The organism is Streptomyces sp. NPDC047000 (genome assembly GCF_040644295.1).
Classification (GTDB): domain Bacteria; phylum Actinomycetota; class Actinomycetes; order Streptomycetales; family Streptomycetaceae; genus Streptomyces.
The window spans coordinates 1-57,671 of the sequence record NZ_JBEYWE010000025.1 but is presented as its reverse complement, the minus strand read 5'-3'; the positions used below and the strand labels follow the sequence as shown (position 1 = coordinate 57,671).

44 protein-coding genes and 1 pseudogene (1 of these 45 running past the window's edge) are annotated in these 57,671 nt (G+C 73.3%); 25 read left to right on the top strand and 20 right to left on the bottom strand.

Annotation, left to right across the window (positions count from 1 at the left end):
- A protein-coding gene (locus tag ABZ862_RS30035) for a hemolysin family protein (RefSeq protein WP_360964737.1) crosses the window boundary here: on the top strand, nucleotides 1-864 show its 3' portion. Its footprint begins 240 nt before the window's first position; 864 of the gene's 1,104 nt are visible here — the last part of the coding sequence; its start codon lies beyond the left edge, outside the window; its stop codon occupies nucleotides 862-864.
- Between the two features lie 110 nt (nucleotides 865-974).
- Here the strand turns inward: ABZ862_RS30035 and ABZ862_RS30030 are convergent, their stop codons facing one another.
- Together ABZ862_RS30030 and ABZ862_RS30025 are read right to left on the bottom strand one after the other, a co-directional pair.
- Complete coding sequence (locus ABZ862_RS30030) at nucleotides 975-2,855, bottom strand: AAA family ATPase (RefSeq protein ID WP_360964876.1); 1,881 nt, start codon at nucleotides 2,853-2,855, stop codon at nucleotides 975-977.
- 459 nt (nucleotides 2,856-3,314) lie between these two features.
- Complete coding sequence (locus tag ABZ862_RS30025; RefSeq protein WP_360964734.1) at nucleotides 3,315-3,989, bottom strand: hypothetical protein; 675 nt, start codon at nucleotides 3,987-3,989, stop codon at nucleotides 3,315-3,317.
- A 290-nt stretch (nucleotides 3,990-4,279) separates the two neighbouring features.
- On the opposite strand from ABZ862_RS30025, the gene ABZ862_RS30020 reads away from it, so the two are divergent.
- The gene (locus ABZ862_RS30020; RefSeq protein WP_360964731.1) at nucleotides 4,280-5,674 is read left to right on the top strand and encodes a peptidase C39 family protein; all 1,395 of its coding nucleotides are present in this window, start codon (nucleotides 4,280-4,282) and stop codon (nucleotides 5,672-5,674) included.
- A 233-nt stretch (nucleotides 5,675-5,907) separates the two neighbouring features.
- The gene (locus ABZ862_RS30015) at nucleotides 5,908-6,570 is read left to right on the top strand and encodes a TetR/AcrR family transcriptional regulator (RefSeq protein WP_360964728.1); all 663 of its coding nucleotides are present in this window, start codon (nucleotides 5,908-5,910) and stop codon (nucleotides 6,568-6,570) included.
- A gap of 147 nt (nucleotides 6,571-6,717) precedes the next feature.
- Here ABZ862_RS30015 and ABZ862_RS30010 read toward each other — a convergent pair whose 3' ends face one another.
- Nucleotides 6,718-7,155 carry a hypothetical protein gene (locus tag ABZ862_RS30010; RefSeq protein ID WP_360964725.1) on the bottom strand — a complete coding sequence of 146 codons (438 nt, stop codon included), beginning with the start codon at nucleotides 7,153-7,155 and terminating at the stop codon, nucleotides 6,718-6,720.
- A 231-nt stretch (nucleotides 7,156-7,386) separates the two neighbouring features.
- Here ABZ862_RS30010 and ABZ862_RS30005 point away from each other — a divergent pair, with 231 nt between their 5' ends.
- From ABZ862_RS30005 to fxsA, 4 genes are all read left to right on the top strand, one after another.
- Entirely contained in the window at nucleotides 7,387-7,827 is a 441-nt protein-coding gene (locus tag ABZ862_RS30005; RefSeq protein WP_360964722.1) for an Lrp/AsnC family transcriptional regulator, read from the top strand.
- Between the two features lie 179 nt (nucleotides 7,828-8,006).
- Nucleotides 8,007-9,647, top strand: a complete 1,641-nt coding sequence (locus ABZ862_RS30000) for an amidohydrolase (protein ID WP_360964719.1) — start codon at nucleotides 8,007-8,009, stop codon at nucleotides 9,645-9,647.
- A gap of 363 nt (nucleotides 9,648-10,010) precedes the next feature.
- Nucleotides 10,011-10,805, top strand: a complete 795-nt coding sequence (locus tag ABZ862_RS29995) for a polyprenol monophosphomannose synthase (RefSeq protein WP_360964716.1) — start codon at nucleotides 10,011-10,013, stop codon at nucleotides 10,803-10,805.
- 114 nt (nucleotides 10,806-10,919) lie between these two features.
- A complete protein-coding gene (gene fxsA / locus ABZ862_RS29990; protein ID WP_360964713.1) occupies nucleotides 10,920-11,501 on the top strand; it encodes an FxsA family membrane protein in 582 nt (193 codons plus the stop codon).
- A 147-nt stretch (nucleotides 11,502-11,648) separates the two neighbouring features.
- Here the strand turns inward: fxsA and ABZ862_RS29985 are convergent, their stop codons facing one another.
- From ABZ862_RS29985 to ABZ862_RS29970, 4 genes are all read right to left on the bottom strand, one after another.
- On the bottom strand, nucleotides 11,649-12,023 hold the full coding sequence (locus tag ABZ862_RS29985) for an RNA polymerase-binding protein RbpA (protein WP_360964710.1): 375 nt from the start codon (nucleotides 12,021-12,023) through the stop codon (nucleotides 11,649-11,651).
- A gap of 255 nt (nucleotides 12,024-12,278) precedes the next feature.
- Nucleotides 12,279-13,655, bottom strand: coding sequence for an MFS transporter (locus ABZ862_RS29980; protein ID WP_360964707.1), 1,377 nt, complete (start codon nucleotides 13,653-13,655; stop codon nucleotides 12,279-12,281).
- A 64-nt stretch (nucleotides 13,656-13,719) separates the two neighbouring features.
- Nucleotides 13,720-14,496: a glycerophosphodiester phosphodiesterase gene (locus tag ABZ862_RS29975; RefSeq protein WP_360964704.1), complete on the bottom strand. Its 777-nt coding sequence runs from the start codon at nucleotides 14,494-14,496 to the stop codon at nucleotides 13,720-13,722.
- Nucleotides 14,493-15,125 carry a hypothetical protein gene (locus ABZ862_RS29970; protein ID WP_360964873.1) on the bottom strand — a complete coding sequence of 211 codons (633 nt, stop codon included), beginning with the start codon at nucleotides 15,123-15,125 and terminating at the stop codon, nucleotides 14,493-14,495. The genes ABZ862_RS29975 and ABZ862_RS29970 overlap by 4 nt, the downstream gene beginning before the upstream one ends.
- A 210-nt stretch (nucleotides 15,126-15,335) precedes the next feature.
- Here ABZ862_RS29970 and ABZ862_RS29965 point away from each other — a divergent pair, with 210 nt between their 5' ends.
- Nucleotides 15,336-16,835 (top strand): PLP-dependent aminotransferase family protein, encoded by a 1,500-nt coding sequence (locus ABZ862_RS29965; RefSeq protein ID WP_360964701.1) that lies wholly within the window; start codon nucleotides 15,336-15,338, stop codon nucleotides 16,833-16,835.
- A 271-nt stretch (nucleotides 16,836-17,106) separates the two neighbouring features.
- Here the strand turns inward: ABZ862_RS29965 and ABZ862_RS29960 are convergent, their stop codons facing one another.
- Nucleotides 17,107-18,759, bottom strand: a complete 1,653-nt coding sequence (locus tag ABZ862_RS29960; RefSeq protein WP_360964698.1) for a hypothetical protein — start codon at nucleotides 18,757-18,759, stop codon at nucleotides 17,107-17,109.
- A 45-nt stretch (nucleotides 18,760-18,804) separates the two neighbouring features.
- On the bottom strand, nucleotides 18,805-18,999 hold the full coding sequence (locus tag ABZ862_RS29955) for a hypothetical protein (RefSeq protein ID WP_360964870.1): 195 nt from the start codon (nucleotides 18,997-18,999) through the stop codon (nucleotides 18,805-18,807).
- Nucleotides 19,000-19,197: 198 nt separating this feature from the next.
- Between ABZ862_RS29955 and ABZ862_RS29950 the strand changes: the two genes are divergently transcribed.
- The 5 genes and pseudogenes from ABZ862_RS29950 to ABZ862_RS29930 form a co-directional block, all read left to right on the top strand.
- Nucleotides 19,198-19,590, top strand: coding sequence for an ankyrin repeat domain-containing protein (locus ABZ862_RS29950; protein ID WP_360964695.1), 393 nt, complete (start codon nucleotides 19,198-19,200; stop codon nucleotides 19,588-19,590).
- Between the two features lie 301 nt (nucleotides 19,591-19,891).
- The gene (locus ABZ862_RS29945) at nucleotides 19,892-21,313 is read left to right on the top strand and encodes a HEAT repeat domain-containing protein (protein ID WP_360964692.1); all 1,422 of its coding nucleotides are present in this window, start codon (nucleotides 19,892-19,894) and stop codon (nucleotides 21,311-21,313) included.
- A 219-nt stretch (nucleotides 21,314-21,532) separates the two neighbouring features.
- A complete protein-coding gene (locus ABZ862_RS29940; protein ID WP_360964689.1) occupies nucleotides 21,533-22,696 on the top strand; it encodes a glycosyltransferase family 1 protein in 1,164 nt (387 codons plus the stop codon).
- Nucleotides 22,693-23,946, top strand: coding sequence for a glycosyltransferase (locus tag ABZ862_RS29935; RefSeq protein ID WP_360964686.1), 1,254 nt, complete (start codon nucleotides 22,693-22,695; stop codon nucleotides 23,944-23,946). The genes ABZ862_RS29940 and ABZ862_RS29935 overlap by 4 nt, the downstream gene beginning before the upstream one ends.
- A pseudogene (locus tag ABZ862_RS29930) lies at nucleotides 23,943-24,782 on the top strand (SGNH/GDSL hydrolase family protein); the annotation flags it as partial. The gene ABZ862_RS29935 and the pseudogene ABZ862_RS29930, both read left to right, overlap by 4 nt.
- A gap of 339 nt (nucleotides 24,783-25,121) precedes the next feature.
- Here ABZ862_RS29930 and ABZ862_RS29925 read toward each other — a convergent pair.
- From ABZ862_RS29925 to ABZ862_RS29905, 5 genes are all read right to left on the bottom strand, one after another.
- Nucleotides 25,122-26,003 carry a biotin-dependent carboxyltransferase family protein gene (locus ABZ862_RS29925; RefSeq protein ID WP_360964683.1) on the bottom strand — a complete coding sequence of 294 codons (882 nt, stop codon included), beginning with the start codon at nucleotides 26,001-26,003 and terminating at the stop codon, nucleotides 25,122-25,124.
- Nucleotides 26,000-26,617, bottom strand: coding sequence for an allophanate hydrolase subunit 1 (locus ABZ862_RS29920; protein ID WP_360964680.1), 618 nt, complete (start codon nucleotides 26,615-26,617; stop codon nucleotides 26,000-26,002). Before ABZ862_RS29920 ends, ABZ862_RS29925 begins: the two co-directional genes overlap by 4 nt.
- The gene (locus ABZ862_RS29915) at nucleotides 26,614-27,372 is read right to left on the bottom strand and encodes a 5-oxoprolinase subunit PxpA (protein ID WP_360964677.1); all 759 of its coding nucleotides are present in this window, start codon (nucleotides 27,370-27,372) and stop codon (nucleotides 26,614-26,616) included. The genes ABZ862_RS29920 and ABZ862_RS29915 overlap by 4 nt, the downstream gene beginning before the upstream one ends.
- A gap of 88 nt (nucleotides 27,373-27,460) precedes the next feature.
- The gene (locus tag ABZ862_RS29910; RefSeq protein WP_360964867.1) at nucleotides 27,461-28,276 is read right to left on the bottom strand and encodes a putative hydro-lyase; all 816 of its coding nucleotides are present in this window, start codon (nucleotides 28,274-28,276) and stop codon (nucleotides 27,461-27,463) included.
- A gap of 26 nt (nucleotides 28,277-28,302) precedes the next feature.
- On the bottom strand, nucleotides 28,303-29,622 hold the full coding sequence (locus ABZ862_RS29905; protein ID WP_360964675.1) for an MFS transporter: 1,320 nt from the start codon (nucleotides 29,620-29,622) through the stop codon (nucleotides 28,303-28,305).
- 285 nt (nucleotides 29,623-29,907) lie between these two features.
- Between ABZ862_RS29905 and ABZ862_RS29900 the strand changes: the two genes are divergently transcribed.
- The 4 genes from ABZ862_RS29900 (at nucleotide 29,908) to ABZ862_RS29885 (ending at nucleotide 37,853) form a co-directional block, all read left to right on the top strand.
- Entirely contained in the window at nucleotides 29,908-30,603 is a 696-nt protein-coding gene (locus ABZ862_RS29900) for a GntR family transcriptional regulator (RefSeq protein ID WP_360964672.1), read from the top strand.
- 89 nt (nucleotides 30,604-30,692) lie between these two features.
- Complete coding sequence (locus ABZ862_RS29895) at nucleotides 30,693-32,219, top strand: hypothetical protein (RefSeq protein ID WP_360964669.1); 1,527 nt, start codon at nucleotides 30,693-30,695, stop codon at nucleotides 32,217-32,219.
- A 38-nt stretch (nucleotides 32,220-32,257) separates the two neighbouring features.
- Nucleotides 32,258-33,136, top strand: coding sequence for a hypothetical protein (locus ABZ862_RS29890; protein WP_360964864.1), 879 nt, complete (start codon nucleotides 32,258-32,260; stop codon nucleotides 33,134-33,136).
- 85 nt (nucleotides 33,137-33,221) lie between these two features.
- A complete protein-coding gene (locus ABZ862_RS29885) occupies nucleotides 33,222-37,853 on the top strand; it encodes a hypothetical protein (RefSeq protein WP_360964666.1) in 4,632 nt (1,543 codons plus the stop codon).
- A gap of 183 nt (nucleotides 37,854-38,036) precedes the next feature.
- Here the strand turns inward: ABZ862_RS29885 and ABZ862_RS29880 are convergent, their stop codons facing one another.
- Nucleotides 38,037-38,588, bottom strand: a complete 552-nt coding sequence (locus tag ABZ862_RS29880) for a hypothetical protein (protein WP_360964663.1) — start codon at nucleotides 38,586-38,588, stop codon at nucleotides 38,037-38,039.
- Between the two features lie 403 nt (nucleotides 38,589-38,991).
- Between ABZ862_RS29880 and ABZ862_RS29875 the strand changes: the two genes are divergently transcribed.
- From ABZ862_RS29875 to ABZ862_RS29855, 5 genes are read left to right on the top strand one after another with little or no spacing between them, the layout of a single operon-like run.
- On the top strand, nucleotides 38,992-41,796 hold the full coding sequence (locus tag ABZ862_RS29875; RefSeq protein WP_360964660.1) for a nitrate- and nitrite sensing domain-containing protein: 2,805 nt from the start codon (nucleotides 38,992-38,994) through the stop codon (nucleotides 41,794-41,796).
- Nucleotides 41,793-42,224 (top strand): roadblock/LC7 domain-containing protein, encoded by a 432-nt coding sequence (locus ABZ862_RS29870; protein WP_360964657.1) that lies wholly within the window; start codon nucleotides 41,793-41,795, stop codon nucleotides 42,222-42,224. The genes ABZ862_RS29875 and ABZ862_RS29870 overlap by 4 nt, the downstream gene beginning before the upstream one ends.
- A 9-nt stretch (nucleotides 42,225-42,233) precedes the next feature.
- Nucleotides 42,234-42,629, top strand: a complete 396-nt coding sequence (locus tag ABZ862_RS29865; RefSeq protein ID WP_360964654.1) for a DUF742 domain-containing protein — start codon at nucleotides 42,234-42,236, stop codon at nucleotides 42,627-42,629.
- 24 nt (nucleotides 42,630-42,653) lie between these two features.
- Nucleotides 42,654-46,271 (top strand): hydantoinase B/oxoprolinase family protein, encoded by a 3,618-nt coding sequence (locus tag ABZ862_RS29860; protein ID WP_360964651.1) that lies wholly within the window; start codon nucleotides 42,654-42,656, stop codon nucleotides 46,269-46,271.
- Nucleotides 46,252-46,857, top strand: a complete 606-nt coding sequence (locus ABZ862_RS29855; RefSeq protein ID WP_360964648.1) for an ATP/GTP-binding protein — start codon at nucleotides 46,252-46,254, stop codon at nucleotides 46,855-46,857. Before ABZ862_RS29860 ends, ABZ862_RS29855 begins: the two co-directional genes overlap by 20 nt.
- Before the next feature lie 21 nt (nucleotides 46,858-46,878).
- Here the strand turns inward: ABZ862_RS29855 and ABZ862_RS29850 are convergent, their stop codons facing one another.
- Nucleotides 46,879-48,069 (bottom strand): lipid-transfer protein, encoded by a 1,191-nt coding sequence (locus ABZ862_RS29850; RefSeq protein WP_360964644.1) that lies wholly within the window; start codon nucleotides 48,067-48,069, stop codon nucleotides 46,879-46,881.
- Nucleotides 48,066-48,512 carry a zinc ribbon domain-containing protein gene (locus ABZ862_RS29845; RefSeq protein WP_360964641.1) on the bottom strand — a complete coding sequence of 149 codons (447 nt, stop codon included), beginning with the start codon at nucleotides 48,510-48,512 and terminating at the stop codon, nucleotides 48,066-48,068. Before ABZ862_RS29845 ends, ABZ862_RS29850 begins: the two co-directional genes overlap by 4 nt.
- A 302-nt stretch (nucleotides 48,513-48,814) precedes the next feature.
- Here ABZ862_RS29845 and ABZ862_RS29840 point away from each other — a divergent pair, with 302 nt between their 5' ends.
- Entirely contained in the window at nucleotides 48,815-49,351 is a 537-nt protein-coding gene (locus tag ABZ862_RS29840) for an NUDIX domain-containing protein (RefSeq protein WP_360964638.1), read from the top strand.
- Here ABZ862_RS29840 and ABZ862_RS29835 read toward each other — a convergent pair.
- A complete protein-coding gene (locus tag ABZ862_RS29835) occupies nucleotides 49,342-51,720 on the bottom strand; it encodes a TIM-barrel domain-containing protein (protein WP_360964634.1) in 2,379 nt (792 codons plus the stop codon). The genes ABZ862_RS29840 and ABZ862_RS29835 overlap by 10 nt on opposite strands.
- Before the next feature lie 179 nt (nucleotides 51,721-51,899).
- Between ABZ862_RS29835 and ABZ862_RS29830 the strand changes: the two genes are divergently transcribed.
- Together ABZ862_RS29830 and ABZ862_RS29825 are read left to right on the top strand one after the other, a co-directional pair.
- Nucleotides 51,900-53,867: an acetoacetate--CoA ligase gene (locus ABZ862_RS29830; protein WP_360964631.1), complete on the top strand. Its 1,968-nt coding sequence runs from the start codon at nucleotides 51,900-51,902 to the stop codon at nucleotides 53,865-53,867.
- A 120-nt stretch (nucleotides 53,868-53,987) separates the two neighbouring features.
- Nucleotides 53,988-54,881: a hypothetical protein gene (locus tag ABZ862_RS29825; RefSeq protein WP_360964628.1), complete on the top strand. Its 894-nt coding sequence runs from the start codon at nucleotides 53,988-53,990 to the stop codon at nucleotides 54,879-54,881.
- Nucleotides 54,882-54,971: 90 nt separating this feature from the next.
- On the opposite strand, the gene ptsP is transcribed toward ABZ862_RS29825, so the two are convergent.
- Together ptsP and ABZ862_RS29815 are read right to left on the bottom strand one after the other, a co-directional pair.
- Nucleotides 54,972-56,642 (bottom strand): phosphoenolpyruvate--protein phosphotransferase, encoded by a 1,671-nt coding sequence (gene ptsP / locus ABZ862_RS29820; RefSeq protein ID WP_360964625.1) that lies wholly within the window; start codon nucleotides 56,640-56,642, stop codon nucleotides 54,972-54,974.
- A gap of 120 nt (nucleotides 56,643-56,762) precedes the next feature.
- The gene (locus tag ABZ862_RS29815; protein ID WP_360964622.1) at nucleotides 56,763-57,212 is read right to left on the bottom strand and encodes a PTS glucose transporter subunit IIA; all 450 of its coding nucleotides are present in this window, start codon (nucleotides 57,210-57,212) and stop codon (nucleotides 56,763-56,765) included.
- Between the last annotated feature and the right edge of the window lie 459 nt (nucleotides 57,213-57,671).

Below are 57,671 nucleotides of genomic sequence, written 5' to 3'. Positions count from 1 at the left end.
CTGCTGGAACCGGTGTTCGAGTGGATCCACCTGCCGCACGGCGTGATCCACCCGCTGGGCTACGTCATCGCGCTCGCCGGAGTGGTGTTCTTCCACCTCGTCATCGGCGAGATGGTCCCGAAGAACCTCGCCATGGCCGCCCCGGAGAAGGCCGCGCTCTGGCTCGGCCCCGGCCTGGTCGCCTTCGCCCGGGTGTGCCGGCCCATCACCGTCGCGCTCGGCGCCTGCGCCCGGGGCATCCTGCGGCTGTTCCGGGTCGAGCCCAGGGACGAGGTCGAGGCCGTCGTCACCAGCGAGCAGCTCAACCGGCTGCTGGAGGACTCCGGCCAGGCCGGCCTCCTCGACCCGGAGGAGCAGGAGCGCCTGGAGGACGCCCTCGAACTGGGCTCCCGCCCCGTCACCGACGTCCTGCTGCGCCGGGAGTCCCTGGTGACGGTGCCGCCGTCGGCCACGCCGGGGCAGGTCGTCGCGCTCACCGCCCGCACCGGGTACTCCCGCTTCCCGGTCGCCGCGGAGAACGGCGCCTTCATGGGCTACCTGCACGTCAAGGACGTCCTCGACCTGGAGGACTCCGAGCGCGCGGTGCCGCAGCAGATCTGGCGCCCCATGACGACACTCAGGCCCGAACTCCCCCTGGACGACGCACTGACGGTGATGCGCCGGGCGGCCACCCATCTGGCCCAGGTCGCGGACGCGTCCGGCAGGGTGCTGGGCCTGGTCGCCCTGGAGGACGTCCTCGAACTCCTGGTCGGCGAGGTCAAGGACCCCGCACACCGCGACACCCCGCCGACACCCCCGCCCCCGAAACTCGCCGAACCCCGCACCTCCGGCGACCCGGAGGAGGCACAGGCCCTGGCGAGCTGACCGGCCCCTGCCGGGCCGCCCCGCACGGCGGCCCGGCCCGGTCACGGCCGGGCGGGGCGGGCCGTCCCGCACCCCGTGTCACTCTCCGGCGAGCGGTGCTCCCGCCGTGGTCACGGGGCCGACGGGTCCTGGGGAGCGCGGCCCGAGAGGACCTCGCCGTAGGCCTGCATCAGGTCCGGGAGGCGCAGCGTGGCCAGGTCGTCGCGGGAGAGGGTACCCGGGTAGACGGACAGCCGCAGGTCGCGGTAGGCGCAGCTCTTCTCGTACAGGGTGCGCAGGAACCGGCCGTTGCCCAGTTCGTCGATCCAGCCCTGCTCCACCACGTGCCCGGCGATGGAGCGCAGCTCCTCGAGCGCCTCCTCGTCCCACACGTCCCCGTTCTCGGCGGCCAGCACCTCACCGATCGAGGTGAGTTCGAGGGGACGGTACGACGGGAAGTCCACGCGGGTGGTGAACCGGGAGGACAGACCGGGGTTGGCGGCCAGCAGCCGGTCCATGCCCTCCGGGTACCCGGCCAGGATCACCACCAGGTGGTCGCGGTTGTCCTCGGCCCGCTTCAGCAGCACCTGCAGCGCCTCGTCACCGTAGGCGTCGCCCTTGCCGTAGCCGGAGTTGGACAGCGCGTACGCCTCGTCGACGAACAGGACACCGCCGATCGCCGAGTCGATCAGCTCGTTGGCCTTCACGGCGGTCTGCCCGAGGTACTCGCCCACCAGATCGGCGCGCTGGGCCTCCACGAGGTGGTCGCCGCCGAGCAGCCCGAGGGCGTAGAAGACGCGGCCCAGGATGCGGGCGACCGTGGTCTTGCCCGTGCCGGAGGGGCCCGAGAAGACGAAATGCCGTTTGGGCGGCTGTACCGGCAGCCCCTGACCGGCGCGCAGCCGCGCCATGTTCAGCTGCGCCGACAGCGCCTTCACCTGGCGCTTGACGGGTTCGAGGCCGACCATCCGCTCCAGCTCGGCGAGCGCCTCCTCGAGTAACGCCGGATCGGTGGGCCCGGTGGGCAGAGCGGAGGCGGAGGCGGCGCCGGACGCCTTCTCCCGGACGGTGGGGTCCACGACGGACGGCAGGGGTCCCGCCGGCGCCAGATCCGTGTCCGTGAAGCGCAGATCGCGGCCCTCGGTGCCGAACAGCGGATCGAAGCCGTCGGGACCGTCGACGCTGTCCTGCCCGGCCCCGGTGAGGGTGATCGCCGCGAGGTCGCCCACCTCGTCGTACCCGTCGTACCCGTCGGAGTCGGTTATCGCCGCGAGCCGGGCCGAGGTGTCCATGAAGGCCGGGTCGGCGCGGTGCACCGCTCGGTACAGAGGGAGCGCGGCAGCCGACCGGCCGGTGCCCTCGTGGGCTCTGGCGAGCCAGTACCGCAGCTCCTTGCGCTGCGGCTGTTCGCTGCGGCAGCGCATCAGGGCCGCCGCGAGCAGCGGTTCGGCCTGCCCGTACATCTCGAGCCGCACCCGGGCCATGCCGCCGAACAGGCCCGCCTCGATGTTGAGGAGGGTGTCGTCGTGGAGCGGGTCGGTGTGCCGGATCAGCTGTTCCCAGTCCTTGACCAGATAGGCGCGGCACGCGTGCAGAAAGCGCACCTGGTGGTCGGTGTCCACCGGCGGCAGCCCGGCCAGCGCCCGGTCCAGCTCGGGCACGTGCCGGCCGTCCAGCCAGTGGGAGGCGTGGGCGAGCAGCAGATCGCGCGGGCTCTCCAGCACCGGCTGCACCCACCACCCGAGCCAGTACCAGGAGTTGAGCGTACGGCGGTGCCGTGCGCGCTGCTCCCCGAAACGCTCCCGGTGCCGGTGCATCCGCAGCAGCGCGGTCGTCGTCTCCACGCGCAGCGCGTGCAGCCCGAGCCACCCGTCCGCCATCCCGGGGTCCATCCGCACCGCGGCCCGGAACTCCTCCTCCGCCTGCGGGTAGGCGCCCATCGTGTAGGCGTCGACCCCCCGCAGCCAGGCGAGGTCGGCAGGGGCCTCGGAGCCCGTCGTGCCGAAGTCCATCACGTCCCCCACCCAGAAAACCGTGCCCCCGCTGGCCAGGGGGGTGTCCCCTCGCCACCGGACGGACGCCCGACGGCCGACTCGGCCGAACCGCTGTGCCGCGGACCGGAGTTGCCAGGTGCGCGCAGCAGCCCGAAGGTCGCACCGAGGGCATCGTACCCGTGGCCGGGCGGGTCATCGAAGGGTGCCGTACAGCACGTTCGACGAGGACAGGCCGCGGAAGGGGGCGGAGGCGCCACGGAAGAACGGTCACCCAGGGTGAGCGGAGCGCAGCGCACGGCGCACGCGTGACCGCCCGCGGACAGAACGAAGCCCCCGATCACGGGGGAACAACCGGGGGCTTCGCGACTGAGGACGACCGCATCGGGTCGCTCCTTGAGAACGTAAGACCTGTACGGCCCCCCGGTCAAGCGGAGTTGGAGCACTCGGTCGAGTTCCCCCGGGTGTCGCCGTACGCCTTCAGTGCCCCGTCGAGGGCCCGTCACAGCGGGTCACCGTACGGTCCGGTCCCGTGGTCCCACGCGGCCCGCCAAGCACCTCGTACCCCTGGTGTGACTCCCGTACCAGCGCGTCGGCGAACGGCCGCGATGGATCCTCGGCGAAATGCCGCCGCTCCGCCTCGACCCACCCGTCCCAGAACTCCCGCTGTCCGGCCCCGTCCCGCCGCCGCCCGCGCGCCCAGGACGGCCCGGGCGGCAGGTCCATCCACAGCAGCATCGCCAGATACGGCCGCAGGGCCCGGCGGCCGGCGCCGACCCCCTCGACGAGGACCACCGGCGCGGCCGGCAGCGCGCGCGGCGGACCGAAGCGCCGCACCCGCCAGTCGTAGGGCGCGTACGCGGCCGGCTCCCCGCGGCTCAGCGGCAGGATCACCTGCGTCAGCAGCCGGTCCGCCCAGGCGAACAGCTCGTCATGGCTGGCGAGGTCGTCGAGGTGCAGCACCGGCACCCCGCCGAGCGCGGCGGCCAGTCGGGCGGCGAACGTCGACTTGCCGGATCCGGCGTGTCCGTCGACACCGACGAGGCGGACCGGACCGCAGGACGGGGGGAGGGCGCGCAGCCGCCTGGCGAGGTCGTGAATGGTGCATCCCGGGGGGCGGGGCGGGGCACCGGCGGCGGGCGCCGGCACGGTCATCGCCAGCAGTTTAGCGGGGGTGGCGGGCCGGAGGCGCGGGTCGGCGGTGCGGTCGGTCGCCCCGGAGGCTCACGCCAGTGGTCGAGACCGATGACGGTGGGCGCGGCGCGGCCCGTGGTGCTGGCCCGACCGGCCCGCCTGCGGCCATAGTTGGCCGGACAACCGCGCAACGGACCTGCCCGGCCCGGACCACCGCCCGTACCACCTTCGGACCACACCTTCGGACCACACCTTCGGACCACCACCTCCGGACCACACACCTTCGGACCACCACCTGGGGGCCTCCACCCATGAGCAGAGCCGAACAGCCGTCCCGCAGAACTGTTCTGACCGCCGCCGTCGTCGCCGCGGTGACCGGCGGGGCGGGTCAGGCGTCCGCCGCGACCGGCCCCGGGGCCGCGGAGCTCTCCGGCGGCACCCCGGCCCGCCCGGCACCGGCGGCCACTCCGGGCCGCCCGATCGACTACCGGGCCTGGACCACGTACGCCGACTGGCACTCCGGCACGGCGGCGGGGGTACGCGTGCAGGCCGGCGCCCGCCCCGGCGTCACGATCGCGGCCCCGGCCGGTACCACCGACTACACCGACCCGCACACCGGCACCACCGCGAGCTGGGAGTACGCCACCTGGACCTCGCCCCTCCACCGGCTCACCGTCCCCGCCACCGAGGCGGTCGCCTCCTGGAACGCCGACACCCCGCCCGGCACCTGGATCCAGGCCGAACTGAGCGGCGGCTACTCGGACGGCACACAGACCCCCTGGTACGTCATGGGCCGCTGGGCGGCGGGCGACCAGGACATCAGGCGGACCTCGGTCGACGGCCAGACCGACGGCAGGAGCAGCGTCTGGACGGACACGTTCGCCGTCGACGACCCGAGCACCGGGCTGCGCCTCGTGTCGTACCGGCTGCGCCTGACCCTCTACCGCCGGCCCGGCACACGCCTCACCCCCGTGGTGCGGCGGCTCGGCGCGATGGCCTCCGACATCCCCGACCGCTTCACGGTCCCCGCCACCACGCCCGGCGGCCCCGCCCGCGAACTGGACGTGCCGCGCTACTCGCAGGAGATCCACAAGGGCCAGTACCCCGAGTACGACAACGGCGGCGAGGCCTGGTGCAGCCCCACCTCGTCACAGATGATCATCGAGTACTGGGGCGGCCGTCTCACCCCTGAGCAGCTGTCCTGGGTCGACCCGTCCTACGCCGACCCGCAGGTCGACCACGCGGCCCGGTACACCTACGACCACCAGTACAAGGGCTGCGGCAACTGGCCGTTCAACGCGGCCTACGCGGCGACCTTCCCCGGTCTGCAGGGCGTGGTCACCCGGCTCGCCTCGCTCACCGACCTGGAGACCCTGATCGCGGCCGGCATCCCGGCGATCACCTCCCAGTCCTTCCTCAAGGACGAGCTGACCGGCGCCGGTTACGGCACCTCCGGCCATCTGATGACGGTGATCGGCTTCACCGCGGACGGCGACATCGTCGCCAACGACCCGGCCTCGCCGGACGACGAGGCGGTACGGCGCGTCTACGCCCGGCGTGAATTCGAGAACATCTGGCTCAGGACCAAGCGGTACAACGCCTCCGGCAAGGTCGTCTCCGGCACCGGCGGCGTCTGCTACCTCTACTTCCCCGCGTGCCCGACACCCCGTCAGCGGCGGGCGCTCGCGGCGGTCGGCGTCCGCTGAACCGCTCCGCCGAGGGCTCCCGCGACGCGCCGGGGCCCTCGGCGTGCGGCCGACGCGCCCTGCCGTCCGCGACCTGCCGTCCCTGACCTGCCACGCGTGACTCGTCGGCCGCGGCCCGGCGTCCGGCCCGGCGTCCGGAGGTCTGTCCGCGGGGGCATCTCGGGGGCATTCCAGCCATGGGATGACCTGACATACTGCGGAAGTCCTGCCGCCCGTTGAGACCAGGGTGCGAATTGAACACGAGTGAACAGTCCGGCACCGCGACCCGGCCCGGTGCCCGCGGCACCGAGCGCTCGGCGGCGCGCCGCGCCGAACTCATCGCCATCGGCCGGAAGCTGTTCGCCGACCGGCCCTACGACGCCCTCTCGATGGACGACATAGCCCGGCACGCCCGGGTCGCCAAGGGCCTCATCTACTACTACTTCCATTCCAAGCGCGGCTACTACCTCGCGATCGTCCACGACTCCGTCGCCACGCTGGTCTCGTTCGCCGCGAGCGGTCACGAACTCCCGCCCGTGGAAAGGCTCCAGCGCACCATCGACGGCTACCTGCGGTACGCCGAGCACAATCAGGCCGCCTTCCGGGCCATCGTCAGCGGCGGCGTCGGCTTCGACGCGGAGGTGCAGGCCATCCGCGACAGCGTGCGCGAGGTGATCGTCCAGACCCTCGCCGAGGGCTCCTACGGCCGCGCCGGCATTCCGCCGCTGGCCCGCATGGGCCTGCTCGCCTGGGTGTGCAGCGTCGAGGGCGCCACCCTCGACTGGATCTCCCACCCGGAGCTGCCCCGCGAGAGCATGTGCGCCCTGCTGGTCAGGACCCTGGGCGGCACCCTGCGCGCCATCGAGGAACTGGACCCGTCCTGCCGGGCCCCGGGACCCGCCCGCCGCGCCGTCTGACCCGTCAGCGGGACGCCGGTTGCCCGGTGGGCCCGCCGGGGCCGAGGCATGGCCGGGGAGACCTGCCGGACCGGCGCGCGGCGCACCGTGGCACGGCGAACCGCGCGCCGAAGCGCGGGAAGAACGGGGGATGCCGAGCGGAACCGCTCAGGCGGCCTGGCGGTGCATCGCCGGTACGCGCATCGGGCGTGACCCCGGGCCTCCGACGTGCGAGAAGGGCTGCATACGCCAGTCGAGACCCTGAGGGAGCGTCAGCACGACGGCCGTGCGCTGCTCCTGGGGCTCGAAGGACTCGTCCGTGGAACGGGCCTCGGAGGCCGCGCGGCCGGTGCCGGCGCAGACCGTCAGGCCGAACGGGTTCCAGGGTGAGGCGCACAGCGCGTGCTCGGGCAGGGACTCCTCGCCCGTCAGCAGCGCGATGGACTGCGCGCAGTCCGGGCAGATCACCCGGTAGGTGTCGAACGTGTCGTAGTCGTCGGCCTCTTCACCGTCGAGGACGTGGAGTTCGACGCCCTCCGGCTCGGGCTCGACGACCGGCTGCTGCCGCTTGGACGTGGTACGACCAGGGCGCTTGAGACTTTGCATGGGATTCTCCCCCTCGGGCTGGGCCGGGGCGGCGTTGCGGCCCCGACCACAGCAAGCATTTCCCTGTCGATCTCCGCGGTAATCGTGTGACGGTGACGCAGAGCGCCCACGTGCTGTGGTCTTGGTCACACGTGGTTCCGGGCCGTGCCGCCCTCGCCACATCACGAACCGGGCATGACCCGGGCCGCCCAGGTGTCCGAGGAGGTCAGCCGCACTGTAGGTTCTTGCGCCATGGAGGAGCTGGACCGTCAGATCGTGCAGCTGCTCGTCAAGGACGGGCGGATGAGCTACACCGACCTCGGCAGGGCCACGGGTCTGTCGACGTCGGCCGTGCACCAGCGGGTGCGCCGGCTGGAGCAGCGCGGTGTCATCCGCGGGTACGCCGCTGTGGTCGACCCGGAGGCCGTGGGGCTGCCCATGACCGCCTTCATCTCGGTGAAACCGTTCGACCCCAGCGCCCCCGACGACATCGCGGACCGGCTGGCCGGTGTGCCCGAGATCGAGGCCTGCCACAGTGTCGCCGGCGACGAGAACTACATCCTCAAGGTGCGTGTGGCCACCCCGCACGAGCTGGAGGAACTGCTGGCCCGGGTGCGTAGCCTGGCGGGCGTCTCGACCCGGACCACCGTCGTCCTCTCGACCCCCTACGAGGCCCGGCCGCCGCGCATCTGAGCCCGCGGGCCCCCGACCCCGCGGGTGCCCCGCGCCCGCGGCCGCACGGCCGTTGCCCCGGCGAGAACGGATCCGGGCCCTGGACAGCGGTCAGGCCCGGTGCGGTACGCGTGGGCCGCGCGGGCGTACGGGGGCACCCGTGTGCGGGCCGCCGGGGGAGAGGCGCGAGACTGTCCCGCATGAGCGAGCGCACCCCCGGACCCACCGGACCCTCCGGGCCTCCCGAGCCGACCACCGTCCTCCTCCGCCGCGGCGAGGTCCACAGCCCCGCCGACCCCTTCGCCACCGCGATGGTCGTGGAACGCGGCCAGGTCGCCTGGGTCGGCTCGGAGGGCGCAGCCGACGCGTTCGCCGACGCCGCCGACGAGGTGATCGACCTCGACGGCGCGCTCGTCACCCCGGCGTTCACCGACGCCCATGTCCACACCACCGCCACCGGCCTCGCCCTCACCGGCCTGGATCTCTCCGACGCGCCCTCGCTGGAGTCGGCCCTGTCCCGGGTCCGGGACTTCGCCGCCGCCCGCCCCGGCGACCGGGTCCTGCTCGGCCACGGCTGGGACGCCGCCCGCTGGCCCGGTGGACGCCCGCCGACCCGCGCCGAGCTCGACGAGGCGACCGGCGGACGCCCGCTGTACCTGTCCCGCATCGACGTCCACTCGGCGGTCGTGACGACGGCTCTCCTCGACCTCTGTCCCGGCCTCGACGCGTCCGGCGACGCCCCCCTCACCAAGGACGCCCACCACGCCGTACGGGTGGCGGCGCTCGCGGCCGTGACGCCCGCCCAGCGCACCGAGGCCCAGCGCGCGGCCCTGGCCCGGGCCGCCTCCCTCGGTATCGGCTCCCTGCACGAGTGCGGCGGCCCGCAGATCTCCTCCGAGGAGGACTTCACCGGCCTGCTGCGGCTCGCCGCCGGGGAACCCGGCCCGCGGGTCGTCGGCTACTGGGCCGAACAGGGCGACGACGGCGTGACACGCGCCCGCGACCTCGGCGCCGCGGGCGCCGCCGGTGACCTCTTCGCCGACGGCGCCCTGGGCTCCCACACCGCGTGCCTGCACCGGCCCTACACCGACGCCGGCCACACCGGCACCGCCTACCTCGACGCCGCCGACGTCGCCGCGCATGTCGTCGCCTGCACCGAGGCCGGACTCCAGGCGGGCTTCCACGCCATCGGCGACGCCGCCGTCGGCGCCGTCGTCGAGGGGGTGCGGGCCGCCGCCGAGAAGACCGGCCTCGACCGGGTCCGCGCCGCCCGCCACCGCGTCGAGCACGCCGAGATGCTCACGCCCGCGACCGTCGCCGCCTTCGCCGAACTGGGCCTCACCGCCTCCGTGCAGCCCGCCTTCGACGCGCTGTGGGGCGGCGAGGACGGTATGTACGCCCGGCGCCTCGGTGCGGGACGGGCCCGCACGCTCAACCCCTTCGCGGCCCTGCTGCGCGCGGGTGTCCCGCTGGCCTTCGGCTCCGACAGCCCCGTCACGCCGTTCGACCCCTGGGGAACGGTCCGCGCCGCCGCCTTCCACCGCACCCCGGAGCACCGGATCTCGGTGCGCGCCGCGTTCACCGCGCACACCCGCGGCGGCTGGCGGGCGGTCGGCCGGGACGACGCGGGCGCCCTGGTGCCGGGGGCACCGGCCGACTACGCCGTGTGGCGCACCGGCGACCTCGTCGTCCAGGCCCCCGACGACCGGGTCGCCCGCTGGTCCACCGACCCCCGCTCCGGCACCCCCGGCCTGCCCGACCTGACCCCCGGCCATGACCTGCCGGTCTGTCTGCGCACGGTGGTCGGCGGCCGGACCGTCTTCGTACGGCCGGGCGAGTGATCTCCCGGCCGGGCGAGGCTTCGCCGGCCGTCCGTGGCCCCGACGCGCGACCTGCGCGTCCTCCCCGCCGACCTGGCCCTTCCCGGCGACGCCCCGGGCGGGGCGGCTGTTGACAGCCGACGGCGGAGGGCCGGCAGGTTCGGCCGGGTCCACCACCGGACGCGTGACCGGACGGGGCCCGGACGCTCAGTCGCCTGTGCGGTTGCCGGTCACGCGTACATAGGACAAACGCCCCAGGGTCACCCGGATACGTCTTCTTACCCCCTTCTTGTGGAATCGACACCACCGTACGAACGTCCTGCCCTGTCCGCGCAGGCCGTGGCCACTATGGTGGTCCCCTGTGTACGACATGAAGGGGCAGCAGTGAACGACGGCGACGGGACTCACGGGGCACCGGCCCAGGCGAGGCGGTTCGGCCCGCTCGGCACGGCTTTGGTGATCATCCCCACCTACAACGAGGCGGAGAACATCAAGGCCATCGTCGGCCGGGTGCGGAAGTCCGTCCCCGAGGCGCACGTCCTCGTGGCCGACGACAACAGCCCCGACGGCACCGGCAAGCTCGCCGACGAGCTGGCCGCCCAGGACGACCACGTCCAGGTCCTGCACCGCAAGGGCAAGGAAGGCCTCGGCGCCGCCTACCTCGCGGGCTTCCGCTGGGGCCTGGAGCACGGCTACGGCGTGCTCGTCGAGATGGACGCCGACGGTTCCCACCAGCCCGAGGAACTGCCCCGCCTGCTGACCGCGCTCAAGAGCGCCGACCTCGTCCTCGGCTCCCGCTGGGTGACGGGCGGCCGGGTGGTCAACTGGCCCAAGTCCCGCGAGTTCATCTCCCGCGGCGGCAGCCTCTACTCCCGCCTCGCCCTCGATCTGCCGCTGCGCGACATCACCGGCGGCTACCGCGCCTTCCGCCGCGAGACCCTCGAGGGCCTCGGCCTCGACGAGGTCGCCTCGCAGGGCTACTGCTTCCAGGTCGACCTGGCGCGCCGCGCCGTCAAGGCCGGCTACCACGTCGTCGAGGTGCCCATCACCTTCGTCGAGCGCGAGTTCGGCGACTCCAAGATGAGCCGCGACATCCTCGTCGAGGCGCTGTGGCGGGTGACGACCTGGGGCGTGGGGGAGCGCGTCGGCAAGATCACCGGGCGCGGCAAGCAGGCGTAGGACCGTGGCGCCCCGGCGGCCCGCGCCGCCGGACGCCGCCCGCGCCGGAGGGCCTTCGCTCACGGCGGATCCCCTTTTATCCCGTGCTGAGCCCGGCCCGGGCACACTGGAAGCATGACGACTGGCGCTCCGACCTTTTCCGCCCCCGCCCGGTCCCGGCGCTCCCGGCCGCGCAGATTCCTGCCGCTGGCCGTCGCGGCGTGGCTGGTGCTGGAGATCTGGCTGCTGACCGTGGTGGCCGGGGCCACCAGCGGCCTGGTGGTCTTCCTGCTGCTGCTCGCCGGGATCGTCGCGGGTTCGGCGGTCGTCAAGCACGCGGGCCGTCGGGCCTTCCGGAACCTCAACGAGGCCCTTCAGAGCGGCGGCTCCCCGTCGCGGGGCGGCGGCAACGGGCTGATGATGCTCGGCGGGCTGCTGCTGATCCTGCCCGGCCTGATATCGGACGCCCTCGGCCTGCTCCTGCTGGTCCCGCCGGTCCAGAAGGCGCTGGGGCGTCGGACGGAACGCGCTCTCGACCGCAGGCTGCGTGCCGCCGCCCCGGGCAGCCTGGGCGACGCCTTCCAGCAGGCCCGTGTGCACCGCCCGGACGGAAAGGTCGTCCAGGGCGAGGTCGTACGGGACGACGGCCCGGACGGCCCCGGTGGGGGAGAGCCGGGCGGCGACCCCTGGGAGCAGCGCCCGCCGCTGACCCGCTGAGCGGCCCTGCGCGTTCGGGGTCCGCGCGGCACGGTGGGCGCGGCACGGTGGGAACGACAGAACCGCGGGCGCCGTACGTGGAGAAGATCTCACGTACGGCGCCCGCGGTTGTTCGCGTGTGCTGTCAAACGGCTCGGCCCGCAGGGACTATGCGGACTTGCGGCTGTCCCGGGGATGAACCGCGATGTTCATCGCGCCGGAGCGGAGAACGGCAAGACGCTCCTCGAGGACCTCTTCGAGTTCCTCGCGGGTGCGCCGCTCCATCAGCATGTCCCAGTGCGTACGCGCGGGCTTGGCCTTCTTCTCCTCCGGGCCGTCGCCATCAACGAGAAGTGCCTGGGCCCCGCAGACCTTGCACTCCCACTCCGGCGGGATCTCCGCCTCGATCGAGAAGGGCATCTCGAAGCGGTGCCCCTTCTCACATGCGTACTCCACGGCCTGGCGCGGAGCCAGGTCGATGCCGCGGTCGGTCTCGTAGCTGGTCACCACGAGGCGCGTGCCGCGAAGAGCTCGCTCACTCATGAATCGTGCCTCCCGGGCTTGTCGCCCACAGGACAGGTGTCGCTGTCGTCGTCATCCGGTCAACGTCCGGTCGGCGGTAAAGATTCCCGTTCCGGGTGATGCGTCGCCGTCGTAGCCGCCCCTTGTTGTACCCACCGGCGCCCGGTTTGTCACATCTGCCAGCAGATGTCACCCAGCGTTTCGGCACCTTTGACGCGCAGTAACGGTACGCCTGGCAGGCCAAACGCGTACACTACCGCCCTTTCCCGTCCAGCGCTAAATAATCTTCGGAACGGGATTTCCGGCGTCCGCGATCGCCCGCCGCACCGGGACCCGCGCCAGCAGCACGAATCCGATGACGAAGAACACCACGAGCGAGACGATCGCCGAACGGTAGCTCCCGGTCAGCTGGTAGGTGATCCCGAACAGCAGCGGACCGAGCCAGCTCATACCCCGGTCGCTCATCTCGTACGCGGAGAAGTACTCGGCCTCCTTGCCCGGCGGGACGAGATGGGAGAACAGGGACCGCGACAGCGCCTGGCTGCCGCCGAGCACGAGACCGATGCCGGCGGCCAGCGCGAAGAAGTACACCGGGGCCCGGGCCGGGAGGAAGTACCCGGCGGCCAGCGTGAGGGTCCACGCGATCAGTGAACCGAGAACCGTGCGCTTCGCCCCGTGGACCCGGGCGAGCCGTCCCATGCCGAGTGCGCCCGCCACCGCCAGCACCTGCACCATCAGCACGGCGACGATCAGCGTCGACTGGCCGAGCCCCAGCTCCTCGGAGCCGTACACCGACGCCTGCGAGATCACCGTCTGGATGCCGTCGTTGTAGATCAGGTAGGCCAGCAGGAAGGCCAGGGTGAGCGGCTTGCCGCGCATGTCGCGCACCGTCGCGGCGAGCTGCCGCCAGCCGTGCCCCGCGGATGCCGGCGGCGGTGCCGATGCCGGCGCCGCCGGTGACGGTGCCGTACGGCGGTCCCGCAGCCGCTTCAGCGGGACGAGCGTGAAGGCGCCCCACCACAGACCCGCCGAGGCCAGACAGATCCGTACGGCCGCCGACTCCGACAGGCCGAAGGAACCGTGCGCGGAGAACAGCACCAGGTTCACGACCAGCATCAGCGAACCTGCCGCGTAGCCGAAGGCCCAGCCGCGTGAGGACACCGTGTCGCGTTCCTCGGGCGGGGCGATCTGCGGGAGGAAGGAGTTGTAGAGGACCATCGACACGGCCACGGACGCGTTCGCCACGATCAGCAGCAGCCCGCCGAGGAGATAGCGGTCCCCGTCCAGGAAGAACAGCCCCGTCGTCGCGGACGCGCCGGTGTAGGCGGACGCTGCGAGCAGCGGCTTCCTGCGGCCCGTCCGGTCGGCCGCGGCACCCGCCGCCGGCATCACCAGGATCGCCACGACCACGGACGCGGACACGCAGTAGGCGAAGAACGATCCGGCCCGCAGCGGCACGCCCAGCGGATGCACGAATCCGTCCGCGTCCGCGGCGTGCCGGGCGACCGACGTCAGATAGGGACCCAGGAACACGGTGAGCACGCTCGTCGAATAGACGGAGCAGGCCCAGTCGTAGAAATACCAGCCGTGCTGTTCGCGCCGCCGCCCGGCGGCCTCGCCGGCCGCCTCCACCCGCACGGTGCCGATGCTCACCCGTGCCCTCGCTTCCCCGCCGAAGGTGCTGTACGAAGGCGCCGGGTCCGGCCGGCGCCGGGGCTCAGGCCCAGACGCCCCGGTCGGTCATGACCTCGCGCAACGTGTCGATGTGATCGGTCATGATGCCATCCACGCCCAGGTCCAGCAGCCGGTGCATCCGATCGGGTTCATTGACCGTCCATACGTGCACCTGCAGCCCGCGCGCGTGTGCGGTGCGCACGAAAGCGCGGTCGACGACCGGGATGCCCGACTGCGACTCGGGCACCTGCGCGGCCACCGCGGACCGGCGCACCGCGACCGGCAGACCCCAGGACCTGAGCCGCAGGTTCAGCACCCCGCGCGTACCGTACGACGTCGCCAGGCGCGGCCCCGCCAGCCGCTGCGCACGCACCACCCGCGCCTCCGAGAACGAGCCCACGCACACCCGGTCCCAGGCACCGGCCCGTTCCAGCAGCTCCAGCAGCGGCCGCAGCGCCGGCTCCGCCTTGACGTCGACGTTCCAGCGCACCTCGGGGAACAGCTCCAGCAGCTCGTCGAAGAGCGGCACCGGCTCGCTCCCCGCCACCCGCGCCTGCCGTACGGCCTGCCACGGCAGATCGGCGATCCGGCCCGCGCCGTCGGTCACCCGGTCCAGGGTCGCGTCGTGGAAGGCGACCAGGCGGCCGTCCGCCGTGGCGTGGACGTCGGTCTCGATGTACCGGTAGCCCGTGTCGACCGCGCGGCGGAACTGCGCCACGGTGTTCTCCAGACCGTCGGCGGCCCCGCCGCGGTGGGCGAAGGGGATGGGCCCCGGATGATCGAGGTACGGATGGCGGGGGAGGCCGGTGCGCGAGGTCACCGGGGCAGTATGGCCCCCGCCGGTGACCCGGTGGCAACGACCGTACTGCCGTCCGATGCCGTCGGGACGTCGAACCTCCGCAGGAACAGCTGGGCGAGCGGGCCGATCGACACCGCGTAGAGCAGGGTGCCGATGCCGAGGGTGCCGCCCAGGGCGAAGCCGGTGAGCACGACCGCCACTTCGACCACCGTGCGCATCAGACGGACCGAGCGGCCCGTGCGCCGGTGCAGACCGGTCATCAGGCCGTCGCGCGGGCCGGGACCGAACCGGGCGGAGATGTACAGGCCGGTCGCCACCCCGTTGAGCACGATCCCCGCGAGCAGCAGCGCGATCCGCCCGCCGAGCGCCCCCACCTCCGGCACCAGGGACAGGGTGCCGTCCAGGGCCAGGCCGACCACGAAGACATTGGACACCGTGCCGAGGCCCGGCCGCTGACGCAGGGGTATCCACAGCAGCAGCACCGCCGCACCCACCACGATCGACACCGTGCCGATCGTCAGACCGGTCAGCGCCGCCAGACCCTGGTGCAGGACGTTCCAGGGCTCCAGGCCCAGCCGCGCCTCGACGAGCAGCGCGGAACTGGCGCCGTAGAGCGCGAGACCGGCGTACAGCCGGCCCAGCCGACGCATCAGGCGGCGCGGGGCGGCGGACCCGCTTCGGACGGGCACCCTGAGCCGGGACGGCGGGCGGAGCGGGAACGGCCGGCGGAGCCGGAACGGCGGGCGGTGATGGGCCGGCAAGGGGTACCCCCGGTGGTGGATGTGGACCGACCCGTGACACTCTGTGGCCATGGAGTGAATGCCATCCATGGCCAATCCGGGGAAGGTGGACTGATCTGCATGGCGCAGTGGACCTCGGCGGTGGGGGCCGCGCAGCTCGCGCGGCTGCTCATGTCCCAGCAGGACCGTCCGGCCGGCTCCGGCAGCCGCCGCCCTCCCGCCTACCGCGCCCTCGCCGACGGCGTCCGGCTGCTGGTCCTGGAAGGCCGCGTGCCGGTGGCCGCCCGGCTGCCCGCCGAGCGTGAACTGGCCACCGCCCTGACCGTCAGCCGTACGACCGTCGCCGCCGCCTACGAGGTGCTGCGCGCCGACGGTTTCCTGGAGTCGCGGCGCGGCGCGGGCAGCTGGACGGCTGTCCCGGCGGGGAACCCGATCCCCGCGCGCGGCCTCGAACCGCTGCCTCCCGAGGCGCTCGGCTCGATGATCGACCTCGGCAGTGCGGCGCTCCCGGCGCCCGAGCCCTGGCTCACCCGCGCCGTCCAGGGGGCCCTGGAGGAGCTGCCTCCCTACGCGCACACCCACGGCGACTACCCGGCCGGCCTCCCGGCGCTGCGTTCCATGCTCGCCGAGCGCTACACCGCGCGCGGGATACCGACGATGCCCGAACAGATCATGGTGACGACCGGTGCGATGGGCGCCATGGACGCCATCTGTCATCTCTTCGGCGGACGCGGCGAACGCATCGCCGTCGAGTCGCCCTCCTACGCCAACATCCTCCAGCTGATGCGGGAGGCGGGCGCGCGTCTGGTGCCGGTCGCGATGGCCGACGGCCTCACCGGCTGGGACGTGGACCGCTGGCGGCAGGTGCTGCGCGACGCCGCGCCCCGTATCGCCTACGTCGTCGCCGACTTCCACAACCCCACCGGTGCCCTCGCCGACGACGACCAGCGGCGCCGGCTGGTGGACGCCGCCCGCTCCGCGGGCACCGTGCTCGTCGCCGACGAGACGATGACCGAGCTGTGGCTGGACGAGGGCGTCGAGATGCCGCGCCCGGTGTGCGGCTTCGACCCGGCCGGGTCCACCGTGATCACCGTGGGGTCGGCGAGCAAGGCGTTCTGGGCGGGCATGCGCATCGGCTGGGTGCGTGCCGCGCCCGACGTGATCCGCAGCCTGGTCGCCGCGCGCGCGTACGCCGACCTCGGGACGCCGGTGCTGGAGCAGCTGGCCGTGAACTGGCTGTTCACCACCGGCGGGTGGGAGAAGGCCGTCGACCTGCGGCGCGAGGAGGCGCGCGGCAACCGCGACGCGCTGGTCACGGCGGTCCGGCGCGAGCTGCCCGCCTGGGAGTTCGAGGTGCCCTCGGGCGGCCTCGTCCTCTGGGCCCGGGCGGGCGGTCTCTCCGGCTCCCGGATCGCCGAGGCGGGGGAGCGGCTCGGGGTGCGGGTCCCGTCCGGACCCCGGTTCGGCGTCGACGGTGCGTTCGAGGGCTACGTACGGCTGCCGTTCACCGTCGCGGGAGCGGTGGCCGACGAGGCGGCGGCCCGCCTGGCCGCGGCCACCCGCCTGGTCGCGGCAGGCACCGGCGCGGCCACGGAGACACCCCGCACCTTCGCGGCATGACACCAGGCAACCCGCCGACCGGGGGCCTGAGGCTGTAGGTCTGTGGGCGGGGGTCTGGGGGCGGCAGCCCCCAGGGACGGGAACGGGAAGGGGCGGCGGGGGCGAAAACCCTCCCGGCCCCCGCCCGGCCCGTGCGTCACCCACCCTGGCAGCCCGCCACCCGCCCTGACCGCCCGCGATCCATCGGCCGGCCCGCCACCGCGGCGTGACGGCTGCCACCGCGGCATGACGGTCGTCACCGCGGCACCCGCCCCCGTGGCGTGACGGCCGCCTAGGGCCCCTCGGCCGCCATGGCCTCCACCGCCCCGACCGGCTCGGCGCGCAACGTCTTCTCGGGCCCGCGCCCTTCTCCCGGCTCCTTCTCCGGCTCCGCCCGGGGGGTGTCCGGTTTGCGGAGGTCCGGTCTGGTGTCCGCCGGTGTCGAGCGGGGCGGCAGCAGGGACAGCACCGCCTCACGCCCGGCGGCGTCGGCCGAGTCGTCGTACGGGTCCGGGGTCGCCGGTACCTGGAGGCGCAGGACGGGACCGCTCCCCAGCCGCGCGTAGCCGCGCCCCGGTGGCACATGGGCGGGCGGAGTCGTGTGCGGGGGAGCTCCGAGCACGGCCTCCAGCTGCGCGCCCGTCGCGGGGCCGAGCACGACACGCGCGCGGGTGTGCTGCCGTACGGCGTCGCTCAGCGTGTCCGCGCTGTCGAACTGCTCGGCCACCACCACCGTCACATTGGCCGCCCGCCCGTGTCTCAGGGGGACCTGGAGGAGGGCCTGGGGATCCTTGTGGTCGTCGGCGGCGGCGAGATGCGTGAAGAGGCTCGGCCGGTCCACGACGACCCACAGGGGCCGCTTCGTGTCGTCCGGCGGCGGGTCGCCCGCCTGCCTCGCCCGGTTGGCGGCGATCAGCCGGCGCTCCGTCTCGGTGGCCGCCCACTCCAGCCCGGTGAGCACCCCGGCGAGCCCGCTCTCCACCGCGAGGACGCCGTCCCGGCCGGTCAGACAGGCGTACTCGCCGGTGCCGCCGCCCTCGGCGATCAGCACGTCACCGTGCCGCAGCGCCTGCAGGACCACGGACCGCAGCAGCGTCGAGGTGCCGCTGCCCGGCTGGCCCACGACCAGCAGATGCGGCTCGGTGGAGCGGACGCCGGTGCGCCAGACGACCGGCGGCACATCGCGCTGCTCCGTCGCGTGGGTGAGGGGGAGCGTGCGCTGTACCCGGGACGGGTCGGTGAGGCCCAGGACCGTCTCGCCGGGCGCGGTGACGAAGGGCTGGGCGGTGATGTCGGTGGGAAGGGGGGCGAGGACGGCGACCGTGAGCTGGTTGGCCTCCTCGTCCCAGTCGAACCGGTACTCGCGCTCACGGCCCGCCTTCGCCGTGAGCAGATGCTCGACACGGACCCGTGCGTCGGGCTCCCCGTCCGGGAAGTAGGCCGGGTAGCGGATCACGAGGTGGGACACCCGGCCCCCGGTGTCGAACTCGTAGACGGGAAACGCGTTCCCCCACTCCCCGCCGTGCGCGTACAGCGGCGCCGGGTCATCGGCCGTGGAGAAGGAGGGGACCAGGGCCTCGTACAGCGAGCGGAGCCGTTCTGCCCGCGAGGCGTCGGCGCCGTCGGCCGCCGGGGTGCGGTCGCGTCCCAGCCATGCGGCCGCCGCCATCAGGGCGATGGCGGCGAGCGGCGGCCCGTACGGCACCAGGGCCACGGCCAGGACCAGCGAGGCGATCAGGAACAGCAGCGGCCCGCGCCTGTCCTTCGGGGTCGCCGCCCACCTGCGCCGCCCGGCCGAGGCCAGCCGGCGCAGACCACGTGTGAGGGTGATCAGCGGGTGGAGGACGTCGGTGGCACTGTCGGCCGCCGTCCGGGCCAGCTGCCGGCCGCGGGCGAACTGCGCGCCGCCGGTGCTCAGGATGCGGGGTAGTGGGCGCCGGGCCACTGCTGTCTCCTGGAGAGGTGGTAGGGACGGACGGGACGGGCGGTGTCAGAACCTGATGCCGCCGAGCAGGCTCGCCAGGCTCTCGCCGCCTGCCTTGATGCTGGGGGCGATGGCGGTGCTCGAGAGGTAGAAGCCGAACAGGGCCGACGTCACGGCGTGCGAGCCCTTGAGCCCGTCCTTGCGGAAGAAGAGGAAGACGACGACGCCGAACAGGATGACGCCTGAGATGGAGAGGATCATGGGGTTTCTCCTGGTGTCGAAGGGGACAGTCACCATGAGTACTTCCAGGATCACAGGATGTATCCATACGATAAAAGGTGCAAATGGAGGAATCGGGTCGGATTTCCCTCGTTCGGCGGAGCCCTGAGCGGCCGCTCTTCCCGGTGGCGCGACCCAGTACGCTGGCGATTCACGCGAAGTGGAGAGGCGGTCCCGTCGATGAGTGAAGGTCCCGGCCCCGAGGTCGTCGAGCTCGCGACCAAGATCTTCGGTCTGGCGCGGCAGGGGCGCACCGAGACACTCGTGGCGTACGTCGACGCGGGCGTACCGGCCGACCTCACCAACGACCGCGGCGACACGCTCGTGATGCTCGCCGCCTATCACGGCCACGCCGGCACGGTGCGTGCGCTGCTCGCCCGCGGCGCGGCACCGGACCGCATCAACGACCGGGGCCAGACCCCGCTCGCCGGGGCCGCCTTCAAGGACGAGCGGGAAGTGATCGAGGCGCTTCTGGAAAGCGGTGCCGATCCGGCCGCGGGCACCCCCTCGGCGGTCGACACCGCCCGGATGTTCGCCCGGACGGAACTTCTGGAATTGTTCGGTACACGCTGATCCCACCGTTCTGACCAGCGAGAACGCAAAAAACGGGGGAGGCGGTAAAGGGCCGCCGGAAATACGGTCGCGGCGGGAGAAACCCGCGAGTCATCATGACGTCGTGATTCACGGACGCGATGGCTGGGCAGGTGTTGCCGCACCACGCGGACCGTGATGCGGCCCGCATGGGCCACCGACGAGAGGCAGAGGAAGATGGTCTACAGCAAGCAAGAGACGGCGGGCGCCCCGACGTGTTGTCACGCGGCCAGGTAGTGCGTGGTCCCCGGTTGCGTCGACGCTTGATGTGAGGCTGTTTCCCATGTTCGATCCGGTCATAGCGCCCAGCGGCACGCTGCTCGGCCTGCTCCAGCGGGGCCGCGGCGACGGCACGCTGCACGCGCTCACCGCCCCGCGCGCGGAAGCGCTCGCGGCGCTGAACCACTGTGTGCTGAGCGATCCCCGTCACGACTGGCAGGTGGAGAACCGCTCGCTCTACTACGCCCGCCTCTACCTGGACCTGGGCGGCGGCCTCGACGCCGTCGAGGCCCACCTCTTCGACACCGAGGACGTGCTCGACACCGACGAGTCACGCACCGGCCTCGCCCTCGCCGTCCTCGGGCACCTGGCCTCGTACGGCAGGCGTGACGCGCTCGACCTGCTGCGCAGGTACGCCGCCACCGGCTCCAACTGGGCCTGGGCCCTGGACGAGCTCGCCCTCAGGGACGACGACGCCGGCCTGCGCGCCCTCGCCGCGCCCGTGCTGGCCCGCTTCCCGGCCGGCGCCGAGGGCGACGCCGAGCTGGCCGCCGTCGTCCGGGACGCCTTCGAGCCACGGCCCTGGCGGCTGTGGGCCGAGGACCCCCGCGAACCGATCGCCGCGCGGGTGCGTGCCGCACACGAGACCGGCTGCTTCGACCGCTGGCAGCGCCAGCTGCGACCCTCCGGCCCCCGGCCCGGATGGAGCGTGGCAGCCGTCCTCGAATGGGCCCAGCAGGGCGTCGAACGCGGCGCCGCGCTGCACGTCCCGGCCGCCCGCTGTCTCACCGCCGTGGCGGCCCCCGAGGACCGGCCCGAGATCCTGCGGGCCGCCCGGCACGGCAGCGAGGGCGCCCGCTGCACCGCGCTGCGCTATCTCGCCGACGCCGGCGACCCGGCCGCCCTGGAACTGGTCGAGGCCGCGGTGGCCGACGGCACGTCACCCGTGGTGGAGGCCGCCCTCGACGCGTTCGAACGCATGCGCGCCCTCGCCGCCGTCGACCGCGCCCGCGGCTGGGCCCGGCGGCCCGACGCACTCGGCGCCGCCGCCGGACGTGTGCTCGCCTGCCACGGCTCGGCCCAGGACAGCGACCTCGTCCTCGCGGCCCTGCGCGAGGCCGTACGGGGCGAGGGCCCCGACGCGCCGACCCTGTGGACCCTCGTCGACGGCGCGGGACGGCTCGGCATCGTCTGCGCCGCACCCGTCCTGCGCCATGTCTACCGCGAGACCGCCTCGTCCCGTCTGCGGGGCCGCGCCGCCCGCGCGCTGGCGGCCACCGACCCCTCCTTCGCCACCGGCTTCGCCGTCGAATGCCTGTGGGACTGCGAGGAGACCACCCGCGAACTCGCCGCCCGGCACGCCGAGACCGGCGACGCACGCGTCGTCGAACGACTGCGCCGCCTCGCCGCCGACCCGGCGGAGGAGGACGAGGTCCAGACCGCCGTACGCAGCCGCATCGGACCGCCGGACACGCCGGTGGGATGAGGGCGCGCGCCGGCGGCCACGGGCGCCGCACGAGGGGGGCACCCGTGAGGAGGACGTGCGGCATTCCGCCCGAAACGTGAACGAGGGGTGACCCGGGGCACAGGCGGGCGTGGACACCGGCTGACCTGCTCGGGTGCGCAGGCCAACGCTCATGGGACGTTCCTCGTACGGAAAGATCCACGTTGACGCGGCCACGTCCGGCACGGCGACAACACCGGTATGCGTGTCGTCATCGTGACCGAATCCTTTCCCCCCGACGTGAACGGCGTGGCCCACTGCGCGCTCCAGACCGCCCGACACCTCGTCGATCGCGGTCACGCCCCGCTCGTCGTCGCCCCGGCCGCCTCCGCCCGGCCCGGCGCCGTGCCGGAGCAGGGCGGCCCCCACCGCTCCGGGCCCGACGCCTCGGCGCCGTGCCCCGTGGTCCGTGTCCCCTCCCTCCCGCTCCCCGGTTACCCCCAGGTCCGCGTCGCCCTCCCCAGCCGGCGTGTCGCCGCGGCGCTCACCGAGCACCGCGCCGACCTCGTCCACCTGGCCAGCCCCTTCGTCCTCGGTGTCCGCGGCATGGCCAAGGCCACCCGGCTCGGCATCCCCGCCGTCGCCGTCTACCAGACCGACCTCGCCGGATACGCCCGCACCTACATGGGCGCCGGTGAGGCCGCCGCCTGGCGGCGCATCCGCTCCGTGCACGCCGCCGCCGACCGCACCCTCGCCCCGTCCACCGCGGCCCTCGGCGACCTGGAGGCCCACGGCGTCCCCCGGGTCGCCCTGTGGCCGCGCGGCGTGGACACCGTGCGGTTCCGCCCCGACAAGCGGGACGACGCGCTGCGCCGCGAACTCGCCCCGAACGGCGAACTCGTCGTCGGCTACGTCGGCCGGCTCGCCCCCGAGAAGCAGGTCGAACTGCTGGCGGGGGTCTGCGGCCTCGACGGCGTACGGGTCGTGGTGGTCGGCGACGGCCCCAGCCAGGCGCATCTCACCGAGGCCCTGCCCGGCGCGGTCTTCCTCGGCCGCCGCACCGGCGAGGAACTCGGCCGGATCTTCGCCTCCCTCGACGTCTTCGTGCACACCGGCCCCTTCGAGACCTTCTGCCAGACCGTGCAGGAGGCCATGGCCAGCGGCGTGCCCGTCGTCGCCCCGGCCGCGGGCGGCCCCCTCGACCTCGTCGACCACGGGCGCACCGGATTCCTCGTCCCGCCGCGCGACGCGGCCGCCGTACGGGACGCCGTGCGGGCCCTGGCCGCCGACCCCGCCCTGCGGCACTCCTTCGGCGCCGCCGCGCGCACCACCGTCGAGGGCCGCACCTGGGCGGCCGTCGGCGACCAGCTCATCGCGCACTACGAGGACGTCCTCAGCGCCCGCAGGACGGTGGTGGCGGCATGACCGGCACCGGAACCGAAGGGCTGCGCATCGTCCGGCTCGCCAACTTCGTCGCCCCCTCCTCCGGCGGACTGCGCACCGCGCTGCGCGAACTGGGCAAGGGCTTCCGGGCGGCGGGCCACAGACCCGTGCTCGTCGTGCCCGGCGAGCACCGCACCGACCAGGAGACCGAACAGGGCCGGGTGATCACCCTCCCCGGCCCGCTGCTGCCCGGTACCGGCGGCTACCGGGTCCTCACCGACAAACGGCGTGTCGCCGCCCTGCTGGAGGAACTCGCCCCGGACCGTCTGGAGGTCTCCGACCGCACCACGCTGCGCTGGACCGGCCGCTGGGCCCGGCGCGCCCGGGTCCCCGCGGTCATGGTGTCCCACGAGAGTGCCGACGGTGTCCTGCGCACCTGGGGCCTGTCCGAGAACCTGTCCCGGCGCACCGCGGACGCCCTCAACACCCGGACGGCCCACACGTACGCGCGGGTCGTGTGCACCACCGAGTTCGCCGCCCGGGAGTTCGTGCGCATCGGCGCCCGCAACGTCGTCCGCGCCCCGCTCGGCGTCGACCTCGTCCAGCGCCACCCGGCGCTGCGCGACACCGGGCTCCGCGCCCGGTACGCGGGGGAGGACGAGGTCCTGCTGGTGATGTGCTCGCGGCTGTCGGTGGAGAAACGGCCCGGCACCGCCCTCGAAGCCCTGGAGGCGCTGCGGCGCCGCGGGCGGCGGGCGGTGCTCGTGATCGCGGGCGACGGTCCGCTCCGGGCCCGGCTGGAGCAGCGGGCGCGGGAGCGCGGGCTGCCGGTGACCTTCCTCGGGCATGTCGCCGACCGGGGGCTGCTCGGCGCGCTCCAGGCGTCCGCCGACGTGTGCCTGGCACCGGGGCCCGCCGAGACGTTCGGACTGGCCGCCCTGGAGGCCATGGCGTGCGGCACGCCGGTGGTGGCCAGCGCGTCGTCCGCCCTGTCGGAGGTCATCGGCGCGGCGGGCGCCACGGCCGCCGACCACGGAGCCGCGTTCGCCGATGCCGTCGAAGGGCTCCTGGAGCGTGCCGGACACGAGCGGCGCGAGGCGGCACGCGCGCGGGCGGAGTGCTTCGGGTGGGACACGGCCGTGGACGCCTTCCTGGCGGCGCACGACGCGGCGGTGCCGGTGCGGGGGACCCGGACGCCGGCCGCGGCTCCGGAGCCTGCCCCGGGCCCGGGTGCCACGTCGTCCGCCGGATCCGTGCCGTCCGTGCCGTCCGTGCCGGAGGGAACGGCATGAGACCACTCCGCTTCGTGGCCCTCGGTGACTCCCTGACCGAGGGCATGGGCGATCCGGTCGGCGGCGGGTGGCGCGGCTGGGCCGCACTGCTCGCCCACGGGCTCTCCGAGGTGCCCGTGGCGTTCACCAACCTCGCGGTCAGCGGCGCCCAGACCCGCGACGTGCTCGAACGGCAGACCCCGGCCGCGCTGGAGATCCGGCCCGATCTGGTGTCCGTGGTGATCGGCGTCAACGACACGCTGCGCCGTACCTTCGACATCCACGCCGTGGCGGCACGTCTCGACGAGGTGTGCGCGGCGTTCACCGCCCGTGGCGCCGTCCTGCTCACCGCCTGTCTGCCCGACCCCGGCACGATGCTCGGGCTGCCCGGCGTGCTCGCCCGCCCGCTCGCGCGACGGCAGCGGGCCGTCAACACGGTGGTGCACGCGCTCTCCGAGCGCTACGGCGCCGTCCATCTGCACGCCGACGGGGACGACTGGACCCGAGACCGCGCGATGTGGAGCGCTGACCGGCTGCACCCCAGCGAGCGCGGACACCGGCAGTTCGCCGTCCGGTTCCACGTACTGCTCGCCGAGACCGGGCTCGCCACCGGTCCCGCACCCTCGCCGGAGCCGGAGTTCCCCGCGCCCACCAGGTCGGCGAGTCTGCGGTGGCTGGCCACCGCGGGCACGGCCTGGGTGGCCCGGCGCTGCACCGACCTGCTTCCACAGCTCCTCAGGCTCGCCGCGGACGAGATGCGCCACCGGGCCAGGGGCACCGGTGCCCGGCTCGATCTCGGCGCGTCACACGCGGTGGCCGCGGCCCTGGCGGCGCTGCCCGTCCGGCACCGCCCGGACACCCGGGGTCCCGGCACGGCGCACGCGCCGGCCCCGCCGCACCGGACGGCGGCGCTGCCCGCTCCGGCCACGGCAGCCGCCCCCGGCAGGGCCGACGAGCCCGCGACCGCCGACGGGTCCGCGACCGTCGGTGGCTCTGCGACCGTCGGTGGCTCTGCGACAGTCGGCGTGTGCGCGACCGTCGGCGGGCCGAAAGCGCTGCACGAGTCCGAAGCGCCGGGCGGGCCGGACACGGCCGACGGAGCCGGGACACGCTACGAGCCGCGGACGACGTACGGGCCGGACCCGGTCCACGCCTCGGAGGCGGCGTAGGCACCCGGCGACCGCGTCGGCGCCCGGTCAGCGGCGGCCCCGGCCGCGGCCCGCGGCCACGAAACGGACCGGGGTACCCGGTGCCGCCTGGGCGGCCGCCGGGAGGTCGGCGCCGCGCACGACGGCGATCACCGGGTAGCCCCCGGTGGTCGGATGGTCGGCCAGGAAGACCACCGGGCGGCCGTCGGGCGGCACCTGGACCGCCCCCACGACCATTCCCTCGCTGGGCAGCTCACCGGTCACCGCCCGTTCCAGGACCGGGCCCTCGGTACGCAGACCGATGCGGTTGCTCGCGGCCGACACGCGGAAGGCGCGCGAGGTGAGGGCCCGTACGGCGGCCGGTGCGAACCAGTCGTCGCGCGGCCCCGGCGTGACCCCGAGCACCAGTTCGGCGGGCGGTCCGGGCTGCGGGGCGACGTCCACGCGCGCGTGGGGGCCTGCCGGACGCCCCAGGGGGAGCACCGCGCCGTCCGTGAGCGGTGCCGGGCCGAGACCCGACAGCAGATCCGTGGAGCGGCTGCCGAGCACCGGTTCGACGGCCACACCGCCCGACACGGCGACGTAGCTCCGCACCCCGCGCACCGCGGCCCCCACCTCGAGCACCGCCCCGGCCGGGACGAGGACCGGTGCTCCCCACGCCACCGGGCGGCCGTCCACCGCGACCGGGCACGGCGCTCCCGCGACCGCCGCCACGACGGCCGAACGCGGCCGTACGGCACAGCCGTCGAGCGTCGTCTCCAGGACGGCCGCCTCCGGCCGGTTGCCGACCAGCCGGTTGACGAGGGCCGCGGCGGGCGCGTCGAGCGCGCCGGACAGCGGCACGCCCAGATGCGCGTGGCCGGGCCGGCCCCGGTCCTGCACGGTGGTGAGCACCCCGGCGCGTACGACGGCGAGCGCGCGGTCCGTCATGTGCCCGCCGCCCGGACGAAGCGGACCCGGGTGCCCGGCGCGAGCAGCGCGGCCGGTGTGCGCGTGTGGTCCCACAGCACGGCCTCCGTCCTACCGATCAGCTGCCAGCCGCCCGGCGAGGAGCGCGGGTAGACGCCGGTGTACGGACCTGCCAGGGCCACCGCACCCGCGGGGACGGCCGTGCGCGGCGTGGCGCGGCGCGGGACGCCGTAGCGGGCGGGCAGCCCGGTCAGGTAGCCGAAGCCCGGTGCGAAGCCGCAGAACGCGACCCGGAACTCGGCGCCCGCGTGGATCCGGGCGACGTCCCGCTCGGACACGCCCCAGTGCGCGGCGACATCGGTGAGGTCGGGACCGTCGTAGCGGACCGGGATGTCGACCACGGTGCCGCCCGGCGGCGCGGCGGGCGGCACCTCCCAGCCGGTGAGTTCGGAGATCAGACGTTCAGGGTCGGCGGCGCCGTCTATCAGGACGGTGCGCGCCGCCGGGACGATCTCGCGCGCGGTGAGCAGGCCCCGGGCACGGCGGCGCAGCAGTTCCGCGTGCAGCGCGTGGGCCTCGTCGCCCGAGGCCACCTGGACGAGCAGGGCATCTTCCCCGACGGGCAGCACCCTCATGCGAACGCCTCCACCCGCACGCCCGACTCCTCCAGCGATCTCCGGACACGGTGCGCCAGTTGCACCGCTCCGGGCGTGTCGCCGTGCAGGCACAGCGAACGCGCGCGCACCTCGACGTGCTCGCCGGAGTGGGACGCGACCGTGCCCGAGCGGGCCAGTCGCAGCGACCGCTCGACCACGGCGTCCGGCTCGGACACCACGGCCCCGTCCCGGCCACGCGGCACCAGCGTGCCCGCCGCGGTGTAGGCGCGGTCCGCGAAGGCCTCCGTGACCGCCGGCAGCCCCGCCTTCCCGGCGAGTTCCAGGAAGCTGGAGCCCGGCAGGCCGAGGACGGGCAGCGTGGAACCGGCGAGGAGCACCCCGTCGACCACCGCCCCGGCCTGCTCCTCGTCGTGCACGACGCGGTGGTAGAGCGCGCCGTGCGGTTTCACGTACGCCACGCCCGCCCCCGCGGCACGGGCGAAGACCTCCAGGGCGCCGATCTGGTAGGCCACCTCGGCCGCCAGTTCGGCGGGCGGCACGTCCATGGCACGCCGCCCGAAGCCCGCCAGGTCGCGGTAGGAGACCTGGGCGCCGATCCGTACGCCGCGCGCGGCCGCGAGATCGCACACCCGCCGCATGGTGGCCGCGTCCCCGGCGTGGAAGCCGCAGGCCACGTTGGCGCTCGTGACGACGGACAGCAGCTGCTCGTCGTCGGTCAGCCGCCAGCGGCCGAAACCCTCACCCAGGTCGGCGTTGAGGTCGATCGAGGTCATGGATCTCCGTGTCTCCCACTTGTCGGTTCGTCGGACGGTGCCGCCCCGTGGGCCGCGGAGTGAGCCGCCCCGGGGCCGCGCCGGTGTGTCAGGCCACCCGGTACTGCTCGTCGCGGGCGTCGGTCAGGAACATCTGGCCCGGTGCGTGGGTGATGGCGAAGGGCGGGCGGGAGGCCATCACCGCGGCCTGCGGGGTCACTCCGCAGGCCCAGAACACCGGGATGTCGTCCGGTTCGGCCGTCACCGGTTCACCGAAGTCGGGCCGGGCGAGGTCGGCGATGCCGAGGCCGGCGGGATCCCCGCAGTGGACGGGACTGCCGTGCACCGCCGGGAGCAGGCTGCTCTCCCGGATCGCGGCCGCCAGATGCTCCGGCGGCACGGGGCGCATCGACACCACCATGGGACCGTGCAGCCGTCCGGCCGGACGGCACGGGCGGTCGGTCACGTACATCGGGACGTTGCGGCCCTGCTCGACGTGGCGGATCGGCACCCCGGCCCGGTCCAGCGCCCACTCGAAGGTGAAGCTGCAACCGATGAGGAACGACACCAGGTCGCTCCGCCAGTGCGCGCGCACGTCGGCCGGTTCGTCCACCAGCTCGCCGTCCCGCCACACCCGGTAGCGCGGCAGGTCGGTGCGCAGATCGGCGCCGTCGGCCAGGACGGTGGTCCACGACCCCGCGTCGGTCACGTCGAGGACGGGACACGGCTTGGGGTTCCGCTGGCAGAACAGCAGCATGTCGTACGCCCAGTCGGCGGGGACGGCGATCAGGTTGACCTGCGTGTGGCCCCCGGCCACCCCGGCCGTCGGGCCCGTCAGACCCTCGCGGAACCGCGCCCGCGCGGTTCTCGGGTGCCACGCGCGCGCGTGCTCGTCGACGAGGACCACGGGAGCGTCCTGCGCCAGGGCCGACGGGGTGCTGTGGGTCCGGCTCACCCGAGTTCCTTTCCGCGTGTCTCGGGCAGCCCCAGCAGTGCCAGCGCCGCGAGCCCGTAGCCGACCGCGCCGAAGACCAGCGCGCCGCCCACCCCCCAGCTGTCGGCGAGGAAGCCGACGGCCGTGGGGAAGACCGCGCCGACCGCGCGGCCGGTGTTGTACGTGAAGCCCTGTCCCGCACCGCGTACGGCCGTCGGGTACAGCTCACTGAGGTACGAGCCGAAGCCGCTGAAGATGGCCGACATACAGAAGCCGAGCGGGAAGCCGAGCACCAGCAGCAGCGTGTCGGCGCCGCTCGGGATGTGCGCGTACGCCACGGTGCAGACCGCCGAGAGCAGCGCGAACAGCCAGATGGTGCGGCGCCGCCCGAGCCGGTCGGTGAGGTGACCGCCGGTCAGATAGCCGAGGAAGGCGCCGGAGATGAGGAAGGTGAGATAGCCGCCGGTGCCGACGACCGACAGACCCCGCTCCGTCTTGAGATAGGTCGGCACCCAGGTCGCCAGCGTGTAGTAACCGCCCTGGACACCCGTCGACAGCAGGCCCGCGAAGACCGTCGTGCGCAGCAGGCCCGGGGCGTCGTCGGTGCCGGGCCGGAAGATCGCCGTGAACGAGCCCTTCCCGGGACGGTGTTCCCGGGCGGCGACCGCCAGCGGGGCGTCGTGCACCTGCCGCCGCAGCCAGAGCACCAGAAGGGCGGGCAGCGCGCCGGTCCAGAACATCACCCGCCAGGCGAAGTCCGCGCCGACGAGGGAGAAGACCAGCGTGTAGACGACCGCGGCGAGCGCCCAGCCCACGGCCCAGGAGCTCTGGACCGCACCGAGGGTGCGGCCCCGGTGCCGGGCGCTCGCGTACTCGGCGACCAGGATCGCGCCGACCGCCCACTCGCCGCCGAAACCGAGACCCTGGAGGGCGCGGAAGACCAGCAGCGTCCCGTAGTCCGGCGCGAAGCCGCAGGCCACGGTGAACACGGCGTACGTGCTCACCGTGATCATCAGGGCCCGGACCCGGCCGAGCCGGTCCGCGATCACCCCGGCCGCGGCCCCGCCGACGGCGGAGACCACCAGCGTGACGGTGGTGAACAGACCGGTCTGGCCGCTGTCCAGGCCGAAGTACGCGGCCAGCGCGACCATGCTCAGCGGCAGTGTGAAGTAGTCGTACGAGTCCAGGGCATAGCCGCCGAACGCGCCGGCGAAGGCGCGGCGACCGCGCGGACCGAGGGCGCGCAGCCAGCCGAACGCGCCGTCCCCGGCGGCGTGTCCGGCCGGGCCCGGCCGGGTGCGGGAGGGCAGCGCCTGCGGTGGAGGGGTCGAGCTCATGGGCACCTCGCAGTGGGAGGACGGAGTGTGCGGGGGTGAGCCGTGCCGTGCGGGTGGTGCGGGACGGGCGGTGCCGTGCGGATGGTGCGCGGGTGGTGTGCGGGGTCCGGATCTGCGGAGCGGGCTGCACGGAGGCGCCGTGCCGTTGGCGCGGAACGTGCGGGACATGCGGGTGCGGGCGGTGCCGTGCGGGCGGGGCGCCGTACGGAGCACCGTAGAGGATCGTTGAACGATCCTTCAATACCCGTGTTGTTTCGTCCTTGTGTCTGCGGTTCAATTCCGGGCATGGCAGAGCAGCTGACCGGACTGGCCGACGACCGCGCCCTCCTGGGCCGGACCAGCACCGCCGAACGGGTCTCGGACATCCTCAGAAGCCGTGTCGCCGAGGGCTATTTCCCGCCGGGCACCCGGCTGTCGGAGGACAGCATCGGCGGCGCGCTCGGCGTCTCCCGCAACACGCTCCGCGAGGCCTTCCGCCTGCTCACCCACGAACGCCTGCTCGTCCACGAGCTCAACAGGGGCGTGTTCGTGAGGGTCCTGACGGTGGAGGACGTCGAGGACATCTACCGCACCCGCAGCCTCGTGGAGTGCGCCGTCGTACGCGGTCTCGGCGAGCCCCCCTACGCGCTGGACGGCCTCGCCTCGGCGGTCACCGAAGGCCAGCTGGCGACCGTCGAGAGCGACTGGAAAGGACTCGGCACCGCCAACATCCACTTCCACCGGGAACTCGTCGCTCTCGCCGGCAGCACCCGCACCGACGAGCTGATGCGCAGCGTCTTCGCCGAGCTGCGTCTCGCCTTCCACCTCGTCGACGACCCCCGGCGGCTGCACGAGCCGTACCTGGTCCGCAACCGCCAGATCCTCCACGCCCTCGGCGCGGGCGACCGGGACGAGGCCGAAAAGCAGCTGTCGGTCTATCTCGCGGACTCCCGGCACCGGGTGGTCGAGGCGTACCGGCGGCGTGTGGGCGACGACGGGTAGCACGCCCGGAACCCGGCGGCGGCCGGACCGGACGGGGCGCCTCTGCGCCGTTTGGGCCGTTGTCAGACCGAGGACCTAGTCTGTCCACCGTGACTTCGCCTGCGACGACGGACCGTGTTCCGCCCCAGCCCGGTGCGGGGCCGCGCCCCGCACCGGGCCCGGCCGCCGACGAGGGACTGGCGCGGCGCCTGCGTGCGCTCGCCTGCACGGCCCCGCTCCACGACCTCGACGTCCGCAAGGCGAACCTCGCCGGCGAGTACTCGGTCTACGGCATGGCCGAGGTCGCCCTCGCGGCCATCGACCTCGTCACCCTGAACATGGACTTCGACACGGGCGCCGACCACGACCAGATAGTGGCCCGACTCATCCCGCGCATCGCCGCGCAGGCCCCGCGGCGGCCCGTCGCCGAGCACGAGCGCGTGGCGCGCTGGGTGCTGGAGAACCTCATCAACGTCGGCAGCGTCGACCGCGGCTTCCGCGCCGTGTACGGCACGTTCGCTCCGGACGGCACCTATGTACGGCGCGACTACGACTTCAAGCTGGTCGAGGAGGTCCCCGGACCGGGCGGCACCGTCTACCTCCGTACGACGGACGAGGCGGTCAACGTCCTCGTCGGCGCCCTCGACACCGACGTCACCAGCGCGCAGATCGCCGCCGAGGTCAAGCTGGAGGTGCTGATCAGCCGGGGCAGGCTCGCCGACGCCCAGCTGGCCGCGGAACAGGCCAGATACCGGACCGTGCAGTACTCCGAGACGCTGCGCCGCGCCCTGGACGCGACCCGGCGCAATGTGCGCGCCGTCGACTGGCTGAACGCCGTGCCGGACATGATCACCGAGGCTCTCGACCACGTCGCCGACCGCTACCGCCACGAGAACGCGATCCTCACCAACATCCGCAAGGCACGCGACGAGACCGAGGACCCCGAGCACAAGCGGCGCGCCGCCGAACTCGTCGACATCGTCAAGGACTGCATCCGGCGCCACACCCTGCTCCAGTCACGCCTGCTGGAGGCCGGCCCCCTGTTCCGCGCCGAGCAGGACCGGCAGGCCTTCGCGGCCCCGGCGGCCACCGCGGGCACCGACCTCTACGGGCAGCTGTTCGCGCCCGTCATGCCGCTGCCCCTGGAGCAGGCGGTCCGAGTCACCGACGCGTTCTTCGCCCGGGGCACGGGACTGCGCACACCGGTCTCCGTCCGGGTCGGCGACCTCGTCGACATCCTGCTGACGCCACCGCAGGAACGCGAGCACCTGGGCGCCGAGATGCCCGAGCCGGACCTCATCGCCACACCCGACGACAGCCGGTTCAGCGAGGAGCAGCTGGCCGCCGCCACCGGACTCCTGGACCTGCCGCCCGACGCCCCGCGCCGGCTGTCGGGGCTGCTCGCAGAGGCCCGCCGCCAGGACCCTGACCTGCCCTACCTGGTGGCACTCCTCACCGTCCACGCGGCCAGCCCCCCGGTGGGCACCGCCTACCGGCAGGGCGAGGGGAAACTGCTGTTCGCCGTGGACGACGGGACGGAACTCGACGACCCGGAGTTCGGCGGCGCCGACCTCATAGTGGGAACCGCCCTGCTGGACGCCGCCGGAATGACGGCGGACCGCACCGAAGCGGCATGAGGACCGACGAGCGACACCGTACCGAGGAGCACCCCACCGTGACCGAGCACGCCGACCGGACCGAGCCGGACGTCACCGTCGCGCCGGCGACGGCCGCCGTCACGCCCGCCGACGCGGCCGACGCGGCCCGGCTCGTCTCCTTCGGGCTCCAGCCCAGGCTGCAGCCCGCGCGCGACCAGGAGTACACCGAACTGCTGCGCCGCTACCGGGAGGACCCCCCGTTCGCGCGGCTCGCCGACGCGGTGGCCACCGGCCTCGGCCTCGTCGTGCTGGAGGTGTCCCCGCGCGCGGGCATGGCGGTCACCGCCGCGGAGGACTCGGTGTTCGCCGTCCGCATGGGCGACTACGCGCGCCGCACCTCCGCCGACGGCGGAGACCGCTTCCTGCACGGCCTCGCCCACCTCGCCGTCGCCGCCCTGGCCTTCCCGCGGCCCGAGGACCTGGCCGACGACGGCTACATCGGCCGGATCAGCGTCAACGGCGTCGACTCCTTCGTACGGCAGGCCTGCCGCCGGCTCGAGGAGCGGTCCGCCGAGCAGGGCGAGAACACCGACCCGGCCACCGGCGCACCCGGTCTCGAGGCGGCCTGGCGGGTGTGGGCCCGGCGCAGCGCGGCCGGCGCCACCAAGGACGCCCGCAGACTCGCCGGCTCCACGACCGGCATCGTCGGCAAGGCCGCCGCGTTCCTCACCGACTCCGGATTCCTGCAGCGCACCGGCGACGACCACGGCGGCACCTACCGCACCACCGCTCGCTACCAGCTCCAGGTCCGCGACATGGCGGGCGGCGCCGCCATGGCCGAACTGCTGGAGCTGGGCGTCGTCCCCGTCACCGACGGCACACCGACACTGCTGCCCGCCGAGGACACGGACGACCTCGACCTGGTGGCCGACGCCGGGCTCCCCTTCCACTCCTGAGGCCCGCACGGCCGCCCGGAAGCCCCGGCTCCCGGTACACCCCACCGTTCCGCACCCCCACGAAGCCTTACGACGAGAGTCCGCCATGTACGAGCTGTCCCGGGTCCGCCTCTACTCCATCGGACCCGCCGGCGCACGCTATGCCGACACCGTGCTCGACCTGCGCGGTGTCGGCCGCCCCGTGCCCGACCCCGCGCCCATCCAGGCGGAGTTCTTCGCGGAGGAGCCCGTCGGCCCACCGCGCCGCCCCGCGCCGGCCGGTGTGCTCTTCCTGGAGAACGGCGGCGGCAAGTCCGTCCTGCTCAAGCTGATCTTCTCCGTGATGCTGCCGGGCCACCGCAACACCCTCGGCGGTGCCAGCTCCGGCGTGCTGCGCAAGTTCCTGCTGGCCGACGACTGCGGGCACGTGGCCCTCGAATGGCAGCACACCCTCACCGGGGAGTGCGTCGTCGTGGGCAAGGCCAGCGAGTGGCGCGGCCGCCAGGTGTCCAACGACCCGCGCAAGTTCGCCGAGGCCTGGTACTCCTTCCGGCCCGGCCCGGGACTGAGCCTCGACAACCTGCCCGTCGCCGAGTCCACCGCCGTGCGGCCGCCCTCCGAGGGCCAGTCAGGCGCGCGGGGCCGCCGCCGCACCATGAAGGGTTTCCGGGACGCCCTCACCGAGGCGGGCAAGGCGTACCCGCACCTCGAGGTGCACTGGGAGGAGATCCACGACCGCTGGATCGAGCACCTCGGCGACCTCGGGCTCGACCCCGAACTCTTCCGCTACCAGAGGGAGATGAACGCCGACGAGGGCGAGGCCGCAGGCCTGTTCGCGGTCAAGAAGGACTCCGACTTCACCGACCTGCTGCTGCGTGCCGTCACCGACACCCGCGACACGGACGGCCTCGCCGACCTCGTCAGCGGCTTCGGCAGCAAACTCGGACGGCGTTCCGAACTCATCGCCGAACGCGACTTCACCGCCGGCTCGGCCGACCTCCTCGGGCGGATCGTCGACGCCGCAGAGGCCCGCTCCCGGGCGCGCGACATCCACACCGCGGCGGAACGGCGCACCCGCACCCTGGTCCGCCGCCTGTCCGCCCGCGCCGTACGGGAGCGGACGCGCGCCACCGACCTCGCCCAACGCGTCACCGCCGCCGCCTACGCCGTCACCCACTCCGAGGGCGCCCGCGAGCGCAGTGCGCTGATCGCCGCCGAACTCGCCTACCGGCACGCCTCCCTGGCACTCGCCGCCGCCGACAAGGCCGCCGCCGCCCAGAAACGCGAACTCGCCGACGCCCGCACCCTGCACTCCGCCTGGCAGGCCGCCGAGACCGTACTGCGCCACCGCGCCGCCGGCGACCGCGTCACCCGCGTCGCCACCGCCATCCAGGAGGCCGAACGGGACGCCGCCCCCGCGCTCGCCGCCCGTGCCCGGGCCGCCGCCGACCTCGTCCGCGCCCTGCACACCGCCGCGGAGAGCGCCGAGACCCTCGCCGACGAGGGCGAGGAACGCTCCGCCGCCCTCCAGGAGGCGGGCGAGGCCGCCCACCGGGACGCCACCGCCGCCGCCACCGAGGCCCAGCGCGCCCGCAGCGAGGCCGGCCACCTACGGCAGCGGCTCACCGAGGTCGAGCAGGAGACCGCCGAGGCCATCCGGGCGGGCTGGCTCGACGACACCGCACCGGACGCCGACCCCGCCCGCGCCGCCCTCGCCGCGAGCGACGCCGAGAAGACCGCCGTCGCCGCCTGGGACACCGCGCGCGAGGCTTCCCGCCGCGCCGCCGAACACGCCCGGGAGACCGCCTCCGCCGAATCCCGCGCCGAACTCACCGCCGCCCGCGCCGCCGACGCCGCGACCGCGGCCCGGCGGACCTACGACGCGGAACTCCGGCTCGCCGAGACCCTGGCGGCCGAGGAGCGGCTGGCCGAACTGCTCAGCCTCACCGACAGCCCCGCCCGTCCCGTGTCGCAGCCCCGCCACGAGACCGGCTCGGGACCCGTCGATCCGGCGCACGGCGCCGCGCTCACCCCGCAGGACCTCGACCGCTGCGCCGACGAACTGCGCGAACTCCTCGACGACGCCGTGTCCGCCGCCGAACGCCACCTGTTCGAACTGCGCACCGCAGCCGCCGACGACGCCCGCATCCTCGGCGCCCTCGGTGACGGCGGACTGCTGCCGCCCGGCCCCGACGTACTGGCCACCGTCGAACACCTCGGTGAACTCGGCATCCCCGCTCTGCCCGGCTGGCGCTACCTCGCCCAGGCCGTCGACCCCGCCGACCACGCGCGCGTGCTGGCCGCCCGCCCGGAACTCGTCGACGGTGTGATCATCACCGACCCCGGCTCCCACGCCCGCGCCCGCGTGGCCCTCGCCGACGCCGCCCTGCTGCCCCGCTCCGCCGTCGCCGTCGGCACCGCCGCCGCCCTCCTCGCCCCCACCCCGGCCGACGGCGCGAGCCCCACCGACGTGTTCCTCGTACCGCCCAACCCGGCCATGCACGACGAGCACGCCGCCGACGAGGAACGCCAGGCCCTGCGCAGCCGGGCCGCCGAACGGGACGAAGAGATCCGCACCCTCGCCGCCCGGCTCGGCAAGGACCGCGAACTCGCGGCCAGGCTCGCCTCCTGGCGCACCGGCTGTCCCGCCGGACGCCTCACCGAACTCGCCCGTACCGCCGACGGGGCCCGCGCCTTCTCCGAAGAGGCCGAAGCCGAACTCGCCGACGCCCGCACCGCCCGCGCGGAAGCCGAGGAGACCGCCGCCGAAGCGGCCCAGGCCCGCGACGAACGGCAGGAAGCCGCCCAGCAGGCCCGCCGCTCCGCCGACGCCCTCGCCGGACTCGCCTTCCGGCTGCGCGAGCGCTCCGCCTGGCAGGCCAGACTCCGCGAACTCGCCGACGAGGCGACCGAGTCGGAGGCACGCGCCGCGAGCTGTCTGGAACGCGCCCGCGCCGCGGACGAGGACCGCCGCGCCGTCCAGCGCGCCGCCGACGATGCCCGCCGCACCGCCCGCGCGCTGCGCGCCGAGCGCTCGGAGGTCGCCGGCGCCCCCGACGACGTACCGGCCACCGCCCCCGGCACCCCCAGGGCCACCCTGCCCGCCCTGCGCGAGGCCTACCGCGCAGCCTCCCAGCTGTACGAGAAGGTCGGCGTCGGCGCCGACCTGCGCGCCGAACAGGCCCGCGCCGAGAGCGACGAGAGTTCCGCCCGCGCCGAGCTCGACCGCCTCAGCAACAGGGTCCGCATCCGTGCGGAGCACCTCCTCGCATCACCCGCCGGGGCCGACGGCCCCTCCCGGCAGGCCGCCGCGGCCCGCGCCGAGGAACTCGTCCAGCTGCTCGAAACCCGTATGTCGACCGCGAGCGAACAGCTGGGCCGACTGCGCGGCGAGGCCGAGCGGCACGCCCCCGAGGACGGTGAGACACACACCGCACTGCCCGAGGAACTGCTCCCGCGCGACGCCGACCACGCCCAGGCCCTGCTGCGCACCGCCACCTCCGAACTCGCCTCCCGCACCGGGGCGCTGGCACAGGCCCGCGAGGCGCACGCGGAACTGCTCGCCACACACCGCGCTGCCGAGGACGCGGCAGGCGGCTTCGACGAGACCGCCGCGATGCTCCGGGACCTGCTGCGCGAACACACCGCCGACGACGAACAGGACGCTCCCGAGCCCTACCCCGGCAGCCTCGAAGAAGCCCGGCACTCGGCCGCCGAGGCCCGCCGCTCGCTGCGCGGCTGCGCCGCCGACCTCTCCACGGCCGACTCCGCGGTGCGCGAGGCGAGCGACGTCCTGGTCCGGCACGCCAACTCCACCCGCTACGAACAGGTCCGCACGCCTGCCCGCCAGCAGATCCGCGAACTCCCCGCGTCCGCGCTGCCCGAGCACGCCCGCAAGTGGGCCGACGCCTTCGCCCCCCGACTGCGCGTCCTCACGGACGAACTGGCCCAGCTGGAACGCAACCGCGACTCGATCGTCGACCGTCTCCGCGGGCTGGTCGAGTCCGCACTGGCCACCCTGCGCTCGGCCCAGCGGCTCTCCCGCCTTCCCGAAGGACTGGGGGAGTGGTCCGGACAGGAGTTCCTGCGCATCCGCTTCGAGGAACCCGACCAGGCCACACTCACCGAACGGCTCGGCGAGGTCATCGACGAGGCGACCCGGGCCGCGGTGAAGAAGAACGCCGACCTGCGCCGTGACGGCATGTCCCTGCTGCTGCGCGGGGTGGCCGCCGCGCTGCAGCCCAAGGGCGTCGCCGTCGAGATCCTCAAACCCGACGCCGTCCTGCGCGCCGAGCGCGTGCCCGTCGGACAGATGGGTGACGTCTTCTCCGGCGGCCAGCTGCTCACCGCCGCCATCGCCCTCTACTGCACGATGGCCGCGCTCCGCTCGAACGACCGGGGCCGCGAACGGCACCGGCACGCCGGCACGCTCTTCCTCGACAACCCCATCGGCCGCGCCAACGCCACCTACCTGCTGGAGCTCCAGCGGGCCGTGTCCGACGCGCTCGGTGTGCAACTCCTCTACACGACCGGCCTGTTCGACACCACCGCGCTGGCCGAGTTCCCGCTGGTCATCCGGCTGCGCAACGACGCCGACCTGCGCGCCGGCCTGAAGTACATCCGCGTGGAGGAACATCTGCGGCCAGGACTTCCCCAGCCCGCCCCGGCCGGGGAAGCGGTGCACAGCGAGATCACGGCGACCCGGATGTTCAAGCGGCCCGCACCGGCGAACGGCTGACCCGCACCGTCCGGCGGGCCATGCCGTCCGGCACCTCGCCGTCCGGCACCGCGTCCCCCGGTCCTACGGTTGGCGGCCGCTGCCGACGGGCCGGTCCCGGCCCCCCGACACTGCGGTGGCCTCCCGGACGCCGGACCTGCCGGGGCGGCTCCGACTGCCGCGCGACGACCTCGCAGGAGACCGTCAGGAGTGCGACAGCTGCCCCGCGCCCCGCCGGCTGCGTATGCGCTTCTCGGCACGCCCGGCCACCCGCGCCTGCCGCCGGGCCGCACGCCGCTCACGCCGCAGCGACCGCGCGGTGCTGCTGGGCTCCGACACCACCCCGTACCGCTGGTTCCACACCTGGCGCGTCACCCACACGTCCACCGCGGCCCAGGTGGCCACCACGGTGCTGGCAATGCTGCTGATCACCATCGGGAACGCGAGCCACGACTCCGCCATGGCGCTCAGGAAAGCGATCATCGCCTGGATCAGGGTCACCGAGATGACGAGCACGGCCCGCACCGCCGCCGTCCGCACCGGATCGGGCAGCCTGCGACGCCGCGCGGGCTCCTCGACCCACAACGGCCGGTAGCGTGACTGCTCCGGCCCCATGCCGTCCCGCGGGCTGCGCGACACCGCAGGAACGTCCTGCTCCCGGTCCTTGTCCCGCCGACCTCCCGTCGAGCGCGCCGCCGCACCGACCCCTGGCGCTTCGTGCCGCTCCGCTGTGCCCGTCACCGTGTCACTCCCCACCGCCGGCAGACCCGTCGCCCCGGCGCCCGAAGGCTCCGGCTCCCCATTCGCTGCCCTGCTTGCTCTGATGTACGCCACCCGGACGCGGAATGCGGCTCATGTGGCCGCTTCCGCCCCCATTTCCCGTAGAGAAGGACGATTGGCACCGTCGGATGATTCCCGTACGGGGAAAAAATCCGGCCAAGAGATCGAACGGCCCAGGCCGGACAGCGTGAGCGGTGCCGGCGGAAAACGGGCCGGAATCTGCCGCAATGATCTGACAACTCCTCATATACAGCAGGGGAGCGCGAGGTGGGGTGACCGGACCGGCCTTCGAGTTACGGCTGTGTCGGTAGTAGGCTCGCGCCGTTTGTTGACGCACATGTGTACCCCCAACGGGACGGGGGACGAGCTGGGGGAGGCCATGCGCTTTCGCGGGAAGTCGATCCGCCGGAAGATCGTGGCGCTGCTTCTCGTGCCGCTGGTGTCCCTCACCGCGATCTGGGCCTTCGCCACGGTGATCACCGGGCGGGAGGTCACCCAGCTCCTCGCCGTGTCCACCCGCACGGAGAAGATCGGCTACCCCGCCGAGGACGCCGTCCGCGCCCTCCAGCAGGAACGCCGCCAGACCCTCGTCTATCTGGCCGATCCCAGGGCGGCCGACGCCTCGACCGCGCTGCGCCGCACCCGGACCGCCACCGACGAGGCGATCGCCAGGACCCGCAAGAACGCCAAGGACCCCGACGTCCGCGACGGACTCCCCACCGAGGACGGCGAACAGCTCACCGCCGTCCTCGACGCCTTCGACGGCGTGGGCGCCCTGCGCCGCAGCATCGGTCAGGGCACCGTCACCCGCGCCCAGGCGTTCGACCTCTACAACCGTCTCGTCGACCCCTGTTACACCCTGCTGGCCTCCCTCGACGGCATCGACAACGTGGAGCTGGCCGAGCAGGCCCGTGCCCTCGTCAACATCACCCGCGCCCGCGAACTCCTCTCCCGCGAGGACGCCCTGCTCGGCTCCTCCCTGGTGGTCGGTACCCTCACCCGCGCCGAGACCCGCGAGCTGTCGGATCTGATCGCCCAGCGCACCCTGATGTACGACATCAGCCTCCCGCTGCTGCCTGCCGCAGAACGCGAGCGCTACGAGCGCTTCTGGAAGAACGCGACGACCGCGCCCCTGCGGGCCGCCGAACAGGAGTCCGTCGCCACCGGATCCGGCATGCCCGAGGACGTCACCGCCAAGGGCTGGGACGACGCCGCAGGCACCGCACTCTCCGACCTGCGCGCCCTCGACGACCAGGTGGGCGACCGCTACCAGGCCCGCGTCCACCCCGTCGCCGTGGGCTACATCGTCGAGGCCGCCGTCGCGGGCGTACTCGGTCTCGTGGCGCTGCTCGTGTCGATCGTCCTGTCGGTGCGTGTCGGCCGCGCCCTCATCCGCGACCTGCGGCAGCTGCGCGTGGACGCCCACGAGGCGTCCGGCGTCCGGCTCCCCGGCGTGATGCGCCGCCTGTCCGCGGGCCAACTGGTCGACGTGGAGACCGAGGTCCCCCGTTTCGAGTACGACAAGAACGAGATCGGCGAGGTCGGCCAGGCACTCAACACCCTGCAGCGCGCCGCCGTGGAGGCCGCCGTCAAACAGGCCGAACTCCGCGCCGGTGTCTCCGAGGTGTTCGTCAACCTCGCCCGCCGCAGCCAGGTACTGCTGCACAAACAGCTCACCCTGCTCGACACCATGGAACGCAGGACCGAGGACACCGACGAACTCGCCGACCTGTTCCGCCTCGACCACCTGACCACCCGCATGCGCCGACACGCCGAGGGCCTGGTCATCCTCTCCGGCGCCGCACCCTCCCGGCAGTGGCGCAAGCCCGTCCAGCTCATGGACGTGGTGCGCGCGGCCGTCGCCGAGGTCGAGGACTACGAGCGCATCGAGGTGCGCAGGCTGCCGCGTGTCGCCGTCTCCGGACCGGCCGTCGCCGACCTCACCCATCTCGTGGCCGAACTCCTGGAGAACGCCACCGTCTTCTCCCCGCCCCATACCGCCGTCCAGGTCCTGGGCGAACGCGTCGCCAACGGGTTCACTCTGGAGATCCATGACCGGGGCCTCGGTATGGCGGCGGAGTCCCTGCTCGACGCCAATCTCCGGCTCGCCGAGACACCCGAGTTCGAACTTTCCGACACCGACCGGCTCGGCCTGTTCGTGGTCAGCCGGCTCGCACAGCGCCAGAACGTCCGCGTCTCCCTGCAGCCCTCCCCGTACGGCGGCACCACCGCCGTGGTGTTCCTTCCCGACGCGCTGCTCACGGACGACGTCTCCGACACCAACGGCATCGGCTTCCGCCTCGATCGCACCGGGCCCGCCAAGGAGACCCGACGGAGCGACGGCCGCCATGCCCTGTCCCGTACACCCACGCAGCTTCCCGGGGTTCCCGCGGCACTGCTGGACGGTCCCGTCGAGCTGGAGGCCCCCGTCGGTCCGGACCGCCTCGGCGGCTTCCCGGACGCACTCGGCGACGAGGACGGTGAGCACAGCCGACCGTTCCGCTCGCGCCGCTCCTTCGCGCGCACGGACGACGAGGTCACCCTCCGCGCCGTCGAGCAGCACGCGCCGACCGACGACGGCGCGGACGAGGAGGCCCCCGGCGGCCATGCCGCGGCGCCCCTGCCGCTGCCCCGGCGCCGCACGCCCAAGCTGGTCAGCTCGCACGGGCGGCCCGTGGGCGAGCCGCACTCCCGGCACACCGAACCCACCGGTCGCCCCACGAGCGGCGGCACCCGGAAGCCCGAACCCGACCCGGCTCCCGGCACGCTGCCCCAGCGCCGCGCCACCGTACCGGACCGCCGCCCCGGCGGACCGGACAGAGCCCCGGCCGACGGCACCACCGGCCCGTCCCAGGCTCCCGCGCTGCCCCGGCGTACCCGGCAGAGAGCCACCGCGACCGACGGTCCGGGCGGAACCCGGACCCCCGCCACCGCACCGGCGGAGACCGGCTCGGCACCCCTGCCGAAGCGGGTACGCCAGGCCAACCTGGCCCCGCAGCTGATACAGGACAGCAGACGGCGCGCCGAGAACCCGGCAGAACCCGTCGAGCGGGACGCCGACGAAGTACGCCGGCGGATGGCCTCGCTCCAGCGTGGCTGGCAGCGCGGCCGCGAGGAGAACGCCGTGGGCGACGACGCCCAAGGCGGCACAGCACAAGGAACGACAAAGGGGGACGGTCGATGACCGCACCGAAGGCGACCGGCCACACCGCGGAAGAAGGCGGCCTCAACTGGCTCCTCGACGACCTGGTGGATCGCGTCGCCAGCATCCGCAAGGCCATCGTGCTCTCCGGCGACGGCCTTGCCACCGGAGTGTCCAAGGACCTGACCAGAGAGGACAGCGAGCACCTCGCCGCCGTCGCCTCCGGATTCCACAGCCTCGCCAGAGGCGTCGGGCGCCATTTCGAGGCCGGTGAGGTGCGGCAGACGGTCGTGGAGCTCGACGAGGCCTTCCTGTTCGTGACCTCCGCCGGTGACGGCAGCTGCCTCGCCGTCTTCTCCGACGCCGACTCGGACGTCGGCCAGGTCGCCTACGAGATGACACTGCTGGTCAAGCGGGTCGGCGTACATCTGGGTGCCGCCCCGCGCACCGATCTGCCCTCGGGCGGGTAGTGGGAAGGCATGAGCGCAGACGGTCAGGGAAGAAGCCACTGGTTCGACGACGAGGCCGGACCGGTGGTCCGTCCGTACGCCATGACGCGGGGCCGCACCAGTCACGCGGCCCAGCACCGCCTCGACCTGATCGCGGTGGTCGTCGCGGAGCCGGACACCGACGACCCAGGCGCGGACCCCACGCTGTCCCCGGAGCATGTGGACATCGTGGATCTCTGCCGCGACACCCCGCAGACGGTCGCCGAGCTCTCCGCGGAACTCGACCTGCCCGTCGGCGTGGTCCGGGTGCTCGTCGGAGACCTCGTGGACGGTGAACTCGTCCATGTGAACCGACCGGTACCCCCGGCCGAGCTCCCCGACGCGGGTATCCTGCGCGACGTGATCAATGGCCTCCGGGCCCTGTGAGCGGCACGGATGCGGAGCGGGAACGTGACAGGCTGGCAGTTCTGGGTCGACCGAGGCGGCACCTTCACGGACATCGTCGCGCGACGCCCCGACGGCCGCCTGCTCACGCACAAACTGCTCTCCGACAACCCCGCCCGCTACACCGACGCGGCCGTCGCGGGCGTCCGTGATCTCCTGGACGGCTCGACGGACCCCGTCGAAGCCGTCCGCATGGGCACGACCGTCGCCACCAACGCCCTTCTGGAACGCAAGGGCGAACGCACCCTCCTCGTCATCACCCGCGGTTTCCGTGACGCGCTGCGCATCGCCTACCAGAACCGCCCCCGCATCTTCGCCCGCCGCATCGACCTGCCCGGCCCGCTGTACGAACGCGTCGTCGAGGTCGACGAGCGGATCACCGCGGACGGCACGGTCCTCACCGCCCCCGACCTCGACGCCCTCACGGGCCCCCTGCAGGAGGCCTACGACGCGGGGATCCGGGCCGTCGCCGTCGTCTGCATGCACAGCCACCTCCACCCCGCCCACGAACGCGCCGTGGGGAAGCTCGCCACCCGCACCGGCTTCTCCCAGATCTCGCTGTCCAGCGAGGTCAGCCCCCTGATGAAACTCGTCCCGCGCGGGGACACCGCCGTCGTCGACGCCTACCTCTCGCCCGTGCTGCGCCGCTACGTCCAGCACATCGCCGACGAACTCCGAGGCGTACGGCTGATGTTCATGCAGTCCAACGGCGGCCTGGCCGAAGCCGGCCAGTTCCGCGGCAAGGACGCCGTGCTGTCCGGGCCGGCCGGCGGCATCGTCGGCATGGCCCGCATGTCCCAGCTCGCCGGCTTCGACCGCGTCATCGGCTTCGACATGGGCGGCACCTCCACCGACGTCTCCCACTTCGCGGGCGAGTACGAACGCGTCTTCACCACACAGATCGCGGGCGTCCGGCTGCGCGCGCCCATGCTGGACATCCACACGGTCGCGGCCGGCGGCGGCTCCGTCCTTCACTTCGACGGCTCCCGCTACCGGGTGGGCCCCGACTCCGCGGGCGCCGACCCGGGACCCGTCTGCTACCGCGGCGGCGGTCCCCTCGCCGTCACCGACGCCAACGTCATGCTCGGGCGGATCCAGCCCGCCCACTTTCCCCGGGTGTTCGGCCCCGACGGTGACCAGCCCCTCGACGACGCGCTGGTCCGGGACCGCTTCACCGTTCTCGCGCGCGAGATCCGCGAGACGACCGGCGACGACCGCACTCCCGAGCAGGTCGCCGAGGGCTACCTCCAGATCGCCGTGGCCAACATCGCCAACGCGGTCAAACGCATCTCCGTCCAGAAGGGCCATGACGTCACCCGCTACGCGCTCACCACCTTCGGGGGCGCGGGCGGTCAGCACGCGTGCATGGTCGCCGACTCGCTCGGCATCCGCACCGTCCTCGTGCCGCCCATGGCGGGCGTCCTGTCCGCGCTCGGCATCGGCCTCGCCGACACCACCGCCATGCGGGAACAGTCCGTCGAGACCCCGCTGGAAGCCGCCGCCATGCCCGCCGTCCTCGGCACGGCCGACGCTCTCGAGGCCGCCGCCCGCGCCGAACTCCTCGCCGAGGACGTGCCCGAGGAGCGCGTCACGGTCACCCGGCGCGCCCAACTGCGCTACGACGGCACCGACACCACCCTCACCGTCGAACTCGCCGAGCCCGGGACGATGCGCCGGGCCTTCGAAGAACGTCATCGTGCCACCTACTCCTTCACCCTCGATCGTCCGGTCGTCATCGAAGCGCTTTCCGTGGAAGCCACCGGCGTCACCCGGCCTCCTGATCTCTCCTCTCTCACCGCCCGAGCGGGACAGCCCGCCCCACCGTCCACCGTCCGCCTCCACACCGGCGGCACCTGGCGCGACGTACCCCTTCACCGCCGCGCGGACCTGCCGCCCGGCCAGGCCGTCACCGGCCCCGCGATCATCACCGAGTCCGGCGCCACGACCGTGGTCGACGACGGCTGGCGGGCCGCGACGACCCACGGCGGGCATCTGGTCATGGAACGCGTGACGGTCACGCAGAGTTCCGGACCGGTCACGGAATCCGATCCGGTCCTCCTCGAGGTCTTCAACAACCTCTTCATGTCCATCGCCGAACAGATGGGCGCCCGCCTGGAAGCCACGGCCCAGTCCGTCAACATCAAGGAACGCCTGGACTTCTCCTGCGCCCTGTTCGACCCGGACGGGAACCTGGTGGCCAACGCCCCTCACATCCCCGTCCACCTGGGCTCGATGGGCACCAGCGTCAAAGAGGTCATCCGGCGGCGTGCCGACTCCATGCGCCCTGGGGACACGTACGCCGTGAACGACCCTTACCACGGAGGCACGCACCTCCCGGACGTCACCGTCATCACCCCCGTCTTCGGCACACAGGGTGACCGGATCCTCTTCTACGTCGCCTCCCGCGGCCACCACGCGGAGATCGGCGGCATCAGCCCCGGATCCATGCCCGCCGACAGCCGCACCATCGACGAGGAGGGTGTCCTCTTCGACAACTGGCTGCTCGCCGAGGACGGCCGCTTCCGCGAGGAGGAGACGCTGCGTCTGCTCACCGACGCGCCCCACCCCTCACGCAGCCCGCGGACCAACCTCGCCGACCTGCGTGCCCAGATCGCCGCCAACCAGAAGGGTGTCGACGAGGTCGGCCGCATGATCGAGGACTTCGGCCTCGACGTCGTCCAGGCCTACATGAAACACGTCCAGGACAACGCCGAGGAGGCCGTACGACGGGTCGTCGACGCCCTCGACGACGGCGAGTACGCCTACGAGACGGACTCCGGCGCCATCATCCGGGTGAGCGTGCGCGTGGACCGTGAGAAGCGCTCGGCCACCATCGACTTCACCGGCACCTCGGCCCAGCTGCCGACCAACTTCAACGCGCCCTTCGCCGTGGTCAACGCGGCCGTCCTGTACGTCTTCCGTACCCTGGTCGCCGACGACATCCCCCTCAACGACGGCTGTCTGCGCCCTCTGGAGATCATCGTGCCGCACGGCTCGATGCTGGCACCGCAGCCCCCGGCCGCCGTGGTCGCGGGAAACGTCGAGACCTCCCAGGCGATCACCGGTGCCCTCTACGGAGCGCTCGGCATCCAGGCCGAGGGGTCCGGGACCATGAACAACGTGACCTTCGGCAACGAACGGCACCAGTACTACGAGACGATCGCCTCCGGTTCGGGAGCGGGCGACGGCTTTCCCGGCGCGAGTGTCGTACAGACCCATATGACCAACTCCCGCCTCACCGACCCGGAAGTCCTGGAATGGCGCCTGCCGGTGCTGCTCGACGAGTTCACGGTCCGCACGGACAGCGGCGGGGCCGGACGCTGGCGCGGCGGCGACGGAGCGGTACGCCGCATCCGCTTCCGGGAGCCGATGACCGTCTCCACGCTCTCCCAGCACCGCCGGGTCCCGCCCTACGGCATGGCGGGCGGCGCGCCCGGAGCTCTGGGCGCCAACCGGGTGGAACACACCGACGGCACGGTCCGGGAACTCGCCGGCAGTGACTCGGCACACGTCGGCCCCGGCGACACACTCGTCATCGAGACCCCAGGCGGCGGAGGCTACGGCCCGCCCCCGACCGACCCCCATCAAGCAGGAGAAGAAACCGATGATCTTCGGCCGTTCTGAGCGCGGCAAGCCCCCGGTCGAGCCCGTCACGCTCAAGATCCTCGTGGCAGGCGGTTTCGGAGTGGGCAAGACCACCCTCGTCGGCGCGGTCAGCGAGATCAGGCCGCTGCGCACCGAGGAACTGCTCACCGAGGCGGGACGCCCGTTCGACGACCTCCGAGGCGTGGAGCGCAAGCACACCACCACCGTGGCCATGGACTTCGGCCGCATCACCCTCCGCGAGGACCTCGTCCTGTACCTCTTCGGCACGCCCGGGCAGCAGCGGTTCTGGTTCATGTGGGACGAACTGACCGAGGGCGCCCTCGGGGCCGTCGTGCTCGCCGACACCCGCCGTCTGGAGGACTGCTTCGCAGCGGTCGACTACTTCGAACGCCGTTCCATCCCGTTCGTCGTCGGCGTCAACTGCTTCGAGGGCGCGGCCCGCTACCCTGCCGAGGACGTGCGCCAGGCTCTCGACCTCGATCCGGGTGTGCCGCTGACGCTGTGCGACGCCCGCGACCGCGAGTCGGTCAAGGAGACCCTTGTCGAGGTCGTCCAGCACGCCATGGCCTATGGCGCCGACCGCCGCCAGAGCGTCACCACCTGACGTCCTGCGGCGCGGCCGGGGTCACCGCACCGCTATGACGGACGACCCATGCCCGAACAGACCCTGGTTCGCGGTGATCCCCACCCGCGCGCCGTCGACCTGGCGGTCGCCCGACTCCTGCCGCAGCTGCCAGGTCAGCTCGCAGACCTGCGCTATCGCCTGGGCGGGCACCGCCTCCCCGAACGAGGCCAGCCCTCCGCTCGCGTTGACGGGTGTGCGGCCGCCGAGAGCCGTGGCGCCCGAGCGCAGGAGCTTCGCGGCCTCACCCTCGCCGCACAGCCCCAGATCCTCGTACCACTGCAGTTCCAGCGCGGTGGACAGGTCGTACACCTCGGCCAGCGAGAGTTCCTCCGGTCCGATGCCGGCCTCCTCGTACGCCGCCCTGGCGATCGAGGTGCGGAACGTCCCGTCCCGGAGCCCCACCGATGCCGCCGAGTCCGTGGCGATGTCCGGCAGGTCCAGCACCGTGACCGGGAACTGCGGGGTCACGGTGGACACCGCGCGGATCCGGACCGGCCGCCGCACGCCGTGCCGCCGGGCGAACTCCATGCTCGCCAGCACCAGGGCGGCGCCCCCGTCCGAGGTCGCGCAGATGTCCAGCAGCCGCAGCGGATCGGCGACCACCGGGGAGGCGGCGACCTCCTCGGCGTCCACCCGCTTGCGGTAGCGCGCGTACGGATTGCGCGCCCCCATCGCCGAGTTCTTCACCTTGACCAGGGCGAAGTCTTCCGGCGTGTCCCCGTGGAGAGCCATCCGCCGCCGGGCGTACAGCCCGAAATACGCCGGGTTCGTCGCGCCCAGCAGCCGGAAGCGCAGCCAGTCGGGGTCGTCGGGACGGTCCCCTCCGGCGGGACGGAAGAAGCCCTTGGGCGCGGCGTCCGCTCCCACCACGAGCACCACGTCCGCCAGCCCCGCCAGGATCTGCGCCCGTGCCGTGCCGATGGCCTGCGCGCCCGACGCGCACGCCGCGTACACGCTGGCGACCCGGGCCCCCTGCCACCCCAGGGCCTTCGCGAACGTCGCACCCGCCACATGCCCGGGGTACCCGCCGCGCACCGTGTCCGCGCCCACGATCGAGCCGACGTCCCGCCAGCGCACGCCGGCATCGGCGAGAGCCGCGCGGGCCGCCGACGCGCCGTACTCGGCGAAGCCGCGCCCCCACTTGCCCCACGGGTGCATCCCCGCTCCGAGCACCGCCACGTCGTCCGTCATCCCGTCACCCCCGTGGGCCGCCAGTTCCATGTCGTCCAGACCGTCTCGCCGTCCTCGCAGAGGACGCCGGGGACGGCCTCCACCTCCATGCCCACCGCCAGATCGGAGACGGTGACACCGGGAGCAGCCTGTCCCAGCACCACCATGCGCTCGGCCTCCAGCTCCACCGCGATCAACGGGTACGGCTCCCACCGAAGTTCCGGATCGCTCACATAGGGTGACGGCGGCCGGTACCGCGCGTCGGTGTAGGACCAGACGCGGCCCGTGCGGGAGAGCGCGGTCTCCTCCAGCTCGCCTCCCGGGCAGTCCGGATTGCGGCAGTGCACGTCCTCGCGGGGGAAGAAGACCGAGGCGCACGCCGCACAGCGGGTGCCCAGCAGCCGGAAGCCGGCACCTTCCCCGGTGAACCAGCCGGCCACGGCCGGCGTACGGGTACGCGACAACGTTCCTCCACAACAAATAATCTGATGATGTGTCAGAAAGTGTGCCACGGGCGATCGCGATTGGGCAGGGTGCCGGGCGAACCGCCGGCATCCGCACGGCGTCGTGACAACGGAAGGGTGATCTGAACCCAAGAAGGTGACTCCGGTCACCCCTGCGAACAATTCCAGCCACCCGCAAGCGAGGCTCCATGTGTCGGAACACCCGCCCCACAGGGCGGCCCTCCCGTGCCGCCCAGCCGGTTGATCATGGTTTCGGGCCACCCCTCAAGACTCCGCACCCGTGATCGGATACAGTCCGCGACGTGTCCGAAATTCAGCGCTCCACCGTCAACTCCGCGCCCGGCTCACACTGTTCGAGCTGCGGATCGCCCTACGGAACGGGCGTCTCCGGCTGGCCACGCGCCTGCCCCGCCTGCGGCACCGTGGCCTACCGCAACCCGCTGCCGGTCGCGGTCGCCCTGCAGCCCGTGTACGACACCAGGGGCACCGCCCTGGTCGTCATCACCCGGACCATCGCCCCCGCGCGCGGAGGCATCGCACTGCCCGGCGGCTACATCGACGACCGTGAGGACTGGCGACACGCCGTCGTCCGCGAACTCAGGGAGGAGACGGGCATCGACATGCCGGGCCACGACGTACGCCTCGCCGACGCGATGAGCTCGCCGGACGGCCACCTGCTGCTCTTCGGACTGCTCCCCGAGCGCCCCGCCGCCGGGCTGCCCCAGTCCGCCGCCACGGACGAGACAGAAGGCTGGCACCTGTTGCGCAGGCCCGCGGAACTCGCCTTCCCGCTGCACACCCTCGTCGTGCGGGCCTGGTTCGCCGGCCGCTACGTGTGAGCCGGGGGCGCGCCCAGCCCCCGCACCCGCACCGGATACGGCGGCTCGGCCGGGTGCTGCTCCCGCTCCAGCGTGACCACCACCCGGTGCCCCTGCCAGCGGGCGACGTAACGCTCGGCCTCGGGCTCCTCCCCTCCCTCACCCGTGTCCGGCACGACCAGCCCGCCTCCGGTGCGCCCCCGGACGGGCGCCCAGACCTCCAGTTCCAGCCCGCCGTCACGGCCCCGCACCGGTATGACGGAACCCGCGCGCGCGAGCACCGGGACCCGCGCCGGCGGCGCCTCCAGGACGACCTGACCCGGTCCCTCGTACACCCGCTCGGACACCGTGTCGTACCACCGGCCCGGCGGCAGCCGCACCGTGCGCCGCTCGGTGCCCGGAGCGAGCACAGGCGCCACCAGCAGACAGTCGCCCAGCAGGAACGCGTCCTCACAGTCCCGCAGCGCGCGGTCCTCGGGCGCCCCCCACCACAGCGGCCGCACGTACGGCGCCCCGGTACGCCGCGCGAGATGCGCCAGCGTCATGAAGTACGGCAGCAGCCGGCGCCGCTCGACGAGCGCCGCGCGCGCGTGGGCGAGCACCTCCGGGCCGAACTCCCACGGCTCCCGGCGCCCCGCACGCGGATTCGAGTGAGTGCGGAACAGCGGCAGCCACGCACCGAGCTGGAACCACCGCAGATACAGCTCCGGCGACGGACTGCCGTCGAAGCCCCCGACGTCCGGACCCGAGTACGGCACCCCGCACAGTCCCAGACCCAGCACCAGCGACAGCGACGCCCGCAGCCCCGGCCAGCCGGTCGCCACATCACCGGACCAGGCGCCCGCGTAGCGCTGCATCCCGGCCCAGCCGGACCGTGAGAACAGGAACGGCCTCTCCCCGGGCGCCGCCTCACGCAGCCCCTCGTAGGCGGCCCTGGCCATGCACAGCGCGTAGACGTTGTGCGCGTCCCGGTGGTCGCCGCCGGCACCGTCCAGCGCGTGCCGGGCCGAACGCGGCAGCGTCGACTCGCCGAACGCCGCGAACGCCGTCGGCTCGTTCATGTCGTGCCAGAACCCGGCGAACCCCTGCTCCACCCGTTCCGAGTAGAGCCTGCCCCACCACGCACGCGCGCGGGCGTCCGTGAAGTCGGGGAAGACCGACTCCCCGGCCCGCACCACGCCCCGTACGAGTCGGCCCGACGCGTCCCGCACGAAGACGTCGGCATCGGTCCCGCTGTCGTACACGGCGTTGCCGGGTGCCGCCTTCACCGCCGGGCCGACGACCGACACCAGCCGGATCCCCTCACGGCGCAACTCGTCGGCGAGTACCGGCAGCTTCGGGAAGCGCTCCCGGTCGACGGTGAACACCTGGTGCTCGTCGTGGTGACCGATGTCCAGATGGACTGCGTCGAGCGGCAGCCCGTGCTCCCGGTACCCGGCGACGATCCGCCGCACCTCCTGCTCGCCCCCGAGACCCCACCCCGCGTGATGGTGGCCCAGCGCCCACGCCGGAGGCAGAGCCGGCGCGCCGGTGAGCGAGGCCCAGGCGAGCAGCACGCGCGCGGGGGTGCCCACGACCACCCAGCAGCGCAGCGGACCGCCGTCCATCCTCAGCTCGCTCGCCCCTGCCCGGTCGTGCCCCGAACCGGCGCCCTCCTGGCCCTCGCGCAGCGTCAGCGTCCCGTCCCGGGACGTGTCGTGGAACACCAGATGCGTCGCGGCGTCGGCCACCACCAACTGCACAGGCATGGTGATGTACAGCGGATCCTCCCCGGGGCCGAAGGGACGCCTCGGATCCGTGTTCCACAACCGGTAGCTGCCGTCGCGCAGCCGCGGTCCCGACGCCCGGCCGCCGAGACCGAAGAAGCGCGCGTCGGCCGCGACCTCCGAACGCTGCATCCAGCGCGCGTCGCCCCCGCCCACCGGCTCCCACCAGCGCGGTGGAAGATCACGCCGCAGAACCACTCCGCCGGGCGTGGCTATCTCGACCGCACCGAGCCGGGAGACGGTCACCGTCACCCGCTCCGCCACCACCCGCCAGCCGCCGTCCTTGTCCGGTTCCAGCACCGCCCGCGGATCCGGCTCAGGGCAGCGACCCGCGAGCGCGTACGACGGCTCGGGCTCCGCCCCGTCCCAGCCCCAGAACACGGCCCCGTTCACGGCCACCAGGATGCGCAGCTCAGAGCGGGCGAAGCGGAGGACCCCGCCCCCGGGACCGGGCACCGCCTCACGGACCGGCCCCGGTACCCGGGCACGCTCGGCACCCCGCGGCGGCAGCCCGGCCGCGTCGGTCCGCCTCCTGCGCCACGCGGCCCGTACGGCGCGCAACCCCAGAGCCGCCCCCGCCGAACCAACCGTCCTCACCGATCGCACCAGGTCATGACCGTCCATGTTGATCACCCTGCCACCGATCGGCCCGCGCGTGTCCGTCGTTCAACTGCCGTTCACCCGCACTGTGAGTCATATTCATGATGCGCGACAGGGGCCCTGCGGACGGCGCTCTGGTGCCAGAGTCGATCACATGGCATCGTCCCTGTCACCGTGTCACGCGTAGAGCCGGGAGCCGCGCCATGCCGACCGTGAACCCCCAACCGCTGTGGGAACCCGATCCGCAACGGATCGCACAGGCACGGATCACCGGTTTCCAGGCGTGGGCCGCCGAGCACCACGGTGCCCCCGCCCGGGGCGGTTACGAGGCGCTGCACCGCTGGTCCGTCGCCGAACTGGACACCTTCTGGAAGGCCGTCGCGGAGTACTTCGACGTACGGTTCTCGACGCCCTGCGCACGCGTGCTGGGCGACCGCCGGATGCCCGGCGCCGAATGGTTTCCCGGCGCGACCCTGAACTACGCCGAGCACGCCCTGCGCGCCGCTCGCACCCGGACGGACGAACCCGCCCTGCTGTACGTCGACGAGAGTCACGAGCCGCGGCCCGTGACCTGGGCCGAACTGACCCGTCAGGTCGGCTCCCTGGCCGCCGGGCTCCGGGCCCTCGGCGTACGTCCGGGCGACCGCGTCAGCGGCTACGTCCCGAATGTCCCGCAGGCCGTCGTGGCGCTCCTCGCCACGGCCGCCGTGGGCGGCGTCTGGACCTCCTGCGCTCCCGACTTCGGCGCCCGCAGCGTCCTGGACCGCTTCCAGCAGGTCGAACCCGTGGTCCTGTTCACCGTCGACGGCTACCGCTACGGCGGCAAGGAACACGACCGCCGCGACACCGTCGCGCAGCTGCGCCGGGAACTGCCCACCCTGCGCGCCGTCGTCCACATCCCCCTCCTGGGCACCGAGGCACCCGAGGGCGCTCTGGACTGGTCCGTGCTGACCGCCGCCGACGTGGCACCCGTCTTCGAACCCGTTCCGTTCGGCCACCCTCTGTGGGTCCTCTACTCCTCCGGTACGACCGGCCTTCCCAAGGCCATCGTGCAGTCGCAGGGCGGCATCCTCCTCGAACATCTCAAGCAGCTCGGCCTGCACTGCGACCTCGGCCCCGGGGACCGCTTCTTCTGGTACACCTCGACCGGCTGGATGATGTGGAACTTCCTCGTCTCCGGCCTGCTGACGGGCACCACGGTCGTCCTCTACGACGGCAGCCCCGGGTACCCGGAGATCGGCGCCCAGTGGAAGGTGGCGGAACGCACCGGCGCCACCCTCTTCGGAACGTCGGCCGCGTACGTCATGGCCTGCCGCAAGGCGGGTGTGCACCCTTCCCGCGACTTCGACCTCTCCCGGGTGCGGTGCGTCGCCACGACGGGCTCGCCCCTGCCGCCCGACGGATTCCGCTGGCTGCACGACGAGGTCCGCGGTGATCTGTGGATCGCCTCTGTCAGCGGCGGTACCGACGTGTGCTCCTGCTTCGCCGGTGGGGTGCCGACGCTCCCTGTCCACATCGGCGAGCTCCAGGCACCCGGCCTGGGCACCGACCTGCAGTCCTGGGACCCGGAGGGCCGGCCGCTCGTCGACGAGGTCGGGGAACTCGTGGTCACCGCTCCCATGCCGTCCATGCCGATCTACTTCTGGAACGATCCCGACGGCAGCCGCTACCACGACAGCTACTTCGACACCTATCCCGGAGTCTGGCGCCACGGCGACTGGATCACGGTCACCTCCCGCGGCTCCGTCGTCATCCACGGCCGGTCCGACTCCACCCTCAACCGCCAGGGCGTCCGCATGGGGTCCGCCGACATCTACGAGGCGGTGGAACGGCTCCCCGAGATCAGGGAGTCCCTCGTCATCGGGCTCGAACAGCCTGACGGCGGTTACTGGATGCCCCTGTTCGTGCACCTCGCCCCCGGAGCGGTCCTCGACGAGGCACTCCTGGGCCGCATCAGGCAGACCATCCGCGAACAGCTTTCCCCCCGTCACGTACCGGACGAAATCATCGAAGTGCCCGGTATCCCGCACACCCTGACGGGGAAACGCATCGAAGTCCCGGTCAAGCGCCTGCTCCAGGGCACGGCGCTCGAGAAGGCATGCAACCCCGGGTCCATCGACGACATCGGCCTGCTGCGCTTCTACGAGGAGCTGGCCCGCAAACGCGCCTGACCGTCCTCGGGGAAGGGTCTGACCTGCGGGAACGCCTCGATACGAGCAGGGGCGGACAGCATTGTCAGTGCGGCTGGTTACTGTGAGTGAGCATTGATCGACCGCGCACAGGGGGAACACATGGCCCACACCGAGCACGAGCACTCGCGACATGTCCTGCGCCGTGAGCTCGCCGGCACCATCGGCGTGCTCACCGACGAGCACGACTTCCGAGCCATGAGGCACTACCGCAGCTTCGTCTTCGACGACCACGTCACCTATCTCAAACAGCTGGAAGGCCTTCTCAAGGCCCGAGCCGCGCAAGGCAGTCACACCTCACTCACGCTGTTCGACCCGGAGGAGTACGCCGCGTTCTGCGCCGAGTCCGGCCTGGACCCGGACGTCCCGGCCAGCCGCAGCCGCTTCACGGCCGAGGCCGCCACCACCGGTCCCACCGTCCCCTACGACGGCAGGCCCCTCGCCGAACTCGTGCCGGACCTGGTCGACCAGTCCATCCGTCAGGCCACCTGGCAGCACGCGAGCATCCTGCTGACCCGCCTCGGGCCATGTGCCGGCTGCGGCGAGGACATCGGCCACGCTGCGTTCAGGCACGCCTCGCAGCTCCTCGTCAGGGTCCTCGACACCGCCCGCTCCGGCCACCGGCATCTGGTGTGCAGCGTCTCGGGCACACCCGAGACGCTGGTCTCGGTGCTCCACGCCGGCACGGACGCGGACGGCACCACCGAGCTCGACGAGACGGAAGCCCTGGAATTCACCACCGTGCTGGCCCTGGGCATCGCCACCGACAAGCCCGGCGGCCTCGTCATGCGCGTCAGCACGCCCGGGACCTCCGACCTCGTCTACGGCTGGCGCCTGCGCGACGGCGGTCTGGAGCCCCTGACCGCGGGCGAGGTCTTCGACGCCTACTGCACCGACGGTGACTCCGGAGACCTCATCGCTCCCGAGTCCGGCGTCGACTACTGCGTGCCTCCCGACCTCCGGGAGGAGGACCAGCCGCCCGGGCACGTCCACTGACGCGCCGGGGGCGCCCCACCTGATGGTGGGGCGCCCCCGGCGCGGTGAACAGCGGGAACCGGTCGGCGCGGGGCTGACCGGCTCTGCCCGCTATTCGCCGGACAGCACCGACTGGGCCGCCTGACGTGCCTCGGACGCGCTGTCCGCGGCACGAGCGGCAGCCGCGGCCCGCTCGCACTGCGCCAGCGTGTGCTGGGCGAGCGCGGCGCGGACGTAGGGAAGCGACGCGGCACCCATGGACAGGGAGGTGACACCCAGACCGGTCAGCACACAGGCCAGCAGCGGGTCGGACGCGGCCTCACCGCAGACACCACAGCTCTTGCCCTCGGCCTTCGCCGCCTCGGCGGACAGCGCCACGAGGTCGAGCAGCGCGGGCTGCCACGGGTCCTGCAGCCGGGCCACCGCGCCCACCTGGCGGTCGGCGGCGAAGGTGTACTGCGCGAGGTCGTTGGTGCCCAGCGACAGGAACTCGACCTCCTGCAGGATGGAACGAGCCCGCAGCGCCGCCGACGGGATCTCCACCATCGCACCGAACTTCGCCCGGAGCCCGGCCTCGCGGCATGCGTCGGCGAATGCCTTGGCGTCGGCACGGTCCGCGACCATCGGGGCCATGACCTCGAGGTACACGGGCAGGCCCTCGGCCGCCTTGGCGAGCGCGGTCAGCTGGGTGCGCAGCACCTCGGGGTGGTCGAGCAGCGTCCGCAGACCGCGCACGCCCATCGCCGGGTTCGGCTCGTCCGCGGGGGTCAGGAAGTCCAGCGGCTTGTCCGCGCCCGCGTCGAGCACGCGGACCACCACCCGGCCCTCGGGGAAGGCCTCGATCACCTTGCGGTAGGCCTCGACCTGCTTCGCCTCGGACGGCGCGTTCTTGCTGTCGTCGAGGAAGAGGAACTCGGTCCGGAACAGACCGACACCTTCGGCACCGGCCTCGACCGCGGCCGCCACGTCGGCGGGACCGCCGATGTTGGCCAGCAGCGGGACCTTGTGACCGTCGGCGGTGGCGCCCGGGCCCGACGACGCGGCGAGCGCGGCCTTGCGTTCGGCCGCGGCGGCCTCCAGCTCGGCCTTCTTCTCCTCGGTGGGGTCCACGAAGATGTCGCCGGTGCTGCCGTCCACGGCGATCACCGTACCTTCGGCGAGCTCACCGGCACCCGGGAGCGCGACCACGGCGGGCACACCGAGCGCCCGCGCCAGGATGGCGCTGTGGCTGGTGGGGCCGCCTTCCTCAGTGACGAAACCGAGGACGAGCGTCGGGTCGAGCAGCGCGGTGTCGGCCGGTGCGAGATCCCGCGCGACCAGGACGTACGGCTCGTCGCTGTCCGGCACACCGGGCATCGGCACACCCAGCAGTCGCGCGACGATACGGTTCCGCACGTCGTCGAGGTCGGCGACACGGCCGGCGAGATACTCGCCGGCACTCGCCAGCAGGTCCCGGTACGCGGCGAACGCGTCGTACACCGCCCGTTCGGCCGTGCTCCCGACGGCGATGCGCCGGTCCACGTCCGCGATCAGCTCGGGGTCCTGGGCCATCATGGCCTGTGCCTCGAGCACCGCCTGGGCCTCACCGCCGGCCAGGTTGCCCCGGGCCGTCAGGTCGGCTGCCACCGCTTCCACGGCCTGGCGGGCGCGGCCCTGCTCGTGCTCCGCCTCCTCCGCCGGGATCTGCTTGGCAGGCGGCTCCAGCACCGCCGTTCCCATGTGCCGAACCTCGCCGATCGCCACACCGTGGCTCACACCGACGCCTCGCAGCGTTGTGTCCATCTCACCTGTCTCCGATTGAGTGCGGCGGGTCCCGCCGCCGCGGTGGTTCTTCTACGGGCCGTCGATGGGACGGCGTTGGCCTGTGAGCCAGATTCAGCAGGAAAGGTCGGCAGACTGCGGTCACTGCCAGGTGAAGAGAGAGTCGCCGGCCTTCACGTCGCCCTCCTCGCGGACGCCGCCGAGCGAGTCGGCGGTGGCCTCGAGTGCGACGACCGGGCAGACCGGGGACTTGCCGGCGGCCTCTACAGCGGCCGGGTTCCAGCGCACCACACTCTGTCCACGCGTCACGGTGTCGCCCTTGCTCACCAGCAGTTCGAAGCCCTCGCCATTCAGCTGCACGGTGTCGATGCCGAGGTGGGTGAGCACACCATGACCCTCGGAGTCGACGACTACGAAGGCGTGCGGGTGAAGGGAGACGATGATGCCGTCCACGGGCGCGACGGCCTCGGACGGTTCGCGTACCGGGTCGATCGCGGTGCCCGGGCCGACCATGGCGCCGGAGAACACGGGATCCGGTACGCCGGCCAGTCCGACGGCGCGGCCGGCGAGCGGGGACGTCACGGTGGTCATGGGAAGCCTCCCAGGGTGGAGTTGAACAGGGGCCATCACTAGTCCCGGACGGCGCGCTGTGCATGCAGCGTAAGTCATACGAGGTACGCCTTCCGCACGAGCGACCGATCCGTGGTCTAGACCACGAGCGTAATCGATTTGCACCGAGTCTCTCGCCACGTGTACAGTCGTACCTCCGCTTGGGGGTGACAGCACGATCGAGTGCACTCATCCCGGCGGCATCCAACTTGTCAGATCCTAATCTCCGGATCTCTTCTGCGTGTCTGCGGAAGGGTGGTCGGAGGGCCGGAAAATCACTGATAGAGTCGGAAACACCGAAGGGAAGCCCGGAGGAAAGCCCGAGAGGGTGAGTACAAAGGAAGCCTCCGTTCCTTGAGAACTCAACAGCGTGCCAAAAATCAACGCCAGATATGTTGATACCCCGTCTCCGGCCGTTCGGCCGGGGCGAGGTTCCTTTGA

Coding starts and splice junctions, on each gene's coding strand:
- ABZ862_RS30030 (WP_360964876.1), bottom strand. CDS start 2,855: ATGGACTTCGGCACGACGGGCTCCGAGGCCCCTGCCGACCTCGCCTGG.
- ABZ862_RS30025 (WP_360964734.1), bottom strand. CDS start 3,989: ATGACCGTGCCGGCGCCCGCCGCCGGTGCCCCGCCCCGCCCCCCGGGA.
- ABZ862_RS30020 (WP_360964731.1), top strand. CDS start 4,280: ATGAGCAGAGCCGAACAGCCGTCCCGCAGAACTGTTCTGACCGCCGCC.
- ABZ862_RS30010 (WP_360964725.1), bottom strand. CDS start 7,155: ATGCAAAGTCTCAAGCGCCCTGGTCGTACCACGTCCAAGCGGCAGCAG.
- ABZ862_RS30005 (WP_360964722.1), top strand. CDS start 7,387: ATGGAGGAGCTGGACCGTCAGATCGTGCAGCTGCTCGTCAAGGACGGG.
- ABZ862_RS30000 (WP_360964719.1), top strand. CDS start 8,007: ATGAGCGAGCGCACCCCCGGACCCACCGGACCCTCCGGGCCTCCCGAG.
- fxsA (WP_360964713.1), top strand. CDS start 10,920: ATGACGACTGGCGCTCCGACCTTTTCCGCCCCCGCCCGGTCCCGGCGC.
- ABZ862_RS29985 (WP_360964710.1), bottom strand. CDS start 12,023: ATGAGTGAGCGAGCTCTTCGCGGCACGCGCCTCGTGGTGACCAGCTAC.
- ABZ862_RS29970 (WP_360964873.1), bottom strand. CDS start 15,125: ATGCGTCGGCTGGGCCGGCTGTACGCCGGTCTCGCGCTCTACGGCGCC.
- ABZ862_RS29965 (WP_360964701.1), top strand. CDS start 15,336: ATGGCGCAGTGGACCTCGGCGGTGGGGGCCGCGCAGCTCGCGCGGCTG.
- ABZ862_RS29955 (WP_360964870.1), bottom strand. CDS start 18,999: ATGATCCTCTCCATCTCAGGCGTCATCCTGTTCGGCGTCGTCGTCTTC.
- ABZ862_RS29950 (WP_360964695.1), top strand. CDS start 19,198: ATGAGTGAAGGTCCCGGCCCCGAGGTCGTCGAGCTCGCGACCAAGATC.
- ABZ862_RS29945 (WP_360964692.1), top strand. CDS start 19,892: ATGTTCGATCCGGTCATAGCGCCCAGCGGCACGCTGCTCGGCCTGCTC.
- ABZ862_RS29940 (WP_360964689.1), top strand. CDS start 21,533: ATGCGTGTCGTCATCGTGACCGAATCCTTTCCCCCCGACGTGAACGGC.
- ABZ862_RS29935 (WP_360964686.1), top strand. CDS start 22,693: ATGACCGGCACCGGAACCGAAGGGCTGCGCATCGTCCGGCTCGCCAAC.
- ABZ862_RS29925 (WP_360964683.1), bottom strand. CDS start 26,003: ATGACGGACCGCGCGCTCGCCGTCGTACGCGCCGGGGTGCTCACCACC.
- ABZ862_RS29920 (WP_360964680.1), bottom strand. CDS start 26,617: ATGAGGGTGCTGCCCGTCGGGGAAGATGCCCTGCTCGTCCAGGTGGCC.
- ABZ862_RS29915 (WP_360964677.1), bottom strand. CDS start 27,372: ATGACCTCGATCGACCTCAACGCCGACCTGGGTGAGGGTTTCGGCCGC.
- ABZ862_RS29905 (WP_360964675.1), bottom strand. CDS start 29,622: ATGAGCTCGACCCCTCCACCGCAGGCGCTGCCCTCCCGCACCCGGCCG.
- ABZ862_RS29900 (WP_360964672.1), top strand. CDS start 29,908: ATGGCAGAGCAGCTGACCGGACTGGCCGACGACCGCGCCCTCCTGGGC.
- ABZ862_RS29885 (WP_360964666.1), top strand. CDS start 33,222: ATGTACGAGCTGTCCCGGGTCCGCCTCTACTCCATCGGACCCGCCGGC.
- ABZ862_RS29875 (WP_360964660.1), top strand. CDS start 38,992: ATGCGCTTTCGCGGGAAGTCGATCCGCCGGAAGATCGTGGCGCTGCTT.
- ABZ862_RS29870 (WP_360964657.1), top strand. CDS start 41,793: ATGACCGCACCGAAGGCGACCGGCCACACCGCGGAAGAAGGCGGCCTC.
- ABZ862_RS29865 (WP_360964654.1), top strand. CDS start 42,234: ATGAGCGCAGACGGTCAGGGAAGAAGCCACTGGTTCGACGACGAGGCC.
- ABZ862_RS29855 (WP_360964648.1), top strand. CDS start 46,252: ATGATCTTCGGCCGTTCTGAGCGCGGCAAGCCCCCGGTCGAGCCCGTC.
- ABZ862_RS29850 (WP_360964644.1), bottom strand. CDS start 48,069: ATGACGGACGACGTGGCGGTGCTCGGAGCGGGGATGCACCCGTGGGGC.
- ABZ862_RS29835 (WP_360964634.1), bottom strand. CDS start 51,720: ATGGACGGTCATGACCTGGTGCGATCGGTGAGGACGGTTGGTTCGGCG.
- ABZ862_RS29830 (WP_360964631.1), top strand. CDS start 51,900: ATGCCGACCGTGAACCCCCAACCGCTGTGGGAACCCGATCCGCAACGG.
- ABZ862_RS29825 (WP_360964628.1), top strand. CDS start 53,988: ATGGCCCACACCGAGCACGAGCACTCGCGACATGTCCTGCGCCGTGAG.
- ptsP (WP_360964625.1), bottom strand. CDS start 56,642: ATGGACACAACGCTGCGAGGCGTCGGTGTGAGCCACGGTGTGGCGATC.
- ABZ862_RS29815 (WP_360964622.1), bottom strand. CDS start 57,212: ATGACCACCGTGACGTCCCCGCTCGCCGGCCGCGCCGTCGGACTGGCC.